We start from the raw sequence: 57,376 nt of genomic DNA, 5'->3' as shown, positions 1-57,376 counted from the left end.
CCCTGTCCAGGCGGCTTTTGTCTCTGAACAGGCTGGTGCCGATGGCATTACCGTTCATCTGCGTGAGGACCGTCGTCATATCACCGATCGCGATGTTCGTATTCTGCGCCAGACGATCCAGACCCGGATGAACCTGGAAATGGCGGTCACCGACGAAATGGTCGACATTGCCTGCGAACTCAAGCCGCATTTCTGCTGTCTGGTGCCGGAAAAGCGTGAAGAGGTGACCACCGAAGGCGGGCTGGACGTGGCTGGTCAACTGGAAAAGGTCACCTATGCGGTCACGCGTCTGGCTGAAGCGGGTATCCAGGTTTCACTGTTTATTGATGCGGATCACCGCCAGATTGACGCGGCGATGGCCTCCGGCGCGCCCTACATTGAAATCCATACCGGCGCCTATGCCGACGCGGAAGAAGGGCGCGAGCGTCATGCCGAATTCATCCGCATCAGGGATGCCGCAGCCTATGCCGCAGGCAAAGGGCTGAAGGTCAACGCCGGTCACGGCCTGACTTACCATAACGTTCAGCCGATTGCTGCGCTGCCGCAAATGCACGAGCTGAACATTGGTCACGCTATTATTGGCCGCGCGGTGATGAGCGGGCTGGCTGAGGCGGTCAAAGAGATGAAAGCGCTGATGCGGGAAGCGCGTCGTTAATGGCTATTCTCGGCCTGGGCACCGATATTGTGGAGATAGCCCGTATCGAAGGGGTGATTTCGCGTTCCGGCGACCGGCTGGCGAAGCGTGTGCTGAGTCAAAACGAGTGGGCGCAATATCAGGCCCATCAGCAGCCGGTGCGCTTTCTTGCCAAGCGATTTGCGGTCAAGGAAGCGGCAGCGAAAGCGTTTGGCACCGGTATTCGTGGCGGCCTGGCGTTTAATCAGTTTGAAGTTTACAACGACGAGTTGGGTAAGCCGGGGCTGCGCTTCTTTTTGCAGGCGCAGGAGGTGGCGACAAAGCTTGGGGTGGCGCACGTTCACGTCACGCTGGCCGATGAGCGCCATTACGCCTGCGCGACGGTGATTATAGAAAACTGAAATTCCAGCCGGACGGCCTGCGCCGTCCGCTTTACCCGCCGTGATGTAACACCACAAACTTCTCCCACAGCAAATCTTTGCTCTCAATATGGGCCGGATCGGTAATGATGGTATTCACAATCGGGCAAACCTGCTGGCAGGTTGGCGTCTCATAGTGGCCGATGCACTCGGTGCAGCGGTCGGCATCAATCTGATAGATGCTGTCACCCATTGAGATGGCCTGGTTCGGGCACTCTGGCTCACACATATCGCAATTGATGCATTTCTTTGTGATAAGCAGGGCCATAGGTTTCTCGGTCAATAACGGGATAAAGTGCGCGGGCATTATACGCCGGTTATCCTGTCAGACCAGCTTTTTCACCAGCGCCTCGCTGTGGCGAATGTGGCTGGAGGCGCGTTCGGGATCGCGTTGAACCAGCGCCATAAACAACAGGTCGGTCAGAGTCAGCTGGGCGGTGGTTGAGGATATTGCCGCGCTGCGGGTGGTTTGCTCCTCCGCTACGGTATAGAGACAGTGCGTGGCGCACTGCTGTAGCGTGTTAGGCGTAAAGCAGGTGAAGGCGAGCACGTTGGCTCCCGCGCGCTGTGCCTCCTGCGCCGCCAGGTTGATTTCGCGCCGCTCGCCGGTGTAGGAAATAGCCAGCAGCAGATCGCCGGGATTCAGTGCCTGCACGCTCGCCAGCAGGGCGTGCATATCCTGCTCCGCCACCGCATTGATGCCGATCTTCATCAGCTTCCAGGAGAAGTCTTTGGCTACCAGTCCGGAAGCGCCAATGCCAACCAGCACGATACGGTTAGCCGAGCGGATCAGCCGCAGAGTTTCCAGCAGCATCTCCTCGCTGTTGATATCCAGCGTGGCGCGGATCGCCGACTGTTTCTCCGTCAGCAGCTTTTCGCCCACTATTTTTAGCGGGTCATCGCTGAGGATCAGGTTATGTACGGTAATGGCATCTTTGTCCGCCAGCGACTCGCTGAGCGCCAGCTTCAGGGCTGGGAAGCCTTTATAGCCGAGCTTCTGCGCGAATTTCACCACGCTGGACTGGCTGACGCCGGACTCTTCCGCCAGCTTCTGCGAGCTGAGATGACGTGCCCGATCCGGCTGCGACAGCAAAAAGTCGGCCAGCCGGCGTTCGTTCATTGCCAGCCCAGGGTACAGCTGACGAATGCGCAGCAGTGAACTCATCGGTTTTCCTCTCGGTAGTCATGCCAACAGCTTGAATTATCAGGACAGATAATAGCCTTTCGCGGCCCTGGCGGTAAGATTATCGCCGCTTTTATCACGTTTCATAATTAAAATCAGGTGAATCCGGCCTCGTTGTGAATATAATATTCGCAAATATCATATTTTCTAAGAATTAAAAATTCGTAAGTGAGGATAGCATGAACCTTGGCGCACTGGTTTCCGAAACGCGTAACCCAGAGACGATGGAGCTGGACAGCCTGTCCACGCTGGAGATGGTGACAAAATTCAACCAGCAGGATGCGACGGTGGCAGAGTCCGTACGCCTGACGTTGCCCGAGGTGGCTAAGGCTGTGGACGCGGCGGCGGCATCCCTCTCCGCTGGCGGCAGGCTGATCTACCTGGGAGCCGGCACCAGCGGGCGTCTTGGCGTGCTGGATGCGTCTGAGTGCCCGCCGACCTTCGGCGTACCGCACGGGCTGGTGGTAGGGCTGATTGCCGGTGGACCGGGGGCGCTGCTGAAGGCGGTTGAAGGCGCAGAAGATGATGAGCAGCTGGGCATCAGCGATCTCAAGGCGCTGAACCTCAAGCCAGAAGATATGGTGGTGGGGATCGCCGCATCGGGACGCACGCCTTACGTGATCGGCGCGCTGCGCTTTGCCCGCGAACTGGGCTGCCGCACGGCGGCGCTCTCCTGCAATCCCGGCTCGCCGATTGCCCGCGAGGCTGAAATTGCGATTTCGCCGGTAGTGGGGCCGGAGGCGCTTACCGGCTCAACCCGCCTCAAGTCCGGCACGGCGCAAAAGCTGGTGCTGAATATGATCTCAACTGGCGCGATGGTGAAAACAGGAAAGGTCTATCAGAACCTGATGGTGGATATGCAGGCGACCAATATTAAGCTGGTGGATCGCGCCTGCCGGATGGTTTGCCAGGCGACAGGTTGCTCCGCTGACGAGGCTAACGCCGCACTGGCACAAACGCATTATGAGGTAAAAACGGCCATTCTGATGGTGCTGAGCGGCGTAGCGGCGGATGAAGCCAAAAGCCTGCTGACCAGGCACAATGGTTTTCTGCGCGCTGCGCTAAAAGACAGAGGATAAGCTATGGAAAAGGCGAGAAGGCTGGCCGGAGAGCTACTACAGGGGATCGGCGGAGCGGACAATATCACCCGGCTGGAAAATTGTATGACGCGGGTGCGGGTGGAGGTTAACGATGACGAACGACTGGCGCTGGCCCGTCTTCGCCAGCTTGACGGCGTAAAGGGATATGTTAAGCAGGGAAACCAGCACCAGTTCATTGTCGGGCCAGGCGCGGCGGCGAAAGTGGTTGAGGAGATGCGCAGCCTGCTGGCCGCCTCGCCTGCTGATGAACAGGTCATCAGCCAGACTAAAGCCCAGGTCAAAAAGAAGTATAAAGCGCCAATGAGCGATGCGCTGCGCCAGCTGGCTAACGTCTTTATTCCGCTGATCCCTGCCTTTATCGCTTCCGGGCTTATTACCGGTATTATCAACATCCTCAAACGCCCGGATATTGTCGGCGGGATCGCCACCGGGTATCCCAACGCGCTGGGCCTGGCGGCTATTTTTGGCAGCACCATCTTTACGATCATGAACATCCTGGTCGGTGTAAATACCGCGCGAGTGTTTGGCGGTTCCGTGGCGCTGGGCGGCGTCATGGCGGGTATTCTTTCCAGCCCGGCGCTGGCGCAAATCACCCTGTTTGGTGAAAGCCTACAGCCGGGAAGAGGCGGGGTGATTGCCGTTCTGCTGGTGGTGGTGCTGATGTGCTGGATTGAAAAAAGGCTGCGTGAGTGGCTGCCTGAGTCACTTGAACTGATCCTCAATCCGCTTCTGACTACACTTATAACGGCAACGCTGGCGATAGTCGTCCTGCAACCGCTCGGCGGCATCATTTCGGAAGCCATTGCGCATGGCGCGACGCTGGCGATCGATCGCGGCGGCGTTCTGGTTGGCGCGGTGCTGGCGGGAACGTTTTTGCCGCTGGTACTGACCGGTTTACACCAGGGGATGGTGCCGATCCATGTGGAGCTGGTGCAGGCGCATGGCTATAACGCGCTGCTGCCGATCCTGGCGATGGCGGGCGTGGGGCAGGTAGGCGCTTCGCTGGCGGTGCTGCTGAAAACCCGCAGCCCCAGGCTGAAGAAACTGGTGAAAGGCGCGCTGCCGGTGGGCATTTTAGGGGTAGGGGAGCCACTGATCTTCGGCGTGACGCTGCCGCTGGGCAGGCCGTTTATCGCAGCCTGTCTGGGGGGCGCCGTCGGCGGCGCGGTGGTGTGCTATGCCAAAGTGGCGACGGTGATTACCTTTGGTATTTCGGGCCTGCCGCTGGCGCTCACCATCATCTCTGGTAAGGTAATGCTCTATCTGGCAGGGTGGCTGGCCGCGGTAGTCTGCGGCTTTCTCTTTGCCTGGCTTATGGGATTCAATGACCCTGAGGAGTAATTTTTGATCACTGGTCAGCAACGACGCGTGGTGTTTTTCGATCTGGATGGCACGCTGCATCAGCAGGATATGTTCGGTACTTTTATGCGTTATCTGCTGTGGCGTCAGCCGCTTAACCTGCTGCTGGTGGCGCCGTTACTGCCGGTGATTGGCGCCGGTTTGTTGATTAAGGGAAGGGCGGCTCGCTGGCCGATGAGCCTGCTGCTATGGGCGATTACCTTTGGTCACAGCGAGGCCAGCCTCACCGCGCGGGAACAGACCTTCGCGCAGTGGTTCCGGCAGCGGGTGACGGCGTTCCCGGTGGTACAGCAGCGGCTTACCGACTACCTTAACAGCCCGGATGCCGACGTCTGGCTGATCACCGGTTCGCCTCAGCCGCTGGTGCAGCAGGTCTATTTCGACTCGGCCTTTCTGCCTAAGGTGAAGCTGATCGCCAGCCAGATGAGCCGGGAATACGGCGGCCGGGTGCTGTCTATGCGCTGTCTTGGGCATGAGAAAGTCGCTCGCCTTGAAGAACAGATTGGCACGCCGCTACAGCTTTACAGCGGCTACAGCGACAGCAAGCAGGATAACCCTCTGCTGTTTTTCTGCCAGCATCGCTGGCGCGTCACGCCGCAGGGCGAACTGCAACAGCTTGAGTAAAACGGCTATACTGTGCCGCGTTTTTTAGCTGGAGACTCAGGTGAGCGAAAGAGCAAGTGATGAATTCTGGATGCGCCATGCTTTGACCCTGGCGCGTCGTGCCTGGGAAGAGGGGGAAGTGCCGGTCGGCGCCGTGCTGGTGCAGGGCGATCGCGTTATCGGCGAAGGCTGGAACCGCCCGATTGGTCACCACGATCCTACCGCCCATGCGGAGATTATGGCGCTGCGCCAGGGCGGAAAAGTGCTGGAAAACTACCGCCTGCTGGACACCACCCTTTACGTCACGCTCGAACCCTGCGTGATGTGTGCGGGAGCGATGATCCACGGCCGAATAAATCGGCTGGTCTTCGGCGCGTGCGATGAGAAGACCGGGGCCGCCGGTTCGCTGATGGACGTGCTGGGACACCCCGGAATGAATCATCAGGTGAAAATTGAGCAGGGGGTGCTGGCGGAAGAGTGCGCGGGCCTGCTGAGCGATTTTTTCCGCCATCGCCGGGCCGTAAAGAAGGCGCTGCGTCAGCAGGTTGCGAAAGACGAACAGGATGGAAAGGAGTGAACGTTTTTTTTCGTCCCTGAGTGTTAGTTCAGGGCTATCTGCGGGGCTACGGCCGGATAGCCTTCCCCCATCTCGGCTTCCCAGGCCGCCTGCTGCGCCAGCTTACGTTCCTGGGCCAGCAGGTAGCCGACCAAGCTTATCTGATAAAGACGGATGTTTTCCACGTAATTGTAGGCTTCCTGGCCCCGCGCATAGCCATAGGTGGTCTGGCTGTAATAGCGTTTCTGGCTCAGCAACGGCAGGCGTTGCTTGACGTCAGCCCAGCTGTCCGGGTTTCCCTTCTGTTTCTCCGTCAGCTTGCGCGCGTCAAGCATATGGGCATAGCCCATATTGTAAGCGGCCAGCGCAAACCAGATCCGCTCATCCTCCGGGATTGTCTGCGGGACTTTCGCCATCATGCTGATCAGGTATTCACTGCCGCCGCGGATGCTCTGCTCCGGGTCGGTTCTGTCGCTGACGTTCAGGCTCTCCGCCGTGTTGCGGGTTAACATCATCATGCCGCGCACGCCGGTTGGGGAAGTGGCCTGCGGATTCCAGTGCGACTCCTGATACGAAATTGCCGCCAGCAGCCGCCAGTCCATCTCAGTGGCATATTTTTCGAACAGCGGGCGGATTACCGGCAGCGTGGCGTCGATCGCCCGCAGGAAGGTGCGCGTGTCGACATAATCAAAGGTGCCAACGTGGCCGAGGTATTTTTCGTCCAGCCGCGCCATTGCGCCCTCTTCGCCCATCTGGTTGAAGTAGTCGAGCATCGCCGCATTCATGCTGTCATCGCGGTCGCGCTGCATATACCAGGTTACCGGCTCTTCGTCGGTGATATCAAAAGCCACGGCCAGCTGCGGATGAATACGCTGTAACAGGGCAACCGAAACCGAATCACTGACGGTGTAGTCCAGCCTGCCGTCGGCAACGGCTTCCAGCAGCGCGTTCGGGCTTTGATCGGTAGAGATAGCCCAGTCGAGGTCGGGGTACTGATTCTGTTTGATGCCGCGCAGAGTGGAAAGGTAGGCCGAATCAGAGGCCACGGTCAGGCGGCCATGAAGGTCACCAAGATTCTTCGGGCGAGGTTTACCCATGCGGTAAACCAGCTGTTGGGAAACCGAATAATAAGCCGGGCCGGTGCGAAAGCGCGACTCGCGATCTTTGTTGTAGATTAAACCGGCAGCCAGCACGTCGGCCTTGTCATCTTCCAGATCGTCAAACAGGTCGCTGAGGTTCTGACGCACGGTGATTTGCAGCTTCACGCCCAGATAACCGGCGAACCGCTTCGCCAGCTCGTAATCCATCCCGGCCGGTGCTTTGTTGATCGTATAGTAAGCCAGCGGGGAATTAAGCGTGCTGACGCGCAGAACTCCCCGTGATTTTATCTGCTCGATCTGGTTCTGCTGGCCCCCGTACCAGGGGACCGCTGGCCATAGCGCCAGCGCCAGCAGCACGGTCACCAGACCAATGAACAGATAATTAATTTTCAGGCGTTTCAAATAGTTGTCTCTCGATGTCTCTCAGGTTCTGTCTGTAACGGCAGTATTTGATGTCTATAATGGATCCTGAGCGTGGGGCATTTTGCGCAACTCGGTGGCCCCGCGCAACTGAATTCCTCTTAATTTGTGTGAATTTCACCCAACTTCCGCCGGCGATTAATTCTGCGCAAACGGTTTCGTAACGGGTGGGGATTCTCTATAATACCGCCCGTTTTCCCTGTTGCGCCCAAAGAAGCGTCGCCCGGCGCTTCGAAGACGAGAGATCTTTGATGATGGAAATTCTGCGTGGTTCGCCCGCTCTGTCGGCATTTCGTATTACTAAACTGCTGGCCCGCTTTCAGGACGCTCACCTGCCGGTGAGTGATATTTACGCTGAGTACGTCCATTTTGCCGATGTCAGCGCGCCGCTTAACGCAGATGAAAAAGCCCGCTTGCAGCGTCTGCTGAAATACGGTCCCTCTCTCGCCGAACACCAGCCCGAAGGCCGCCTGATGCTGGTTACGCCGCGTCCCGGCACCATCTCGCCCTGGTCTTCCAAAGCTACCGATATCGCGCACAACTGCGATCTGCCTCAGGTCCTGCGCCTTGAGCGCGGTCTGGCCTTCTACGTGAAAGCGCCGCAGCTGACCGAAGCACAATGGTCGCTGCTGGCTGCCCTGCTGCATGACCGCATGATGGAAGTGGTGCTTAGCGAACTGGGCCAGGCGGAGCAGCTGTTTGCTCATCACCAGCCGACGCCGCTGCAGAGCGTGGACGTGCTGGGTGAAGGCCGCGCCGCATTAGATAACGCCAACCGTAAGCTGGGTCTGGCGCTGGCCGAAGATGAAATCGACTATTTGCAGACGGCTTTTGAGAAGCTCGGGCGCAATCCGACCGATATTGAGCTGTATATGTTCGCTCAGGCGAACTCTGAACACTGCCGTCACAAAATCTTCAACGCCGACTGGATCATCGACGGCGAGCAGCAGCCTAAATCGCTGTTCAAAATGATCAAAAACACCATGGAGAAAACGCCGGACCATGTGCTGTCTGCTTATAAAGACAATGCTGCGGTCATGGAGGGTTCTCACGTTGGGCGTTTCTATGCTGACGCGGAAAGAGGGCAGTACGATTTCCATCAGGAACAGGCCCATATCCTGATGAAGGTGGAAACCCACAACCACCCAACCGCTATTTCGCCATGGCCTGGCGCGGCTACCGGCTCAGGCGGCGAAATCCGCGATGAGGGCGCAACCGGACGGGGAGCAAAACCGAAGGCTGGTCTGGTTGGCTTCTCAGTTTCTAACCTGCGCATTCCGGGTTTCGAACAGCCGTGGGAAGAAGATTTCGGCAAACCGGAGCGTATTGTAACCGCGCTGGATATCATGACCGAAGGCCCGCTCGGCGGCGCGGCGTTTAACAATGAGTTTGGACGCCCGGCCCTGAACGGCTATTTCCGTACCTATGAAGAGCAGGTCAACAGCCACAACGGCGTTGAGCTTCGTGGCTACCATAAGCCAATCATGCTGGCTGGCGGCATTGGCAACATTCGCGCTGACCATGTGCAGAAAGGGGAAATCAGCGTCGGCGCCAGGCTGATCGTGCTGGGTGGCCCGGCGATGAATATCGGCCTGGGCGGCGGCGCGGCGTCTTCTATGGCCTCCGGCCAGTCTGATGCGGATTTGGATTTTGCCTCCGTACAGCGCGACAACCCGGAAATGGAGCGCCGCTGCCAGGAAGTGATCGACCGCTGCTGGCAACTGGGTGAGGACAACCCGATCCTGTTTATCCACGACGTTGGCGCAGGCGGCCTGTCTAACGCCATGCCTGAGCTGGTCAGCGACGGCGAGCGCGGCGGCCGCTTCAATCTGCGCGATATCCTGAGCGATGAGCCAGGCATGAGCCCGCTGGAAGTCTGGTGTAACGAGTCGCAGGAACGCTACGTGCTGGCGGTTGCGCCGGAGAAGCTGGCGCTGTTTGATGCGCTGTGCAAGCGTGAACGCGCGCCTTACGCGGTCATTGGCGAGGCGACGGAAGAGATGCACCTGTCGCTTGCCGACAGCCACTTCGATAATAAACCTATCGACATGCCGCTGGACGTGCTGCTGGGCAAAACGCCGAAAATGACCCGCGAGGCCAGCACGCTGAAGGCGCAGGGCGAGCCGCTGAACCGCGCAACGATTACCGTTGCCGATGCCGTGAAGCGCGTACTGCATCTGCCTGCGGTGGCCGAAAAGACCTTCCTCGTCACCATTGGCGACCGTTCGGTGACCGGGATGGTTGCGCGCGACCAGATGGTTGGGCCCTGGCAGATCCCCGTCGCCAACTGTGCTGTAACTACCGCCAGCCTCGACAGCTACTATGGTGAAGCGATGGCGCTCGGCGAACGTGCGCCGGTTGCGCTGCTGGACTTCGCCGCCTCAGGCCGCCTGGCCGTGGGCGAAGCCCTTACCAATATTGCCGCTACGCAGATCGGCTCGCTCAAACGCATCAAGCTCTCAGCAAACTGGATGGCCGCCGCCGGTCACCCAGGCGAAGATGCCGGTCTGTATGAGGCGGTGAAAGCGGTCGGCGAAGAGCTTTGCCCGGCGCTGGGGATCACTATCCCGGTCGGTAAAGACTCTATGTCGATGAAAACACGCTGGCAGCACGGCAGCGAACAGCGCGAGATGACTTCGCCTATGTCGCTGGTGATCACCGCCTTTGCGCGCGTGGAAGACGTTCGCCGCACCGTAACGCCGCAGCTTCTGCCGCAGCAGGATAACGCGCTGCTGCTGATTGACCTCGGCAAAGGCGTTAACGCGCTGGGAGCGACCGCGCTGTCTCAGGTTTACCGTCAGCTGGGCGATAAGCCTGCCGACGTGCGCGATGCGCAACAGCTGGCCGGCTTCTTTAACGCTATGCAGGCGCTGGTGGCCGAAGGCAAGCTGCTGGCCTATCACGACCGTTCCGACGGCGGTCTGCTGGTAACCCTGGCAGAGATGGCCTTTACCGGGCACTGCGGCGTGGAGGCGGACATTGCTTCGCTGGGCAGCGATGCGCTGGCCGCGCTGTTCAACGAAGAGCTGGGCGCGGTTATCCAGGTTGCCGCTGCTGACCGTGCTCAGGTCGAGCAGACGTTTGCTGAGCACGGGCTGGGCGAGTGCGTTCACTTCCTCGGTAAAGCGCTGCCTGGCGACCGCTTCGTTATTACCTCTGGCGACTCTGCGGTTTACAGCGAAAGCCGTACCACGCTGCGCACCTGGTGGGCCGAAACCACCTGGCAGATGCAGCGCCTGCGCGACAACCCGGAATGTGCCGATCAGGAACATGAAGCCAGGAAGAACGATCTCGATCCGGGCCTGAACGTCTCGCTGACCTTCCGGCCGGAAGAGGACGTTGCCGCGCCTTATATCGCGACCGGCGCGCGTCCGAAAGTTGCCGTGCTGCGCGAGCAGGGCGTTAACTCGCACGTTGAAATGGCCGCCGCTTTCCACCGGGCTGGTTTTGATGCGGTTGACGTACACATGAGCGACCTGCTGGCCGGACGCCGTGGTCTGGAGGATTTCCACACCCTGGTGGCCTGCGGCGGCTTCTCTTATGGCGACGTACTGGGCGCTGGTGAGGGCTGGGCGAAATCCATCCTGTTTAACACCCGCGTGCGCGACGAATTCGAAACCTTCTTCCACCGTCCGCAAACGCTGGCGCTGGGCGTGTGCAACGGATGCCAGATGATGTCGACCCTGCGCGAGCTGATCCCTGGCAGCGAGGCCTGGCCGCGCTTTGTGCGTAATCAGTCCGAACGTTTTGAGGCGCGCTTCAGCCTGGTCGAAGTCGCGGCCAGTCCGTCGCTGCTGCTGGATGGGATGGTGGGATCGCGGATGCCTGTGGCGGTATCGCACGGTGAAGGCTTTGTGGAAGTGCGTGACGCTACGCATCTGGCAACGCTGGAGCATAAAGGCCTGGTGGCGCTGCGTTTCGTTGACCACTTCGGTAAGGTCACCCAGCAATACCCGGCTAACCCGAACGGTTCGCCAAACGGTATTACGGCGGTCACCAACGAAAGCGGTCGCGTCACCATTATGATGCCGCACCCGGAGCGCGTGTTCCGCACGGTCAGCAACTCCTGGCACCCGGCAGAGTGGGGTGAGGACAGCCCGTGGATGCGCGTCTTCCGCAATGCGCGTAAGCAGCTGGGTTAATCAGTCGTGCGGCAAAGGGCAGCCCGTTCAGCGGCTGCCCTGTGGCTTTCTGCCAGCCTGTTGCGAAATTGCGACAGTGGCCGCTATCAAGTGTCGCTGAAAGGTGACATGTAAGCGTTTGATTTTGTTATCACCCTGCGGTTTATCCTAAGACTGTTACCGAACGACGACAGTTTTTTGCTCTTGCCCGTTTTTTTATGCGTCTGCGCCCGAGGGTTAATTATTTTTAAATTAACAAAATCAGTGCGTTATATTTAAAAATGGAAACATGGCACGCTTATTGCTATTATTACCGTAGTGGCTCATTCACCTGGTTACGACAGCCCTGCGAAAGCGGTCAAGCGCTTCTTAACATCCAGAATGACGCACAATACGGTGCCTGCCGTCCACCAGACCGATAACAGTCCACCCAGTGGCTTTATCAAGCATCGGACGCAACGTTGAGTTAGGCACCACCTAATTTTCCGCGATGACAGCGGTCGTCACGGCGAGAATGGCAGATTCGTTGAATCTGCCATTTTTTTCGTTTGGCAGTCTGGGCTTTCCTCTCGCGCTCTACTCGGCTAGCATCGGTTTAGCGAGTAAAATGAGAGACTCATGTGAAAAAATGGCGTTTGTTCCCCCGTTCCCTGCGTCAGCTGGTGCTGATGGCGTTCCTGTTGGTGCTGTTGCCGCTGCTGGTGCTGGCCTGGCAGGCATGGGAAAGCCTTTCGGCGCTCAGTGACCGGGCCGCCGATACTAACCGAACCACCCTGACCGACGTCCGCCGCAGCGAGGCGATGGCGCGAACCGCGCTGGAACTCGAGCGCAGCTACCGCCAGTACTGCGTGCTTGACGATCCGATGCTCGCTAACCTCTATCAAACCCAACGCGCTAAATATGCCCAGATGCTGGAGGGGCAGGCCGCGGTGCTGCCCGACGACCGTATTTCCGACACGCTTCATCAGGCGCTCGATCGGCTGAGTAAAATCAGCTGCGATAACAGTAATCCGGTAAAACAGTCATCCGACGCTCTGGAGGCGTTCTCAGGAGCGAATGCGCAGCTGGTTCAGGCTACCAGGGAAGTGGTGTTCTCGCGCGGGCTGCAGCTACAGCGTGAGATTGCCGAACGGGGCCAGTATTTCGGCTGGCAGGCTCTGATCCTGTTCCTGCTCAGCCTCGGGCTGGTGCTGCTGTTTACCCGCATGATTATCGGTCCGGTTAAAGCGGTAGAACGGATGATTAACCGCCTGGGCGAGGGCAGGCCGCTCAGTCATAACCTCGCTTATAAAGGCCCGCGTGAATTACGCTCGCTGGGGCAGCGGATACTGTGGCTGAGCGAGCGCCTTGCGTGGCTTGAGTCGCAGCGGCATGAGTTCCTGCGCCATATTTCCCATGAGCTGAAAACGCCCCTTGCCAGTATGCGGGAAGGCACGGCGCTGTTAGCGGATGAGGTGGTCGGGACGCTGACGCCCGACCAACAGGAAGTGGTCAGCATTCTGGATCAAAGCAGCCGCCATTTGCAGCGGCTGATCGAACAACTGCTCGATTACAACCGCAAGCTGTCCGAGGCGCCGGTCGCGATGAGCGAGGTGCAGCTGGAACCGCTGGTCAACAGCATCGTCAGCTCGCACAGCCTGACGGCGAGAGCCAGGATGATGCAGACGGAGGTGACGCTGCCGGTGGCCGTTTGCCGGGCCGACGCCACGCTGCTGGCCCGGGCCATCGATAATCTTTATTCGAATGCGATACACTACGGGGGAGAATCCGGTACCATCTGGATCCGCAGCAGCCAGCAGGGTCGCAAGGTGCTGATCGAGGTAGCCAACACCGGCAGCCCGATCCCTGAGGGGGAGAGGAAAATGATCTTTGAACCTTTTTTTCAGGGCAACCAGCAGCGTAAAGGCGCCGTGAAGGGCAGCGGGCTTGGCCTCAGCATAGCCAGAGACTGTATTCACCGGATGCAGGGCGATCTGCGGCTGGTGAACAGCGAACAGGCCGATGTCTGCTTTTGTATCGAACTCAACGCCATTGTCGGGAAGGCTTAATAATGAGAACGCGCGTCCTTTACGCTGTCGTCACCGCCGCCGCTTTGCTGCTGTCGGCCTGCACCCCTAAAACGCCCGATCCGGCGATCACCATCAACGGCAAACCTCTGACCGAGCCGGGGAACAAGCTGGCCGATTTCCAACTGGTCGACTGCGACCACCTGTGGGACATTGATAATGAGCAGGCGATGAGCAACCCGCTTTACTGGCTGAGGGCGACGGACTGCGCCGTGCGCCTCTCTCCGGCGGATGCCCGTGCCGAAGCGCGCCGCCTGTCCGGCGATGACTGGCAGAGCGCTTTTAAACGGGGCGTGCTGCTGAACAACGGCAACGTGACGCCGGTAGAGCGCCGACAATATATCCTGCAACTGGATGCGTTCAGCAACGACTATCCTGCCGCCATCCGGCCGCTGCTTCAGCTGTGGCGTGACGACCAGATGGGCCTGCTGCAGCTTTCCGAAGAGCGAACCCGCTATGCTCACCTACAGCAAAGCAGCGATGCCGAGCTGGATGCCCTGCGCCAGCAGCAGATTCAGCTCAACAAGGAACTGAACGTCACGCGCCGCAAGCTGGCGTCGTTGACCGACATTGAGCGCCAGCTCTCGTCACGCCGTTCACCGGACGCCTCCGATAGTGGCCGCACGGACAAGAGCGAAGGCGCGGAACCGACGACGAATACAGGAGGGGCGGCTCAGCCATGATAAAAAAATCCGCCAATTTACTGCTGGTAGACGACGATCCCAGCCTGCTTAAGCTGCTGGGGATGCGCCTGAGCAGCGAAGGTTTTAGCGTGCAGACCGCCGAAAGCGGCCCCGAAGCCTTACGCTTGCTGCAAAGAGAAAAGATCGACCTGGTGATCAGCGATCTGCGGATGGATGAGATGAACGGCCTGGCGCTGTTCAACGAGGTGCAGAAGCAGCAGCCGGGGATGCCGGTGATTATCCTGACCGCGCACGGTTCGATCCCTGAGGCGGTGTCCGCCACGCAGCAGGGCGTTTTCAGCTTTCTGACCAAGCCGGTCGACCGCGATGCGCTGTACAGCGCCATCGATCAGGCGCTGGCTCACCGGGCTCCGGCCAGCGATGATGCCTGGCGCGAAAGTATTGTGACCCGCAGCCCGGTGATGCTGCGCCTGCTGGAACAGGCGCGAATGGTTGCCCAGTCGGACGTCAGCGTGCTGATCAATGGTCAGAGCGGTACGGGGAAAGAGATTCTGGCCCAGGCTATCCACGCCGCCAGCCCGCGCGCCGGCCAGGCTTTTATTGCCATCAACTGCGGCGCGCTGCCGGAGCAGCTGCTGGAGTCCGAGCTGTTTGGTCATGCGAAGGGCGCGTTTACCGGCGCGGTGAGCAGCCGTGAAGGGCTGTTCCAGGCTGCGGAGGGCGGAACGCTGTTCCTTGATGAGATAGGGGACATGCCGCAGGCGTTGCAGGTGAAGCTGCTGCGCGTGCTCCAGGAGCGCAAGGTGCGCCCGCTGGGCAGTAATCACGATCAGGAGATCAACGTGCGTATTCTTTCAGCGACGCACCGGGATCTGCCTAAGGCGATGGAAAAGAAAGAGTTCCGCGAGGATCTTTTCTACCGCCTGAACGTGGTGAACCTGAAAATTCCCGCGCTGCACGAGCGGGCGGAGGATATCCCGCTGCTGGCGAACCATTTACTGAAGCAGGCGGCTGAGCGGCACAAACCTTTCGTGCGCAGCTTCTCCACCGATGCGATGAAGCGGCTAATGGCCGCCAGCTGGCCTGGCAACGTGCGTCAGCTGGTGAACGTGATTGAGCAGTGCGTGGCGTTAAGCTCCGCGCCAGTGATTGGTGAAGCGCTGGTCGAGCAGGCGCTGGTCGGCGAAAATACCGCGCTGCCTACCTTTGTTGAGGCGAGGAATCAGTTTGAACTCAACTACTTACGCAAGCTGCTGCAAATGACCAGGGGCAATGTGACCCACGCGGCACGCCTTGCCGGGCGCAACCGGACGGAATTCTATAAGCTGCTGTCGCGCCACGAGCTGGATGCCTCTGATTTTAAAGAGTAGTTTTTTTCAGTGCCGCTTCCGGGCCGAGATATGTTAGCTTAGCTGCCTGAAAAAGAGACGGACCGCGCAGCGGCACGCGTCCGCTACACGTATACTGAATAAAGATTACTCTCCGGCGCGGAGGGAATGAAAAGGGTCTGCCATGAAAAAGATTGATGCCATTATCAAACCGTTCAAGCTCGACGACGTGCGTGAAGCGCTGGCCGAAGTTGGGATCACCGGGATGACCGTAACCGAAGTGAAAGGTTTTGGTCGTCAGAAAGGACATACCGAGCTCTATCGTGGCGCGGAATACATGGTGGATTTTCTGCCGAAGGTGAAGATTGAGCTGGTTATCGCCGACGATATCGTCGATACCTGCGTGGAAGCGATTATGCGCACCGCGCAAACCGGTAAGATTGGCGATGGCAAAATTTTTGTCTTTGACGTCGCGCGCGTGGTGCGAATCCGTACCGGCGAGGAAGACGAAGAGGCGATCTGAGTTTCACGCCTTTGCTGCTGCGCCATTGCCATCGCCGTCCTGTCAGGGGCGGCGATGTTGTTTCTGCCCCTCAGTTACAGGATTTGGTGCGGGCCAAACAGCTCATAGTGAAGGCGGGAGGTCTCAATCCCCAGCTTCACCAGCTGTCCCGCGACCTGCTGCATAAAGCCTGTCGGCCCACAAAGATAGTAGTGAGTGGCTGGATCGCTTAACTGGCTCTCTATCGGCAGCAGATTCATCACCCCTGCGGTGTCATAAAGCCCCCGATCCTGGTCGAGCGGTTCGCGATACCAGATATGCTGGGAAAAGTGTGGCAGCTGCTGCGCTAAAGCAGTGACTTCCTCGCGGAAAGCGTGCCTTTGACCATTGTCGGCCGCATGGAGCCACTGCACGCGGGCAGGATGCCGCCGCGACGCCAGCACATCCAGCATCGCCAGCATCGGCGTCTGGCCCACCCCGGCAGAAATGAACACGACCGGGGTTTCCGCTTCGGCGGTCAGGAAGAAATCACCGGCAGGCGCCGCCAGATGGATCTCATCACCGGGTCTGGCGTGCTGATGCAGCCAGCCGGAGACGATGCCGCCCGGCTCATGGCGCACGGCAATACGATAATCACGGCCGTTCGGCGCGCGGGTCAGCGAATACTGGCGAATCTCCTGATTGGCAAAGCGCTTATCGCGCAGCCAGACGCCAAGATACTGACCGGCCTGATAGTCCGCCACCGGTTGGCCATCGACCGGCGAGAGAATATAGCTTTTGATGACCTCGCTCTCTGCTGCAATCTCGCTAATGCGGAACGCTCGCGGCGTGCGCCAGCCGCCCTCTTTTTGCTCTGTCTGCTGATAAAGCTGCTCTTCACGCTCAATAAACACCCCCGCCAGTACGCCGTAGGCTTTACCCCAAGCTTCCAGCACCTCTTCGCCCGGACTCAGCAATTCATCCAGCGTTGCCAGCAGGTGCGTGCCGACAATCTGGTACTGCTCCGGCTGAATGGCGAAACTGGTGTGCTTCTGAGCGATTTTTTCCACCGCTGGCAGCAGGGCGCCGAGGTTGTCAATGTTGACGGCGTAAGCGCAAAGTGCATTGAACAACGCTTCGCGCTGCCTGCCGTTGCGCTGATTGCTCATATTAAAAATGTCTTTCAGCTCAGGATTGTGGGCAAACATGCGATCGTAAAAATGGGCGGTCAGGCGGGGTCCGGTCGCCAGCAGTGCCGGGATGGTCGCTTTAACGGTGGCGATCGTTTTAGCATCAAGCATAGAAAGGCTCCTTGAGGGGTTTTAAAGTTGCATTTTAAATGCATCTTATAGGGTCCTCTCCTTGCTTGTAAATACACCTTTTATTTTCAGGGAAATTTTTCGCCATATTCAGGGGAGGCAAGATGAAAATATGGCAGGGAGAAGATGACGAAAAATCAGGCTGCAAACGCTTGCAAAAACGGTAATTAACCCTCGCCAGTACTGGAGCCAATCGTTTGCGTAGAAAACGCGCTTTGTGGCTACCCCTCAGCAGGTAAAACAGTTTACACTGTTGGCCTTCGCCCACAGGGGCCGTTCACTATCGATTATTTTGTTAGCTGAGTCAGGAGATGCGGATGTTAAAGCGTGATATGAATATTGCCGATTATGATGCCGAGTTGTGGCAGGCAATGGAGCAGGAAAAAGTGCGTCAGGAAGAGCATATTGAACTGATTGCTTCTGAAAACTACACCAGTCCGCGCGTGATGCAGGCTCAGGGATCTCAGCTGACTAACAAATATGCCGAAGGCTATCCCGGCAAGCGTTACTACGGCGGCTGCGAGTATGTGGACATCGTTGAGCAGCTGGCTATCGATCGCGCGAAAGCGTTGTTCGGCGCGGACTACGCTAACGTGCAGCCGCACTCTGGCTCTCAGGCGAACTTCGCCGTTTACACCGCGCTGCTCCAGCCGGGCGACACCATTCTGGGGATGAACCTGGCGCACGGCGGCCACCTGACTCACGGCTCTCCGGTTAACCTGTCTGGCAAGCTGTATAACGTGGTGCCTTACGGCATCGATGAAACCGGTAAAATCGATTACGAAGATCTGGCGGCGCAGGCGCACAAGCATCAGCCGAAAATGATCATCGGCGGCTTCTCTGCCTACTCCGGGATTTGCGACTGGGCTAAAATGCGTGAAATTGCCGACAGCATCGGCGCCTGGCTGTTTGTCGATATGGCACACGTTGCGGGCCTGATCGCCGCTGACGTATATCCGAACCCGGTTCCTCATGCCCACATCGTGACCACCACCACCCACAAAACGCTGGCGGGTCCGCGCGGCGGCCTGATCCTGGCGAAAGGCGGTGATGAAGAGCTGTATAAAAAGCTGAACTCCGCCGTGTTCCCTGGCGGCCAGGGCGGCCCGCTGATGCATGTGATCGCCGGTAAAGCCGTTGCGCTGAAAGAAGCGATGGAGCCTGAATTCAAGGTTTATCAGCAGCAGGTGGCGAAAAACGCTAAAGCGATGGTCGAAGTGTTCCTGGCGCGTGGCTACAAAGTTGTCTCCGGCGGTACCCACAACCACCTGTTCCTGCTGGATCTGGTGGACAAAAACCTGACCGGTAAAGAAGCCGATGCCGCTCTGGGCCGCGCAAACATTACCGTTAACAAAAACAGCGTGCCTGACGATCCGAAGAGCCCGTTCGTAACTTCTGGTATCCGTATCGGTTCGCCTGCCGTGACCCGTCGTGGTTTCAAAGAGGCTGAAGTGCGCGAGCTGGCTGGCTGGATCAGCGATATTCTCGATAATATCGGCGACGAAGCGACTCAGGAACGCATTAAGAAGCAGGTACTGGATATCTGCGCGCGCTTCCCGGTTTACGCCTGATCTTACCCCCGTTCAGGACTCGAGCAGCAGCCTGATGCGCTGCTGCTGGTGAAGCTGCAACGGGAGCTCGGCATGAATTAACGGCGGTGAGTAAAGCGGCAGCGGCGTGGCGTAGGGGGTGATCACCAACGCGATCCCCTTTGGCGCGCTGCTACGCTGAAACTCCACCACGTCAAGATATTTGATATTGAGCGGCAGCAGAGTCAGTTCTCTCAGCTGCCGCTCGACTTCACGTTCAAGCTCACGATCCTTCCCGGTCAGCAGCAGCACCTGCTTCTCCTGCAATGCGCTTTCCTGCATCAGCCAGGCGCCAAACAGAATCGCTATCAGCCCCATTTCTTCCAGCGAGAAGGAGAGGGAGTACTGCTGCTCAAATTCCGCTACCGCCGCCTGAGTGGTGCGCAGCAGCTTCGGGTAGAGGTGGCTGACTTCTTCCGTCAGGCTGCTATCGATCCCCACGCCGAACAACGATCGTTCGATCGCCTGCGCCAGATGCGTATAGAGCTGGTCCGCCAGGCCTTTCTCATCGCTAAAACGCATACCTGACATCGCCTGGAAGCGCTCAATCAGCCGGTGTATGGCTTGCAGCAGCTGATGCTCATAATCATGACGGGCATCGTTCGCAACGGGCGCGTGCATCCGGCTGAACAGTAGCGCAATCAGCCAGCTTTCACTGTTGTCAGGCGCTGCCTTAGCGCGCTTTTGCCAGTGACGAACCACCTCTTTAGCCACCTGATGCTCAACTCTGCCAGCCAGCCAGGCCTGCTGAGCCTCGCTAAAGGCCGCGCTGGCCTGGCGACACAGCGAGTGCTGCATAAAAAGCTGAATAAACTGGCGGTCGCGCTCGCTAAACTCGCGGGCAAGCCGCTGGGCGCAGTGCTGCGTCAGCGCAAGAAGATTCCGCTCATCGTACAGCGCTTTCTCAATCTGCTTCTCTTTGAGCTGGCGTTTGATGTGCGGCGCGAAATGCTGTTGAACAAAGTCTGGCGTCAGCCGTAAAGCACGGCGTAGCCAGTGCAACAGGCACATTCGCTGATCCAGTTCCGCACCGCTTATTCGCCAGATCCCCGCCGCGTCCTGCCGTAGCGCCAGCCGATGATAGCGTTGGATTTCCGCCTCGACCTCCGCTATATCTTGCCGGGTAACCGACCGATCCACCCGATTAATTTGACACACAACATCAACTGACACGGGAAGTTCGGGAAGATAGAGTAGCAAAAGCAGTTGGCAATGACGCTGCGGACTGGAGAGGGCACCAGGCTCTGGTGAGGGTAAACTCATCGTCTGCTATCCCCGTGAAAAGTCATCCCGCTAAGCTTAGACTGGTTGCCGTCGCGGGAGGCGATGCAAAACCAGATTTATTTATAGCTTTCAAGGCAGGTCACAGAATTTTTGCCCCGGCAGGAGAAGGAACTGAATTTGTTACGTTATAACATGTTTGTTAAGCTGGTCCCGGGCGCGCTTGCCCTGCTGCTGATGCCGTCAGCCTGGTCTCATCCGCACAGCTTTATTGATATGCAGGCGACGCTGGTTCACAAGGACGACCAGATTACCGGCCTGAAAATGCACTGGGTGATGGATGAAATCACCTCGGCAGATCTGCTCTACGATGCGGGCGACGCGAAGCCGGATTCGGTGGTGTGGAAAAAGCTGGCGGCTGAAGTCATGGCAAACGTGCTGGGTCAGCACTACTTTAGTGAGTTCTGGCATCAGGGCAAAGCGGTGAAATTCGATAATTTGCCGCCCGAATATCATCTTTCAAAGCAGGGCCACAAGGCCGTGCTGGACTTTATTTTACCTCTGGGCGAACCGCAGCCGCTGGCAGGGCAGCGCTACATTTTTTCAACTTTTGATCCGAGCTACTTTGTGGATATGTATTACGATTCTGACAAGTCCCTGCACATTCCAGCTGAGCTGGCTCAGCGCTGCACATTCACCCTGAAAACGCCGAAACCGGATTCGTCATTGCAGGCCTACGCGCTGTCGCTGGATAAAGCCGATGCGCCGCCTGAAGATATGGATCTGGGGCGGCAGTTTGCCCAGAAGGTAACCCTGACATGTCAGTAAACTCTCTTCCTTCTCGCGCCCGACGCGGCTGGCTTCAGGCCTGGCCGCTTTACCTGCTGGCGCTGCTTTTCGTGGCGGCTGGCGTTGCCGTCTGGCAGCACTGGCCGCAGATCCTGCTGCAAAGCATTCTCTGGCAGAAAACGCTGCATCAGCAGATGACCGGGCTGCTTCAGCAGGTTGTCAGCCATCCACACAAGGCCGGTCTGATGCTGATGGGCTTCAGCCTGGTTTACGGCGTACTGCATGCGCTGGGGCCAGGCCACGGCAAAGTGGTGATTGCCACTTTCCTGGCAACCCATCCGACCAGGGTCAAAACCAGCCTGAAACTGACGATGGCCGCGGCGATAGTGCAGGGCGCGGTGGCCATTCTGCTGGTGACGGTGATGCTGGTGGTGCTCAGGCTTTCGTCCCGCCAGCTGCATCTCAGCAGCTACTGGCTGGAAAAGGGGAGCTATCTGCTGGTGGTCGGGCTTGGGCTGTGGCTCTGCTGGCGTGCGCTGCGCAACATCTGGCTGGCGGTGCGTCCCGTCCCGGCGATGAAAATCCAGCGGATTGTTCCGGCCGGGCATCAGCATGATGAGCACTGCGGCTGCGGTCATCAGCACGTTCCTGACGGCGAGATGCTGGACAAGGCGGTAAACGGCAGAACCAAAGCTCTGGTGGTGCTTTCGATGGGGCTTCGTCCCTGTTCAGGGGCGATCATGATGCTGTTGTTCTCGAAAGTGATTGGCGTATACGCCTGGGGCGTCCTTTCGGCGCTGGTGATGGCGGTGGGCACGGCGCTGACCGTTTCGGCAATGGCACTGCTGGTGCAGCTCTCCAGGGCGCTGGCGCTGAAGCTGAGTCGGGGTGGTTCACCGGCTGGCTGGCAGAAGGTGGGCTGGTCCGGGCTGTCACTGGTGGGCGGGATGCTGCTGGTGGCGGCAGGAATGATGCTGTGGCTGAGCGCGCAGCCAGAAATGTCCGGCGGCATCAGGCCGATGTTTATTCACTAGATTGCCGGGACAAAAAAGGCAGGATTGCTCCTGCCTTCTCGCTACCAAACCGGCCGCTATTAGCGCTTCAGCGCTTCGCTCAGCTCATCACGCATGGTTGCCAGCATCGCTTTCACTACGCGTGGGTTGCCCGCAACGATGTTGCCAGAGGTCAGGTAGCCGTGTGCGCCAACAAAGTCCGTCACCAGCCCGCCAGCTTCGCGTACCAGCAGTTCACCGGCGGCAAAATCCCACGGCTTCAGGCCAATCTCAAAATAGCCATCAACGCGGCCAGAGGCCACATAAGCCAGATCCAGCGCGGCGGAACCGGTGCGGCGGAAGTCGGCACACTGGGTGAACAGTTTACCCAGGATGTTGATGTAAGGCGTGGCGTGCTGCTTCAGCTTAAACGGGAAGCCGGTTGCCAGAATGGTGCCGTCCAGATCGCGAGCGGTGCTGCCGCGCAGGCGGTAACCGTTTAGCTGGGCGCCCTGACCACGAACCGCGCTGAACAGCTCGTTGCGCATCGGATCGTAAACCACGGCGACTTCGGTGCGGCCTTTAATGCGCACGGCGATAGAGACGGAGAAGTGAGGCAGACGTTTGATAAAGTTAGAAGTGCCATCCAGCGGATCGATAACCCATTGCACATCCTGGTCTTCACCGGCTAACTCACCACTCTCTTCAGTAATAATGGTGTGTTTCGGGTAGGACTTGCGAATCACCTCAATAATCAGGCGCTCGGCGTCGCGGTCAACATTGGTTACGAAGTCGTTAGTGCCTTTCTGGCTGGCTTCGACAGCGTCCGGGGTTTCATAATTCTTGGCAATTAAATTTCCGGCCTTGCGCGCAGCGCGCACGGCAATGTTGAGCATTGGATGCATCGTTATCTCTCACTGGATGTTAAAGAACGGGAAAACGGCGCGGATTATAGCAGGGAGTTCGTAAAATGTCCTGAAAATATGATAGCATCCTCAAATTATCTCTCAGACCTGAATTCCTATGCTGCAAAATATCCGTATCGTGCTGGTGGAAACGTCCCACACCGGCAACATGGGATCCGTCGCCCGCGCGATGAAAACCATGGGCCTGACCAACCTCTATCTGGTTAATCCGCTGGTAAAACCCGACTCTCAGGCCATCGCCCTGGCCGCTGGTGCCAGCGATGTGATTGGTGAAGCCCACATTGTGGACACCCTCGACGAAGCGCTGGCTGGCTGTAGCCTGGTGGTGGGGACCAGCGCCCGCTCGCGTTCACTTCCCTGGCCAATGCTCGATCCGCGTGAATGCGGCATCAAGAGCGTGCAGGAGGGGCAACAGGCTCCGGTGGCGCTGGTCTTTGGCCGTGAGCGCGTTGGGCTGACCAACGAAGAGCTGCAAAAGTGTCACTATCATGTGGCGATCGCGGCGAACCCGGAGTACAGCTCGCTAAACCTGGCAATGGCCGTGCAGATTATCGCTTACGAAGTGCGTATGGCATTTTTGCAGTCGCAGGAAACCGCGCAGCCAGAGTACCAGGCGTCGCCATATCCGCTGGTTGATGATCTGGAGCGCTTCTACCAGCACATGGAACAGATGATGATCAACAGCGGCTTTATCCGTGAAGGCAGTCCGGGCCAGGTGATGAGCAAAATGCGCCGCCTGTACACCAGGGCACGCCCGGAGCGAGATGAGCTGAATATATTGCGCGGTATGCTCTCTTCGCTGGAAAAAACCAGGGGCGAAAAGTAGGCGATGCGCGCCTGTCGGCAGGGCGGGAATAGTTGAGTAAAACGCTTGGTTAAATACTTGAGTGTTTTACTCGGTTAAATACTTGACCAATTTACTCAGGAATGTCAGACTTGCGACCATATTTTGTTAACACCCAACCAGGGTACAACTGAGGTCATTTACGCCATGAGACTGACATCCAAAGGCCGTTATGCCGTTACTGCTATGCTTGATGTTGCGCTGCACTCTCACCAGGGTCCGGTGCCGTTAGCGGATATTTCAGAACGTCAGGGGATCTCCCTGTCCTATCTGGAGCAGCTGTTCTCGCGCCTGCGCAAAAACGGCCTGGTGGCCAGCGTTCGCGGTCCTGGCGGCGGTTATCTGTTAGGTAAAGCGGCTGACGCCATTGCCGTTGGCGCGGTGATCACCGCCGTTGATGAGTCCGTTGATGCGACCAAGTGCCAGGGTAAAGAAGGCTGCCAGGGCGGCGAGCGCTGCCTGACTCACGTTCTTTGGCGTGACCTGAGCGAGCGCATCAGCGACTTCCTGAACAACATTTCGCTGGCTGAGCTGGTCAACAACCAGGAGATTCTGGACGTGGCCGACCGTCAGAACAATACTGAAAAAGCCCGCGTGCCTGCTGCTCGCGTGCATGAAACCATTAACGTCAATCTGCGTGCCTGATGGTAGCTCAAGGCGAAACTGCTACCCGTAGCCTACGGCGCGGGTAACAGCTCTAGCCGGTGGCGGCTGGGTAATTTCAACATCGGTACGCATTGAATGACTTACGTAAGTATGGAGTTCAACTGCAATGAAAGTACCGATCTACCTCGATTATGCCGCCACAACCCCCGTCGATCCTCGCGTAGCCGAGAAGATGATCGGCTGCCTCACCATGGATGGCACCTTTGGCAACCCCGCTTCACGTTCACATCGCTTTGGCTGGCAGGCTGAAGAGGCGGTGGACGTTGCCCGTAACCAGGTGGCTGAGCTGATCGGCGCCGACCCACGCGAAATCGTTTTTACCTCCGGCGCGACCGAATCCGACAACCTGGCGATTAAAGGCGCGGCCCATGCTCACAAAGAGAAGGGCAGGCACATTATCACCAGCGAGACCGAGCATAAAGCGGTGCTGGATACCTGCATTCAGCTTGAGCGCGAAGGCTTTGAAGTGACCAGGCTCAGACCGCAAAGCACAGGCGCGATCGATCTGGAGCTGCTGCGGGCCGCGATACGCGACGACACTATTCTGATCTCCATTATGCAGGTCAACAATGAAACCGGCGTGGTGCAGGACATTGCTAAAATCGCCGGGATTTGTCAGGACAGGGGAATCCTGTTTCACGTAGACGCAACGCAGAGCGTGGGCAAGCTTCCCGTCGACGTCAGCCAGATCCCGGTCGATCTGATGTCATTTTCCGCGCATAAAATCTATGGTCCTAAAGGGATCGGCGGACTGTACGTGCGGCGCAAACCGCGCGTTCGTCTTGAAGCGCAGATCCACGGCGGCGGGCACGAACGCGGGATGCGTTCCGGCACTTTGCCCGTGCACCAGATTGTCGGGATGGGGGAAGCTTTTCGCATCGCCAGAGAGGAAATGGCCACGGAAATGGCGCGCGTGAGCGGCCTGAAGCGCAAGCTTTGGGCGGGTTTAAGCGGCATTGAGGAAGTGTATCTCAATGGCGATCTGGCGGGCGGCGCGCCCAATATCCTCAACGTCAGCTTTAATTACGTCGACGGCGAGTCGCTGATTATGGCGCTGAAAGACCTGGCGCTCTCTTCTGGCTCCGCCTGCACTTCCGCCAGCCTTGAGCCTTCCTATGTCCTGCGTGCGATGGGGCTGGATGAGGAGCTGGCGCACAGCTCGCTGCGCTTCTCTTTGGGACGTTTCACCACGGAAGAAGAGATCGACTACGCCATTGAGCTGGTGCAGAGATCAATTGGCCGCCTGCGTGAGCTTTCTCCACAGTGGCAGGTATTTAAATCTACCGGCCAGAATGTTCCTGCTCATCCCTGATCCAGCCTGAAACATTCCGCCTGAACACCCTGCGGGCTGAGATTCTTCAGCCCCATTTTTTGCCGTCTTTCTGCAAGTCTGATTAGACGAAAGCAAATAAAGGTTTATTGTAGTGACCGGCCGTTTTTCACGACGGAGGTATTAATGAATGACATAAGGAGCCATGCGATGACAACGACACCAATGAAAATCACACTGTCAACGACGGCGGCAGACGCGCGTTGGGGCGAGAAAGCGATCCTGACCAGCAACGACAGTGGGATGACAATTCATCTGACCGGCAGCGACGTGCTGACCACCATTCAGCGCGCGGCGCGCAAAATTGATGCCCAGGGCATCCGTCACGTCAGCCTGAGCGGCGACTGGGATTTGGAACAGAGCTGGGCATTCTGCCAGGGCTACCGCAGCCCGAAAGGAGAGCGCACCGTTGAGTGGGCTCCGCTGAATGAGAGCGATCGTGCGGAATTCGACGGCCGCAGAAAGATTGTTGACTGGGTGCGCGACACCATTAACCTGCCGGCAGAAGATCTCAGTCCTGAGCAGCTGACCCAGCGAGCGGTCGATCTGCTGTGCGGCGCTGGCAGCGACAAGATTAGCTATCGTATTACCAAAGGGGACGATCTGCGCCAGCAGGGCTATATGGGCCTGCATACGGTTGGCCGCGGTTCAACCCGCAGCCCGGCGTTTCTGGCGCTGGATTACAACCCCACCGGCGATGAGAACGCACCGGTGTTCGCCTGCCTGGTAGGCAAAGGGATCACCTTTGATACCGGCGGCTACAGCCTCAAACCCAGCGGCTCAATGGATTCGATGAAATCTGATATGGGCGGCGCCGCCACGCTGACCGGTGCGCTGGCGCTGGCTATCAGCCGTGGCTTAGCCAAACGCGTTAAGCTTTACCTCTGCTGCGCCGACAATATGGTTAGCGGCAACGCTTTCCGCCTTGGCGATATCATCAGCTACCGCAACGGCAAAACCGTTGAGGTGATGAATACCGATGCTGAAGGGCGGCTGGTGCTGGCCGATGGGCTGATTGACGCCAGCGAGCAGAACCCGGAGCTGCTGATTGATGCGGCCACGCTGACCGGCGCGGCCAAAACGGCGCTGGGCAATGATTATCACGCGCTTTTCAGCTTTGACGATCGGCTGGCGCAGTCGCTGCTCAGCAGCGCCGCCGGGGAAAACGAGCCGTTCTGGCGTCTGCCGCTGGCTGAGTTCCATCGTAGCCATCTGCCCTCCAATTTTGCCGATCTGAACAATATCGCCGCGCCTTCCCACACGGCGGGCGCCAGCTCGGCGGCGGCGTTTCTGTCGCACTTTGTGAAGAATTATCAGAAAGGCTGGCTGCACATTGACTGCTCGGCCACCTACCGTAAAGGCGCTGTCGATCAGTGGTCTGCCGGGGCTACCGGGCTGGGCGTACGAACCGTAGCGAATATGCTGTTGAAATAGCAGCAAACAGGCGGGGGCAGCGCGTTGAGCTGCCCGCAGGGGCGGGATAATTCCCGCCCGTTTTTTGTGAAGCGGACCGAACTGATGAACGAAACAAATCAGCGCCTTGAAGAGGTGCTAAAGCTGGCGGCGACCGAGCCAGCCCACCGACCTGAATTTTTTACCCTGCTGCTGGATGCCAGCGTCTGGGTACCGGGAGAAAGCATCGATGCTAAGGCCATCAATGCTGATTCACAGGTCGATTTACGGCACTGGGAAAAAGATGACGGCACCAGCATCATTCCTTTTTTCACCTCGGTGAAAGCAATGGAGCAGGCCGTTACCGAAGCGCAGCCCTTTTTGGTCATGCCAGTCCGCACGCTGTTTGAAATGACGATGGGAGAGACGCTGTTTCTTAATCCCAAACTCGCCTCGGGCAAAGAGTTCTCCCCGCGTGAAATAACCAGCCTGTTAGGTGAAGGCGCTAATGCGCTTAGCCAGCAGACGGTGCTGGAGGGCGGAACTTCTCTGCTGCTGTCGGAGATCGCCGAGCCGCCCGCGCAGATGATCGACTCGCTGACCCAGCTGTTTGCTAAACATAAGCAGGTGCGTCGCGCTTACGTTGCCCATATCAAAGAGTCGGCTGAAAACCAGCCTAACCTGCTGATTGGCATCGAGGCTGACAGTGATATCGAAGCGATTATTCAGGCGGCTGGCAGCGTGGCGACGGATACGCTGCTGGAGGATGAGCCGGTAGATATCTGTGAAGTGCTGGAAAACGACAAGGGTATCAGCCACTTTTTCACCGCGCACATCACGCCATTTTACGAGCGCAAATGGGGCAGCTTCCTGCGGGAGTTCAAGGCAACCAACAAGCCTGCCTGAATGTTGGCAGAGCGGGGCGGCTGAATGCAATACGTCGGCGTGTGGTCCGAGGGTTCTGTTCAGCGGCTGCCCCGTCTGATTTTGCTGTCGCTTAGCCAACGGCGACAGGCAGGTCATCACGGCTGCCCCATTCTCCCCAGGAACCGTCATACAACGTTACGTTTTCCACCCCCAGCGTCGTCAGCGCCAGAATCACCACCACGGCGGTCACGCCTGAGCCGCAGCTGGCGACCACCGGCTGGGCAAGGTCAACGCCCTGCTGGCTGAAAATCGCCTTCAGCGCGTCTGGAGACTTCAGCCGTCCCGCTTCCACCAGGCTATTCCAGGGAACGTTCAGACTGTTGGGGATATGACCCCGGCGCAACCCCGGCCGTGGCTCATCCACTTCGCCCGTGAAGCGGTTAGCGGCTCTGGCATCAATAATCTGCGCTCCGCCTTCATGGCTGATTAACAGCACGTCAGTCAGACGTTTCACCACCTTCGCATCGAACCGGGCTTCAAACTCCGCCTCCGGCAGCGTAACCGGGCCGCTCTCAACCTGGAAGCCGGCCTCTTCCCAACCCTTCAGCCCACCTGCCAGAATCGACACCTTAGCCACGCCAAACTCGCGCAGCATCCACCAGGCTCGCGGCGCTGAGAACAGGTTTCCCTCGTCATAAACCACCAGGTGCTTATCGCTGTTCACCCCGAGTTCGCGCATCGCCACGGCAAAGGTTTCCGCCCTTGGCAGCATATGTGGGTAGACGCTGGTGTGATCCGACAGCGCTTCGATATCGAAGAAGGGCGCGCCGGGCAGGTGCTTAGCCTGATATTCAGCCTGAATGTCCCGCACCTGTTCCTGGCCGGGCGGCAACATGCGCGCATCAAGCGTTTGCAGGTCAGAATCGGCAAGGTGTTCTGCCAGCCAGTCGGCAGTAACGAAGAAAGAGGATGTCATAGCGACCTCGCGTTGGGGCAATGAGTAGTGATGATCTCAGTGTAACGTTCTCGCACTTGTTCACAAGATGTTCCTCACTATCAGAATGATATTACGTCAGAATCTGAATGCGGCTCGCGGCTCTGGCTTGTACTCTGGGGGAATTTAGCGAATATAGGGTAAAGCCGCTAAATTATTGTGGATTTAAAGATCGGGTTATTTTATTAAATTGTTGAATATCCGATAGGCAAGGGCGGCGATGCCCCCTATAATCGGCGCCATTTTCCGGGTCGGGGAGAGCTTCCACTGGCCACATTCGACATCAAACAGGGGTCCATATGACTATCGAACGTACTTTTTCTATCGTAAAACCGAACGCGGTGGCAAAAAACGTGATTGGTGCCATCTTTAACCGTTTTGAAAGCGCTGGCTTCAAAATTGTGGGCAGCAAAATGCTGCACCTGAGCAAAGAGCAGGCAGAAGGTTTCTACGCTGAGCATCAGGGCAAACCGTTCTTCGACGGTCTGGTTGAGTTTATGACTTCTGGCCCGGTAGTGGTTTCCGTTCTGGAAGGCGAAAATGCCGTTCAGCGTCACCGCGATCTGATGGGCGCAACCAACCCAGCTAACGCGCTGGCCGGTACGCTGCGTGCTGACTACGCCGACAGCTTCACCGAGAACGCGACCCACGGTTCTGACTCTGCTGAGTCTGCTGCCCGTGAAATCGCCTATTTCTTCGGCGAAGGCGAAGTTTGCCCGCGTACTCGCTAAGATTAAGATGCAGTGAGCAGGGCGTTTACAATTTATTTCCGTAACGCACTTTAACCTGTCGCTGCACGCTTGTATTATAATGCGCCCCCGATGAGCTAGCTCATCGGGGGCGCATTACTTTACTTTCCTTCCCCCAGAGCCATAACGTGTAATAACGAGGCCAGAGAAAATTATGTCTGAACAAATTGTGACTCCGTCGTCCGCATCACCCGTCATTGCCACGCCAAAAAAAGAAAAAATCAACCTGCTCGATCTGAACCGTCAGCAAATGCGCGAATTTTTTGCCAGCCTTGGCGAAAAACCGTTCCGTGCCGATCAGGTGATGAAGTGGATGTATCACTACTGCTGTGATGATTTCGATGAGATGACGGACATCAACAAAGCCTTTCGCACCAAGCTGAAAGAGCTGGCGGAAATCCGCGCGCCTGAAGTGGCCGAAGAGCAGCGTTCCAGCGATGGCACCATCAAGTGGGCGATCGCCGTGGGCGGCCAGCAGGTTGAGACCGTGTATATCCCGGAAAAAGATCGCGCCACCCTGTGCGTCTCGTCGCAGGTTGGCTGCGCGCTGGAATGCAAATTCTGCTCCACCGCCCAGCAGGGCTTCAACCGCAACCTGCGCGTGTCTGAAATTATCGGCCAGGTGTGGCGTGCGGCGAAAATTATCGGCGCATCGAAAGTGACCGGTCAGCGCCCGATCACCAACGTAGTGATGATGGGCATGGGCGAGCCGCTGCTCAACCTCAACAACGTCGTGCCCGCGATGGAAATCATGCTTGATGACTTCGGTTTCGGCTTGTCAAAACGCCGCGTGACGCTGTCCACCTCTGGCGTGGTTCCGGCGCTGGATAAGCTTGGCGATATGATTGATGTGGCGCTGGCGATCTCCCTGCACGCGCCGAACGACACAATTCGTGACGAAATTGTTCCGATCAATAAAAAGTACAATATTGAGACGTTTTTAGCCTCGGTAAGTCGCTATATCTCGAAGTCCAACGCCAATCAGGGCCGGGTGACGATTGAGTACGTTATGCTGGACCACATTAACGACAGCACCGACAACGCCCACGAGCTGGCGGCGCTGTTGAAGAATACGCCTTGTAAAATTAACCTGATCCCGTGGAACCCCTTCCCGGCAGCGCCCTATGGTCGCAGTTCGAACAGTCGCATCGATCGCTTTTCTAAAGTGTTGATGGATTACGGTTTTACCACTATTGTGCGTAAGACGCGCGGTGATGATATTGATGCCGCCTGCGGTCAGCTGGCAGGGGAAGTGATTGACCGTACCAAGCGCACGCTGCGTAAAAAAATGGTCGGTGACGCTATTTCTGTGAAAGCGCTCTGAAAGCTGGACCTGAGCCAGAGCTAGCGCTGTCCCCCCTGATTTGAAAGGCGTAGCATTACGCTGATTTCCGATCAGGAGGCAATATGGGTAAAGGATTCCCGTTATGGCTGGCACTTCTGCTGCTTGCAGGCTGCCATTTATCACCGCAGCGTAACGAACTCGCCAACACCCGACTACAGTTAGGGTTGGACTATCTGGCGAGAGATAATCTGCCCGCCGCTCAGCGCAATTTGCAGCAGGCCGTGGCGTTGTCGCCGACAGATTATCGTACGCAGCTGGCGATGGCGCGTTACTTCCAGCGCTTAGAGGATCAGTCTGCGGCCAGGCAACATTATCAGAAGGCTCTGCTGCTGGCGGGACAAAACCGCGATGTAATCAATAATTACGGTGCGTTTCTTTGCGGTTTAGGGCAGTATGATGCGGCTCAGCAGCAGTTCAGCAAAGCCGCTAAAATAGCTGAAAACGGCGCGTTGGCCGATGCACAGGAAAATGCCGGCTACTGTTATCTCTTCGCAGGGGAGCAGCATAAGGCACGGATTGCGCTGGCTGAGGCAACACAAAACGCTAACGACAAGGGCGCAGCGCTGCTGGCAGAAGCCGAAAGGCGATTTGGAAAGCATGAGCACGAAGTATCGCGGCTCCTTTTAGATATTTATCAGCACAGCTTTGCTGCTTCGGCAGAGAGTTTGTGGTTAGAGATTCGCTTCGCCGCGCTGGCGCAGCACCCCGAAGGCATTAAGCAGGCGGGGGAGCAGCTGGCGCGAAATTTTCCACAATCGATACAGCACCAGCATTATTTAGCTAATGAATACTGAAGCCACTCAAGATAACTCAGCAGTAAATTCCACAGGCCAGCGCCTGCGTGTTGCCCGTGAACAAATGGGGCTGACTCAGCAGAACGTTGCGGAACGCCTGTGCCTGAAACTTTCCACCGTCCGCGATCTTGAAGAGGATAAGTCGCCAGCGGATCTGGCCTCAACTTTCCTGCGTGGATACATCCGTTCTTATGCCCGCCTGGTGCATGTGCCGGAAGAGGAACTGCTGCCGATGATGGCGAAGCAGGCCCCCGTTCGCGCTGCGAAAGTGGAGCCGATGCAGGGCTTCTCCTTAGGCAAACGGCGTAAAAAACGCGACGGTTGGCTGATGATCTTCACCTGGCTGGTTCTGTTTGTCGTCGTGGGGCTGACGGGAGCCTGGTGGTGGCAGAACCATAAGGCGGCACAGGACGATCTGGTTTCAATGGCGGATCAAAACTCAGGAACCGGCGGCGATAATAGCCAGTCGATTCCACTGGGCGACAGCAGCAATGACAGCACGCCGGTTGAGAATCCCCCAGCACAGTCTGCTCCTGCTGATTCCGCAGCCCAGACGCCGGCAGACAATGCCCCGGCGGCCAGCGCGCCGGGTGCTCCACAGGCGCCAGCGGCTAACGCGCAGGCACCGGCGGATAATTCACAGCCTGTTGCGGTGTCGCCTTCGCAGGCGCCGGTAGACAACGCGGCTAACAGTCAGATGCCAACCGGTTCCGCAGGCGTTACCGCGCCAGCGGCCGACCCTAACGCGCTGCTGATGAATTTTGATAAAGACTGCTGGCTGGAAGTCACCGATGCAACAGGTAAAAAACTGTTCAGCGGAATGCAGCGCAGTGGTGGTAAACTCAGTCTGGCTGGTGTAGCCCCGTATCGCCTGAAAATTGGCGCGCCGGGTGCAGTGCAAATCCAGTACCAGGGCCAACCGGTCGATCTGAGTCGTTTTATCCGTACCAACCAGGTTGCTCGCCTGTCAGTCGGTGCGCACTAACGCATCTTTCTGAATCGCGAGGAATTGTGGAGAAAGACTATGCATAACCAAGCACCCATTAACCGTCGCAAATCTACGCGCATTTACGTCGGCAAGGTGCCAGTGGGCGACGGCGCGCCAATCGCCGTTCAGTCCATGACCAACACGCGGACCACTGACGTAGCCGCAACGGTTAATCAAATCAAATCGCTTGAGCGTGTCGGTGTCGACATTGTTCGCGTATCCGTTCCAACTATGGATGCCGCAGAGGCTTTCCGCCTGATTAAGCAGCAGGTCAACGTCCCGCTGGTCGCTGATATCCATTTTGACTACCGCATTGCCCTGAAGGTCGCTGAATACGGCGTTGACTGCCTGCGTATCAACCCAGGCAACATCGGCAACGAAGAGCGTATTCGTCAGGTGGTGGACTGTGCGCGCCACTACAATATTCCGATCCGCATCGGCGTGAACGCCGGATCGCTGGAGAAGGATTTGCAGGAAAAATTCGGCGAGCCTACGCCGCAGGCGCTACTCGAATCCGCTATGCGCCATGTCGATCATCTGGATCGTCTCAACTTCGATCAGTTTAAGGTCAGCGTAAAAGCCTCCGACGTTTTCCTGGCGGTGGAGTCCTATCGTCTGTTGGCAAAGCAGATCGATCAGCCTTTGCACCTGGGGATCACCGAAGCTGGCGGCGCGCGCGCCGGATCGGTGAAGTCTGCCATTGGCCTGGGGCTGCTGCTGTCTGAAGGGATTGGCGACACCCTGCGTATTTCGCTGGCCGCCGATCCGGTTGAAGAAGTGAAGGTCGGTTTTGATATTCTGAAATCGCTGCGCATTCGCTCCCGCGGTATCAACTTTATTGCCTGTCCTACCTGCTCCCGTCAGGAGTTTGACGTGATTGGCACGGTGAATGAGCTTGAGCAGCGGCTGGAAGATATTGTCACGCCTATGGATATCTCCATTATCGGCTGCGTGGTTAATGGCCCAGGCGAAGCGCTGGTTTCGACCATGGGCGTCACCGGCAGCAACAAGAAAAGCGGTTTCTATGAGGACGGCGTGCGGTTGCGCGAGCGTCTGGACAACCACGACATGATCGATCAGCTGGAGGCCCGCATCCGCGCTAAAGCCGCAATGATGGATGAAAGCCGCCGTATTGATATTCAGCAGGTTGAAAAATAAATCGTTTTTGGGCTGGACTGAAGGCCGCGTCACCGATCGCAATCGGAGCGATGCGTAACGCTTTCTCCAGCCCCTGAGTTAAGAAGAGAAGAACAGTGGCGAAGAATATCCAGGCTATCCGCGGCATGAATGATTATCTCCCTGCGGAAACAGTAGTATGGCAACGTATTGAGCAGATCCTCAGGCAGGTGCTGGCCAGCTATGGCTATAGCGAGATCCGCCTGCCGATTGTAGAGCAGACCCCGTTATTCAAGCGCGCTATCGGTGAAGTCACCGACGTGGTTGAAAAAGAGATGTACACCTTTGAGGACCGCAACGGCGAAAGCCTGACGCTGCGCCCGGAAGGGACCGCAGGCTGCGTGCGTGCCGGTATCGAACACGGTCTGCTGTACAATCAGGAACAGCGTCTCTGGTATACCGGCCCGATGTTCCGCTACGAGCGTCCGCAGAAGGGGCGCTATCGCCAGTTCCATCAGATGGGCGTCGAAGTCTTTGGCCTGCAAGGGCCGGACGTCGATGCTGAGCTGATCATGATGACTGCCCGCTGGTGGAAAGCGTTAGGCATTGCCGAACACGTCAGCCTGGAGCTGAACTCCATTGGCTCGCTGGAAGCGCGCGCAAGCTACCGTGATGCGCTGATTGCCTTCCTTGAGCAGCATCAGGACGTGCTGGACGACGACTGCAAGCGCCGCATGTACACCAATCCTCTGCGCGTGCTGGACAGCAAGAACCCGGATATCCAGGCGTTGCTCAACTCGGCACCGGCGCTGAGTGATTATCTGGACGCCGAGTCGCGCGAGCACTTTGCGGGTCTGTGTCAGCTGCTGGAAGCGGCGGGTATCGCTTATACCGTCAATCAGCGCCTGGTGCGCGGCCTTGATTACTACAACCGTACCGTTTTTGAATGGGTCACCAGCAGCCTTGGCTCGCAGGGGACCGTCTGCGGCGGCGGGCGCTATGACGGGCTGGTCGAACAGCTCGGTGGCCGTGCGACGCCGGCCGTGGGTTTTGCCATGGGTATGGAGCGTCTGGTCCTGCTGGTTCAGGCAGTTAACCCGGATTTTGAACCGACTCGAATTGTCGATGTCTATGTTATCGCTTCGGGGCAGGGCGTACAGTCTGCCGCGATGCAGCTGGCAGAGCAGGTACGCGATGCGGACCCGACTCTGAAGCTGATGACCAACTTCGGCGGCGGTAACTTTAAAAAGCAGTTTGCCAGGGCTGACAAGTGGGGCGCACGAGTGGCGCTGATGCTTGGCGAAGACGAAGTGGCCAAAGGGCAGGTAACGATTAAAGATTTGCGCAACGGCGAGCAGCAGACGCTGGCGCAGCGTGATGCTGCAGCAACACTGGCAGCGATGTTGAAATAAGCCAAAAGCGGTATCGCGGTTTTAAAGGAGAAGTTTTGCGTGGAAATCTATAGCAACGAAAATGAACAGTTAAATGCGTTACGCGGCTTTTTTGCCCAGAACGGCAAAGCGCTGGCGATTGGCGTGATCATCGGCATTGGCGCGCTGGCCGGCTGGCGTTTCTGGAGCAACCACGAAGACGGCAGCAGCCGTGAGGCGTCGTCTGCCTATCAGCAGGTGTCCAGCGCGCTGGATGCCAGCAAGCCTGAGACGTTGGATGCGGCGGCCAAATTTGCCAGCGAAAACAGCAACACCTACGGTGCGCTGGCTTCATTGGATCTGGCTAAACGTTATGCCGATACCAACCAACTGGATAAAGCGGCCAGCCAGTTACAAAATGGCCTGAAAGACACCAGCGACGCTAACCTGCAGGCGGTGCTGAACGTACGCCTGGCGCGCGTTCAGCTGCAGCAGAAAAAGCCGGATGACGCCCTGAAGACCCTCGATCAGGTTAAAGGCGACGGCTGGACGGCGATCGTAGCGGATGTCCGTGGCGAGACCCTGCTCAGCAAGGGTGATGCGAAAGGCGCCCGCGATGCCTGGAGTAAAGGCATTGCCTCTGATGCGTCTCCGGCGCTGAAAGAGATGCTGCAGATGAAAATGAATAATTTACCCGGCTAAGTTTATCCGCGGTATAAAATTGCCTCCACAGGCTCAAGAGGGATTTCATGGAATTGCGTAAGATACTTCTGCCGGGACTGATTTCAGTCACTTTACTCAGCGGATGTTCCTGGTTCAGCGGTGAAGAAGACGTGGTTAAAATGTCGCCGCTGCCAAAAGTCGAAAATCAGTTTACCCCGGAAAAAGTCTGGAGCACTTCAGTAGGCGATGGGGTGGGCGATTACTACTCCAACCTGCACCCCGGCTGGGCAGACAGTACCGTTTATGCGGCCGACCGCCACGGCATCGTGAAAGCGCTGAATGCTGGCGATGGCAAAGAGCAGTGGAAGGTGGATCTGTCGGAAAGAACCGGCTTCTTCTCCAGCAACCGTCCGGCGCTGCTCTCTGGCGGCGTAACCGTCGACGGTGGGCACGTCTATCTGGGCAGCGAGCGCGCCCAGGTTTACGCGCTGAATACCAGTGATGGCACCATTGCCTGGCAGACTAAAGCCGCCGGTGAAGTGCTCTCCCGCCCGGTAGTCAGCGATGGCCTGGTGCTGGTTCACACCAGCAACGGTATGCTTCAGGGGCTGGATCAAACCAACGGTACGGTAAAATGGTCGGTAAACCTCGACGTTCCTGCGCTCTCTCTGCGCGGTGAATCCGCCCCTACCGCCGCCTTCGGCGCGGCTATTGTGGGCGGCGATAACGGTCGCGTCAGCGCGGTAATGATGAACCAGGGCCAGATTATCTGGCAGCAGCGTATTTCCCAGCCTAGTGGCGCAACGGAAATCGATCGCCTGTCCGACGTCGATACCACGCCCGTTGTGGTTAACGGTGTAGTATACGCGCTGGCCTACAATGGTAACCTGACGGCGATGGACCTGCGTTCTGGTCAGATCCTGTGGAAGCGTGAAATCGGCTCGGTTCACGATATGATTGTCGACGGCGGCCGTATCTACCTGGTCGATCAGGATGACCGCCTGGTGGCGCTGAATACCGAAGGCGGCGTGACGGTCTGGCGTCAGAGCGATCTGCTGCACCGTAATCTGACTTCGCCAGTGCTGTACAACGGCTATCTGGTTGTCGGTGATAGCGAAGGCTATCTGCACTGGCTTAACACCGACGACGGCCGCTTTGTCGCTCAGCAGGAAGTGGACAGTTCAGGCTTCCAGACCGAGCCAGTGGTTGCCAGCGACAAGCTGTTAATTCAGGCAAAAGGCGGCGAAGTTTACGCGTTTACCCGCTAACTTCCACCGGCCCGTTCTGCTCTGCAACGGCTCCTGATCCTTCAGGAGCCGTTTCGTTTTTCTCTGGGCGTGGTATTCTTACGCCTTCAGCCTGCGTGCGTATCAGCACTCTTTTGTTGGTCATACATGCGTATGCCAGGCGTTTAATTTTTGTCATGAGGCTTCAATATGGTACCTGTGGTCGCGCTGGTCGGGCGTCCCAATGTGGGAAAATCCACCCTGTTTAACCGTTTAACGCGCACGCGAGATGCGCTGGTGGCGGATTTTCCTGGGCTTACGCGCGATCGCAAATACGGTCGTGCTGAGGTCGAAGGGCAGGAGTTTATCTGTATCGATACCGGCGGTATCGATGGCAACGAAGAGGGCGTGGAAACGCGCATGGCCGCACAGTCCCTGCTGGCGATTGAAGAAGCTGACGTGGTGCTGTTTATGGTCGATGCCCGCGCCGGTCTGATGCCAGCCGATAAGGCCATTGCCCAGCACTTACGCTCGCGTGAGAAACCTACCTTCCTGGTGGCCAATAAAACCGACGGTCTGGACCCTGATTCCGCCGTGGTCGATTTTTACTCCTTAGGATTGGGCGACATCCATGCTATCGCCGCTTCCCACGGGCGCGGCGTCTCCAGCCTGCTGGAAACCGTGCTGCTGCCGTGGATGGACGAAGTGGTTGAGGCGGAGCCGCTGACCGAGGAGCAGGCTAATGCGGCCTATTGGGCCGAGCTGGAAGCGGAAGAGAAGAGCGAGGCTGAAGCGGCGGAAGCTGAAGACGACTTCAACCCGCTGGACCTGCCGATTAAGCTGGCGATTGTGGGCCGTCCCAACGTCGGTAAATCAACGCTGACTAACCGTATTCTTGGTGAAGATCGCGTGGTGGTGTTCGACGCCCCCGGAACGACCCGTGACAGTATCTATATCCCGATGGAGCGCGACGGCCGCGAATACATCCTGATTGATACCGCTGGCGTGCGTAAGCGTGGCAAAGTCACCGAAACCGTTGAAAAATTCTCGGTGATCAAAACGCTACAGGCCATTGAAGACGCTAACGTAGTGATGCTGGTGATTGATGCCCGCGAGGGGATCTCCGATCAGGATCTGTCGCTGCTGGGCTTTATCCTCAACAGCGGGCGTTCGCTGGTTATCGTGGTGAACAAGTGGGACGGTCTGTCGCAGGAAGTGCGCGATGAAGTGAAAGAGACGCTGGACTTCCGTCTGGGCTTTATTGACTTCGCCCGCATCCACTTCATTTCCGCCCTGCACGGTAGCGGCGTCGGCAACCTGTTTGAATCGGTCACCGAAGCCTATGACTGCTCCACCCGTCGCGTGAGCACCTCAATGCTGACGCGCATCATGAATATGGCCGCCGATGATCATCAGCCACCGCTGGTGCGGGGCCGCCGCGTGAAGCTAAAATATGCGCATGCCGGTGGCTATAACCCGCCGATTGTGGTGATCCACGGTAATCAGGTGAAAGATCTGGCGGACTCCTACAAGCGCTACCTGATGAACTACTTCCGCCGCTCGCTGGAGGTGATGGGTACGCCTATCCGCATTCAGTTCAAGGAAGGCGACAACCCTTATGAAGGCAAGCGTAACCTGTTGACGCCGAATCAGCAGCGTAAGCGCCAGCGTTTGATGAGTCACTTAAAGAAAAACAAACGTTGATCGACAAGGGGGCCTGATGGCCCCCTTTGTTTTATACTGGCTCAGTGAAATAAGGAGAATGAAATGCGCCAACGTTGCCCGCAATGCCAGCAGGAGCTCATCGCCGACGAGGCGAACCTCTATTGCCCCCACTGTGAACCGAGCGTTGCCAGACAGGCTATCTGCCCCGACTGCAAACAGCCGCTACAGGTTCTTAAAGCCTGCGGTGCCGTTGACTACTTTTGCCAGCATGGTCACGGGTTGATTTCCAAAAAACGCGTTGAATTTTCCCCACTGGCACACTCTTAATGAATAAGGCGGATCGGACCACTTTCGCTATCCGTTTAATTCCTGTCGTGCTAAAAAACAGTTGCCCACGGCTACTCACTGTTATTTCAATTTATTCTTCTCCCGGCCGCTGAACCGATAACAAATCCCTCCGTACCTGATTCCACAAATAACGTCGTCCCGACGACCTTCCGGCGTTAATTATAATAAATAATTGGCACGCGAAACTGTTCACAGCCGTTTTTATCGGTGGCTCGCGTCGGCTAAAAAAACGCTGAAAAGTGTGATGTTTGTTAAGTTTGTGTTTATTGCTTTACGAACCATGTGGTACAATTTTTGCCGTCAGCCGATCGCCCCGATCGCCGCACAGGTGCGGCAGCTAAGGTTTTGGCTTACAGAGGACGGGAATCGCCCGTAACAAATTGTTAATGAATTTAGCGACTGAAGAATAATGTTCATTTCCCTCCGTTACCTGCCAACCTTCGCGTTACTGGTACAGAATCAGAATGAAGATTGTGCTAAAGCCCTATTTTGTTCAGGAGTATTTTTACCATGTCTCAAATGAGTGCCCGGCCGTCAAAATGGCTGAGCTTGTGGTGCATTGTGCTGGGGCTGGTGTTACTGGCGACCGGCCTTTTCTTTGTGATTGGTGGTGGGAAACTGGTTTCACTGGGCGGCAGCTGGTATTTCGTTATTGCCGGCATATTTACCGTTGTTTCTGCTATTCAATTCTTCCGTCTTAAATCCTCAGCGGTAATTATTTTTGCGCTGGTGTTTATTGGCTCGGTTATCTGGGCTTTGCAGGACGCCGGTATCGACTTCTGGCCGCTGGTATCTCGCCTGATGACGCTGGCCGGACTGCTGCTGCTGGCAATCGTTACCCTGCCTGCGCTGCGCAAGCGTGAAGGCAAGCCCTCCGCAGCTAAACCCGCCGGGGCGATTGCGGTGGTACTGGTCATTGGCCTGGTTGCCACGCTGGTCCAGATGTTCGTGCCGCATCCTGGCGTGGATAATGGTCAGGAGCTGCCGCTGGTGCCGGTGGCTAAAGATCAGCAGCAGAAAAACTGGGAAAATTACGGCAATACGCCGGGAGGCAGCCGCTTTGTGGCACTCGATCAGATCACCCGCGATAACGTGAAGGATCTGAAAGTGGCCTGGACCTTCCACACCGGTGACACTCCGCTCAGCCCGGACGGTAACGGCGCGGAAGATCAACAAACTCCGCTACAGGTAGGCAACACCGTTTTCCTCTGTACGCCGCACAACAACGTGATTGCCGTCGCGGCTGACACCGGCAAGCAGATCTGGAAAGCGGATATCAATGCGAAATCCTCCGTCTGGATGCGCTGCCGTGGCCTGGCTTATTTCGACGCTACCCAACCGCTGACGCAGCCTGGCGTTCCGGGTTCCAATCCTCCTGCGGCCATCGATCTGCCAGCCGGCGCGGCCTGCCAGCGTCGTATTCTGATGAACACCATCGACGATCGCCTGATTGCACTGGATGCGGATAACGGCAAGTTCTGTGCCGATTTTGGTAAAAACGGCAGCGTTGACCTGCGCGAAGGCATGGGCGAGGCAAAAGATCCGAGCTATGTCCTGACTTCAGCCCCTACGCTGGCGGGAAGCACCGTCGTGGTGGGCGGGCGCGTAGCCGATAACGTCAGCACCGATATGCCTGGCGGCGTAATGCGCGGCTTTGACGTGATCACCGGTAAAATGCGCTGGGCATTCGACCCTGGCAAAGACGATCCGAATGCGATCCTGATGCCGGGTGAGAGCTTCACGCGCAGTACGCCTAACTCCTGGGCGCCAATGTCCTACGATGCCAACATGAATACGGTCTTCATCCCAATGGGCAGTTCATCTGTCGATCTGTGGGGCGTTAACCGTACCAAACTGGATCACAAATACGGCGCATCCGTACTGGCTGTTGATGCCACCACGGGTAAAGAGAAGTGGGTCTACCAGACCGTGCATAACGATCTGTGGGACTTCGATCTGCCAATGCAGCCAAGCCTGATTGACTTCCCGATGAAGGATGGCAGCAAGAAGCCAGCGGTAGTGATTGGCACCAAGTCGGGTCAGATTTACGTGCTGGATCGTGAGACCGGCAAGCCGCTGACTAAAGTGGAAGAGCAGCCGGTTCCAACTTCGAACATCCCGAACGAGCAGTATTCCAAAACGCAACCGCGTTCGGTGGGGATGCCGCAGATTGGCAATGAAACGCTACATGAGTCTGATATGTGGGGCGCTACGCCGTTCGATCAGCTGGCCTGCCGCATCAGCTTTAAGTCAATGCGTTATAACGGGCTTTACACCCCGCCGGGCACTGACAAGTCGCTCAGCTTCCCTGGCTCTCTGGGCGGGATGAACTGGGGGAGTATTTCGACCGATCCAAACCACAACTACCTCTTCGTCAATGATATGCGCCTTGGCCTCTGGCAGCAGATGGTTGCGGCGGCACCGGCCAAAGACGGTGCGGTAAACAGCGGTGGTGAAGCGGTAAATACCGGTATGGGTCTGGTGCCAATGAAAGGCACGCCGTATGCGGTGAATAAAAACCGCTTTATGTCGCCGCTGGGCATTCCTTGCCAGAAGCCGCCTTTCGGTACGCTGTCGGCGATTGACCTGAACACGCAGAAAATTGTCTGGCAGGTGCCAGTTGGCACCGTGCAGGATACCGGTCCGTTCGGTATTAAAATGCATGCGCAAATGCCGGTTGGGATGCCAACGCTGGGCGGCACGCTCGCCACTCAGGGCGGACTGGTGTTCATTGCCGGAACGCAGGACTACTACCTGCGCGCCTTCGATACCGCAACCGGTAAAGAAGTGTGGAAAGCACGTCTGCCGGTGGGCAGCCAGGGTGGCCCAATCAGCTACGTCTCCCCGGAGAACGGCAAGCAGTACATCCTGATCTCAGCGGGCGGCGCGCGTCAGTCTCCAGATCGTGGTGACTACGTGATTGCTTTCTCACTGGATAAGTAAGCCGACGGCCTCTTTGCTGAACGTCTGAAAAAACTCAGCCCCTTCAGTAATGAAGGGGCTTTTTTACGGCCTGGCGAAAGTGGCTACTGCCCCTCCTGCCAGAGTTGAACCAGCGCCGGAGGGGCCTGATCCTCGGGAACCAGCAGTACGATATTGCCAACCTGCTGTGCGGTGGCGTAGCTGATTTCGATACGAAAATAACGCCGATCGCCATATCCGGCGCGGCTTTGTTCTCCCGGCGGTTCGCCCAGCGGCATCGCCTGACGCAGTACCTCGCAGACGTGTTTACGTTGAGGATCGCTGAGCTGGGCCAGCGTAATTCGCCTTGGGCCGGAAAGCTTCGGTATCCAGGCAAAACCTCCTTCACGCGCCACGTCGATCACCGCATCGTTGCTCAATTCCGGTAACGTGTTCATCACAGCACGCCGACCTGTTTCCAGCCATCCTCAATCGCCTGACCAACCGCTTTGTTAAAGCGTTTCTGACCGTGCTGGATGGTAAACCCGGCAAACGTTTTAAAATCGGCATTCTGCGGCAGCGTTTTGTCGCAGACGGTGTCGTACCAGGCGTAGCCAGCCTGCTCCCACGCGTAGCCACCCAGCGCTTTTGCCGCCAGACAGAATGCCCGGTTTGCAATGCCCGAGTTAAGATGAACGCCGCCGTTGTCATCGCGGGTCTGGATATAGCCCTGCATGTCGGCGGGCTGAGGATCTTTACCCAGCAGCGGATCGTCATAGGCCGTGCCCGGCTCCGACATCGACCGCAGGCCCTTGCCGTTAATGCCTTTCGCCAGCAGGCCCTCGCCAATAATCCAGTCGGCCCGATCGGCGGTTTGCTTAAGCTGAAACTGTTTTACCAGCGAGCCGAACACGTCGGACAGCGATTCGTTCAGCGCGCCAGCCTGCTCAAAATAAATCAAACCGGCTTCGGTTTCCGTAACGCCGTGCGCCAACTCATGGCCCACCACGTCCAGCGCGATGGTAAAGCGATTAAAAATTTCGCCGTCGCCATCGCCGAACACCATTTGCTGACCGTTCCAGAAGGCATTCTGGTAGTTCTTGCCGTAATGCACCGAGCCCTTCAGCGTCAGGCCATGGTTATCAAGAGAGTTGCGCTGGTAAGCCTGCCAGAAAAAATCCCAGGTCACGCCGAGATAATCATAAGCCTCGTTCGAGGCAATATCCTGCCCCGCAGGCTGGCCTTCGCTGCGCATCAGCGTGCCGGGAAGCGTCTGCGTTTGCTCCGCATCGTAAATTTCCCGCTGGACCTCTTCCGGAGGCGCGGCCTTGGCGCCTTCCGGTTTGACCCAGCTTTCCGCCATCAGCGTCTGAACATGGGTCAGCGTGTTTCGCGCGCAGTTTTGCTGCTGCCCGGAGCCGTTATCGATAATTTTGCGCAACATGTAGGGGGGAATGACGCCATAGTGCATACCTTGCTCCCTAATCGACCGGTGAGTATCAAAGAAGTATAGTCGCCACGGGCAGATATTGTGGGGGAGAGGGCGCCACGTTACGCCGTCCGCGTCACAGACGGCGGAGGGATCAGCAGGTCGGGTCTTTAGGCTTGCGTGGTTTTGGATTTGGGGTGATAGCGGTTACTTCACTCTCGACCCAACCGTCGTCCAGCCGCGTTTTCAGCCTGTCGCCCTGATGCAGCTGGCGGGTTTTTTTCACTACTTTGCCGTCTGCCGCGGTGGTGACGCTGAAACCGCGCGCCAGCGTCGCCAGCGGGCTGACGCCTTCAAGCTGCGCGGTAAGCGTTGAGAACCGGTGTTTGCCGCCGTTGAGCTGGAGCTGCATCGCCTGCTGCAGGCGATACTGCCACTGCTGTAAATGCTGCTGCGCACGATGGATTCGCCCCTGCGGCTGAAACGCGTTCAGACGCTGCCCGGCGCGTTCCTGCTGATGGGAAGCCTGGCGTAATGTTAACTGCATTGCGTCGTCCAGACGACGCTGCAGACGCATTAACGAGGTCTGCTGGCGGGCGAGTCGCAGCTGCGGGTGCTGCTGCTCCAGGCGATGCTGCAAACGGGTATAGCTACGGTTTTTTTGCGCGAGGAAGTAATCCATCGCCATTTCCAGCCTGGTCTGCTGAGACTGGAGCTGGCGCAGCAGCTCAACCTGATTCCTGCTGACCAGCTCCGCCGCCGCAGAAGGCGTTGGCGCGCGCAGGTCGGCGACAAAATCGGCGATGGTCACGTCCGTCTCGTGACCCACGGCGCTGACGATGGGAATGCTGCTGGCGTAAATAGCGCGCGCGACGCGCTCGTCGTTGAAGCTCCACAGATCCTCCAGCGAGCCGCCGCCTCTGCCCACAATCAGCACGTCGCACTCTCCCCGGACGTTCGCCAGCTCAATCGCGCGGACGATACTGGCCGGTGCATCGACGCCCTGAACCGGCGTGGGGTAGATGACCACCGGCAGGGAAGGGTCGCGGCGGTGAAGCACTCTGAGCACGTCGTGCAGCGCCGCGCCGGTTGCGGAGGTAATGACACCCACCTGACGCGCCGGGTCCGGCAGGGGCTGCTTATGGCTCTGGTCAAACAGCCCTTCGCTCATCAGTTGCTGCTTCAGCAGTTCAAACTGCTGCTGGAGCAGGCCTTCACCGGCTGGCAGGATACTTTCGGCAATCAGCTGATAATCACCGCGAGGTTCGTACAGCGTGATCGTCGCTCTGACTAAAATCTGCTGCCCGTTTTGCGGGCGGAAAGTCACCCGCCGGTTGCTGTTGCGGAACATTGCGCAGCGAACCTGGGCCCCGTCGTCTTTCAGGGTGAAATACCAGTGACCGGAAGCGGGCTGAGAGAAGTTCGACATCTCAGCGCTCAGCCAGACCTGGCCCATTTCCATCTCCAGCAGCTTGCGCACTGTGCTGTTGAGACGGCTGACGGTAAAAATATTGGCGGATGGCGGTAGCGACATGTGATGAAGATCAAACTTTAAATCAGAGGGTTAATCAACTGATACTACAGGCCTCACCGTGGGGATCAAGAACTTTTCTTAAATAATGCTGGAGGCAATCGATTACGGCCTGTATAATGCCGCGGCAATATTTTACAAGTTCTCATTCACCCTGAGGTTGAGATATTGCCATGCTAAGAATCGCTAAAGAAGCCCTGACATTTGACGACGTTCTGCTCGTTCCTGCTCACTCGACTGTCTTACCCAACACGGCTGACCTCAGCACCCAGCTTACCAAAACCATCCGCCTGAATATTCCTATGCTTTCCGCCGCCATGGATACCGTGACCGAAGCCGGTCTGGCTATCGCGCTGGCCCAGGAAGGCGGCCTCGGCTTTATCCACAAAAATATGTCGATCGAGCGCCAGGCGGAAGAAGTTAGCAAGGTGAAAAAACACGAAAGCGGCGTAGTCACCGATCCCCAGACCGTGCTGCCAACCACCGCCCTGAGCGACGTGAAGGCGCTGACCGAACGTAACGGCTTTGCCGGTTACCCGGTGGTCAACGGCGACAACGAGCTGGTTGGCATCATTACCGGCCGCGACGTGCGCTTCGTGACCGATTTGAGCCTGCCCGTTTCCGCCGTGATGACGCCTAAAGAGCGTCTGGTGACCGTCCGTGAGGGCGAGGCCCGCGAAGTCGTGCTGCAAAAAATGCACGAAAAGCGCGTAGAAAAAGCGCTGGTGGTGGACGAAAGTTTCCATCTGCTGGGCATGATAACCGTTAAAGATTTCCAGAAAGCAGAGCGTAAGCCTAACGCCTGTAAAGACGAGCATGGTCGCCTGCGCGTTGGCGCGGCGGTAGGCGCTGGCGCCGGTAACGAAGAGCGCGTAGATGCGCTGGTTGCCGCAGGCGTTGACGTGCTGCTGATTGACTCCTCCCACGGCCATTCTGAAGGCGTTCTGCAACGCATTCGCGAAACCCGCGCAAAATATCCTGACCTGCAAATCGTTGGCGGTAACGTCGCGACCGGCGCGGGCGCTCTGGCGCTGGTGGAAGCGGGCGTGAGCGCGGTGAAAGTCGGTATTGGCCCGGGCTCAATTTGTACCACCCGTATTGTTACCGGCGTTGGCGTACCGCAGATCACCGCTGTTTCTGACGCGGTTGCCGCGCTGGAAGGCACCGGTATCCCTGTTATCGCCGACGGCGGCATCCGCTTCTCTGGCGATATCGCTAAGGCTATCGCCGCTGGCGCTTCTGCCGTAATGGTCGGGTCGATGCTGGCCGGCACCGAAGAATCTCCGGGTGAAATCGAACTGTACCAGGGACGCTCTTTCAAATCCTATCGCGGTATGGGTTCACTGGGCGCGATGTCCAAAGGATCGTCTGACCGCTACTTCCAGACCGACAACGCGGCGGACAAACTGGTTCCTGAAGGGATTGAAGGCCGCGTGGCTTACAAAGGCCGCCTGAAAGAGATCGTTCATCAGCAAATGGGCGGCCTGCGCTCCTGTATGGGCCTGACCGGCTGTGGTACTATCGACGACCTGCGCACCAAAGCGGAATTTGTCCGCATCAGCGGCGCCGGTATTTCGGAAAGTCACGTTCACGACGTGACCATTACCAAAGAGTCCCCGAACTACCGCATGGGTTCATAATACTGGACCTCACGCCCGGCTCCGGCCGGGCGTTTTACTCCTAATCCCTGAATTTGTTATATCGCCCTGGAATAGCCCAATGACGACGGAAAATATTCATAAACATCGCATTCTGATCCTTGATTTCGGCTCGCAGTATACGCAGCTGGTTGCACGCCGCGTGCGTGAGCTTGGCGTCTACTGTGAACTGTGGGCGTGGGACGTCACCGAAGAGCAGATCCGCGGGTTCAACCCAAACGGCATCATTCTGTCCGGTGGCCCGGAAAGCACCACCGAGCACGCCAGCCCGCGTGCCCCTGAGTATGTCTTTAACGCAGGCGTGCCCGTGCTGGGCGTGTGCTACGGTATGCAGACCATGGCCATGCAGCTGGGTGGCAAGGTTGAAGGCTCTAACGAACGTGAGTTCGGCTATGCGCAGGTTGAAGTTGGCGTGCAGAGCGCGCTGACCCGTAATATCGAAGACTCGCTGAGCGCGGAAGGCAAGCCGCTGCTGGACGTCTGGATGAGCCACGGCGACAAAGTTTCCGCTATCCCGGCGGACTTCGTGACCGTTGCCAGCACCGAGACCTGCCCGTTTGCGATTATCGCCAACGAGGAGAAGCGTCTGTACGGCGTTCAGTTCCACCCGGAAGTGACCCACACTCGCCAGGGCCTGCGCCTGCTGGAGCGCTTCGTGCGCGATATCTGCGAGTGCGAAGCGCTGTGGACCCCGGCAAAAATCATCGAGGACACCGTTGAGCGTCTGCGTGAGCAGGTGGGCAACGACAAGGTTATTCTTGGCCTGTCCGGCGGCGTGGACTCTTCCGTTACCGCGATGCTGTTGCATCGCGCGATTGGCGACCGTCTGACCTGCGTATTTGTGGATAACGGCCTGTTGCGCCTGAATGAGGCCGCACAGGTAATGGAGATGTTCGGCGACCATTTTGGCCTGAACATCATCCACGTTCCGGCCGAAGCTCGCTTCCTGGACGCGCTGGCCGGCATCGACGAGCCTGAAGCGAAGCGTAAGACTATTGGTCGCGTTTTCGTGGAAGTGTTTGACGAGCAGGCGACAACGTTGCAGGACGTGAAGTGGCTGGCGCAGGGCACCATCTATCCTGACGTGATTGAGTCTGCCGCTTCTGCCACCGGTAAAGCGCATGTGATTAAATCTCACCACAACGTGGGCGGCCTGCCGAAAGAGATGAAGTTGGGGCTGGTTGAGCCGTTGAAAGAGCTGTTCAAGGACGAAGTGCGCAAGATTGGCCTCGAGTTAGGTCTGCCTCACGACATGCTGTTCCGCCACCCGTTCCCTGGACCAGGTCTGGGCGTTCGCGTGCTGGGCGAAGTGAAGAAAGAGTACTGCGATCTGCTGCGCCGTGCGGATGCGATCTTCATTGAGGAACTGCACAAAGCCGAGCTGTACAACAAGGTGAGCCAGGCGTTTACCGTGTTCCTGCCGGTGCGTTCCGTTGGCGTAATGGGCGATGGCCGTAAATATGACTGGGTGGTTTCACTGCGTGCCGTAGAGACTATCGACTTTATGACCGCGCACTGGGCGCACCTGCCTTATGAGTTCCTGGGCCGCGTCTCAAACCGCATCATCAACGAAATCGACGGTATCTCCCGCGTGGTTTACGATATTTCCGGTAAGCCACCGGCTACAATCGAGTGGGAGTGATCCCGCGTCTGGCAACAGCCTGAACGTAAAAGCAGTAAAGTACCTCTAAGCCCGCATCACTGCGGGCTTTTTTGTTTTTGTGTCTGGCATTCATAGCAAGGTCTGGCAATGGCATTTTATGGAACTATTTGTTCTCATATCAGCCTTAGAAAAAGTACCCTGCCATGATCGCAGGTTGGATTAGGGTATTTCTTTAAAGCAAATGATGCTGCGTAGCATGGCAAATCCGGCTCTTGAGACCTGGTCTGTACCTGAAGAGCCTTTCCTGGCCGAAGGGGAGGTGTATAGTGGTTTAGTACGGACAAGGATGCATGGATACCGAAAAAATGAACAATGATACGGCCTTAGATTACGTGAACAGGGCTTTGCGCCTGGCTCAAAAGCGTCACCATCACATCAAGTACAATGTTATCGGCGGTGAAACGCTGGAACCGATGTATAACTCCATCGTTCAGCAACTTATTTACCTCCGTAATATTATTACCGGTGAGGAAAAAGACAAAAGCCGTATCCACAAAATGACAATGGGTATGTATGCGGCTAAAGAGTTCGATGGCAATGATCCTGTTTTTCAGGACAGAATCTTTAGTGCCGGTTATATTGCCAAACAAATAGGTGGGGGGTTAAAAGTTCAGCTTCCTCATCAGGAAGAACCCGATGATTATCGCAAACGGCAGGAAAGGCTAAGCGCAATTTCCTGAAGATTTTGACGTCTGATAGAGGGCAGGCAGTCCAACGTGTCGATGCCCTGAACCGCTCCCCCCTTGATTACCACAGCACGATGCCATCCACGTTTTCATCAGCATTATGAGGTAACCGAACGGGCCTTAATCATCCTTGCCCGTGCGGTAGCGGTAAAATTCAACATGCTGCGAAAATCTTCCGCCTGACCTAATCACTGGCCTTTAACGACGAAGCAGGAGGCTGCTGTTTTCCGCGTCCGATACAGAGAGCGCCAATGCAGGCGCAGATGGTCAACAGCAACAATGGCGCCAGCGCGTAAGTAAAGCTCCCGGTGCTGGTCCGTATTGCGCCGATGAGCCAGGTACCGATAAACACTCCCAGATTGTTTAGCGCATTGATTTGCCCAATCGCCACGGCAGCGGTACCGGCAGGGAGCAATTCGGTGGCCATCGCCCAAAATGGGCCTTTAATCATCGATGCGGCGGTGATGGCGACGCACAGGATGAATAATGTTGGCCATAAGTGCGTGACATACATGCTGCCCGCCAGCCCCAGCGCGCCAAGGATCAGGGGCAGGGCGGTATGCAGGCGGCGTTCTCCCTGTTTATCGGAATGCCTGCCCCACAGGTACATTGCCAGACTGGCGATGGCAAATGGAATCGCGTTCAGCAAGCCAATCTCCATGGTCGTAAGATTAAACGCCTTAATAAACTGCGGCTGCCACAGCGCCAACCCATTGGTAACCGCCGTGCCGCCCATATAAATCAGGGTCAATAACAACACGCGCGGATGGAACAACAGACGCAGCAGGCTGCCTTCGATGGCCTGGCTCGACGTGGTTTGCTGCTCGCGGGCGATCTCCTGGCTTAGCCAGTCTCGTTCAGCAACGGTTAACCATTTAGCCTCTGCTGGCTGTGCCGGTAAGAGGGTGATAGCCACTACGCCCAGCAACAGCGCCGGAAGCCCTTCAATAATAAATAACCAGTGCCAGCCGCGTAGGCCCATCACGCCATCGGCATTGAGCAGCGCGGCGGAGAGCGGGGAGCCGAGAACGCTGGAAATCGGCAGAGCCATCATCAGGATCGCCACCATGCGTCCACGGTACTTTTTGGGAAAGCAGAGGGTGAAGTAGTAAATTACGCCAGGGAAAAATCCGGCTTCGGCGATCCCAAGTAAAAAGCGCAGCGCATAGAAAGAGAGCGGCCCCTGAACCATCGCCATGCAGGTCGATAAAATCCCCCATGAGATCATCACCGTCGAAAGCCAGCGGGTAGCGCCAACCTTAACCATCAGCATGTTACAGGGTACAGCAAACAGGCAATAGGCGACGAAAAATAGCCCGGCGCCCAGGCCAAAGGCCGCGGCGGATAAGCCGACATCGTCGTTCATTTGCAAAGCGGCGAAGCCCACGTTAACCCGATCCAGCGAGGCCAGAAAGTAGCCGACAGTAAACAGCGGCATTAAGCGCCAGGCGATTTTGCGGATGGTATGGCTTTCGAGTTCAGCGGTCTGGGTTGTCATCATAGGGATACTCTTTGCGGGTTGTGCTGGCATTTTTGTAATAACCAGTCATTGATCAACTGAGCAATGGCGTCGCTGTTACGTTCCATCATCAGAAGATGAGAGTTGCCATTAATACCGTGTTGAGGCAGATCGACGAGGGTGACATCCCCTCCCTGTTGCTGGAGCTGGTGGAAAAAAACGTCGGTACGCTGACGGATTTGCGGCCAGCGCTTATCGAGTTCCAGGTTATCGCCATAGATCACTAAAACGGGGATCGCGCTCAGCGCGGCAATATCGCGCAGTTCTGCCGCCTGTGCCGGCTCAATCGCCACAATGGCCGCCACTTTGTTCGGGCAACGTGCCGCCGCGCGTAACGCAAAAACAGCCCCCTGAGAGTGAGCCACAATGGTTACCGGCCCGGTGCGTTCAAGCAACTCGCACCATGCCTCCAGCATTAGCTGGTCAGTTTTGGTCCAACGCGGCACGACCTGGCACATAAAATCGCCAAAGTGTTCGAGCGGGAACTGGCAATCAGGATAAGCGGCTTGTGACAACGCCTGCGGCGTCACCTGGCTGACCGGTGAACCGATGCGGAACTGGGTAAAGCAATCTTCCGCGGTACGTAAAATGGGCGCTTCAGCAAACGGCGGCGCATCGGGTGACCAGCCTGAGCGTCCACGTTCTACCGCATCCGCGTTATAGACGCGCCAGCCACGTCGTAAAAACCACTGCATCCAACCCGCTCGTCCATCAGGCGTCTGTTCCCACATCGCGCCGGTCATGGAGCCGCCATGCCAAAAACTCAGCGGGGGAGCGTCGACGCTTTGCACCGGAAAAAAATATTGCACATACATTTGCCCCAGCCATTGCGTGCCGTTGGGATTAATGGTGACCGGCACGCCGCCGGGTGCCAGCACCACCTCTCTGGTGGGCAGCGAGGTCTGTACTCTCGGTTGTCCAGCCAGATAAAAAGAGCCGAACGTTTGTAAAGTGAGTGCGTTATCCGCTTGCGATGCCATTCGATTTATTCCAGGTGAGACAGGGTCAATTCCAGCTGTGCTTTTGCGTGTTGTAACAAGGGAAGGCAGTCGGCCACTTTTTGCTCACTCATGCGATAAGAAGGCCCGCCTATAGTCAGCGAGGCAAATATTTCCCCGGTCGCTTTTAATAGCGGTACGCTGATGCCGGTGATGTTAGGCAGGCGTTCGCCGCGGCTTACTATCCAGCCGCACTGGCGTAGCTGACTGAACTGCTCTTCCAGGTCAAGACGCCTGGCAGGGTCGGTTACCCGTTCGGCGATAATCGCCCGCCGGCGCTCATCCGGCAGCCAGGCGAGAATCGCTTTACCGCGTGAGCCAAGGTGTAAAGGAGTGCGTTCGCCGAGTCGAATGGCGATCACGATATCCTGACGGCTTTCGGTCAGCTGAACGCAAATGGCGGCCTCGCCATCCGGCATACTGCAATAAGCAGTTTCTCCACTTTTTTCGGCCAGGTTTTTTACCGTTTCGGCAATCAGCGTATCCAGCCGTAAATGCTGGCGAAATAGCATACCGTAATGCCAAAAACCAATACCAATTTCATAGTGCCGGGTAACGGCGTTTTGCCGCATCAAGCCCTGGTGGCAATAGGTAGCCAATACGCGCTGAACCGTTGAAGAAGATATGCCGCTCCACTGGCTCAGTTCGCGAACACCCCAGCTTGGTTTTTCCGGCGTAAAAGCTTTCAACAAATTTAGTGCCGTATTAAGCGCGCTCATTATGTGTCCCTGAATATGGGACAGTGTCCCTTATATTGATGCGATCATTTGTGATCTTAACGTTGATGATGTCAATGGAATGTTGTGTTTTTTGCTGGGGATGTGATCGTGGCGAGAGTTTGAAAGAGTGCGAGAGGGAGCAGAACCTGGACTTTATTCCCTTCGCCCATGTGCCTGAATGTTGTTCACCAGCGCCCAAAGTCCTGTCGGCAGTAGCCTCAAAATACGTTGGGGCAGTTCAAATGCGCCGGACGCAGATTACAGGCCAGAGTATCGAATTTGCAGGTTGATGCATCAATTATTAGTGAATTCACTGCTTTCCTTGATTACTCCTTGCGTCTGTCAATAAGACTCCTCTGCCTGATACCGTTTTGACTTGCACGAAACATACATACTTCGGTGCAGACCGAAGCATAAGAATTTTGTCGGTAATAAGCTGACTGAAAATTAACGACGGAGCAGACGAATGATTGCAGTACTTTTTGAGGCCGAGGCCCTGGCAGAGGCCCAGCAACGGTATCTTCAACTTGCTGCTGAGCTGAAGCCATTGTTGTCGGATACACCGGGATTTATTTCCATTGAGCGATTCCAGAGTCTGAGTACGCCAGGAAAAATCCTTTCTTTGTCATGGTGGGAAGATGAGGACTCTGTGGCTGGATGGAAGCAGAATGTTATGCATCTGGCAGCACAGAGAGAAGGTAAACGGTCGATTTTTTCATTCTACAGAATACGCGTGGCCACTGTATTCCGCGATTACTCTTCTGATAAGGAAACACATCAGCATGTATGATATTCACGTAATCCTCAGTAATATCCCTGGTTCGCTTGCCTCGCTTGGTCATGTGTTGGGCATAAACGACGTTGGTCTTGAAGGTGGGGGAGTATTTTCAACGCCGGAAACCGGGCACGCGCATTTCCTTGTTGAAGACGGTGAGAAAGCCCGCAGGGTTCTGGCTGATGCTGGCTTCGACGTCAGAAATCTGTGCCGCCCCCTGATAAGAAAATTACCTCAGGAGCGACCGGGAGAGCTGGGGGGAAATAGCTGACACCATTGCCCGGAATGGTATTAACATTCTGGTACAGTACAGCGATCACCGTAACCGACTCATTCTTCTTACGGATGACGATACCCGGGCAGCTGAAGTAACACGAAAATGGGCAATACCCTCTGAATGAGCCTTTTTAAAACTGAATACGACAGTCAGCCGGATGATTTTCTTGAAAAATCCATGTCACTGGTTGCTTCTGCCCTATCTGACCCGTCAAGGATCAGTATTCTGTGTGCCCTGATGGATGGGCGTGCGTGGACCGCTACTGAACTCAGCGCGGTAGCTGGCATTGCCGCATCCACAACCAGCGGACATCTTACCCGGCTTCTCAGCAACGGGCTGGTTATTTGCCTGACTCAGGGGCGCCACCGCTATTACAGCCTTGCAGGTCATCACATTGCCGGATTACTGGAGAACCTGATGGGGGTTTCCATGCATACTCACGCTTCTCCCACGCCCCGGACGCCGGTATGTCTGCGTTATGCACGTACCTGCTATGACCATCTGGCAGGAGAACTTGCTGTAAAAATTTACGATTTTATGCTGCAGGAAAAATGGCTTGAGGCTGACGGCACGGCGTTGACGACAGCCGGAAAATCCCAGTTTCAGAACGTTGGCGCAGTGCTTAACCCTCGCCCACGCCGCAAGGCTTGCTGTCCATGCCTCGACTGGAGCGAAAGACGTTTCCATTTAGGAGGGGATGCCGGCTCGGCTTTGATGATGCTTTTTCTGCAGAAAGAATGGATAACCCGCGTGCAGGGATATCGTGAAGTGAAGGTGACGAAGAGTGGCAGAATGGCCATTTCCCGCCTGTTCAGTTTGAATCTGAGCTAATCACTGATGCTGAATGCGATCGTTATGGCTCAGTCCGGCTGGTGGGGCAGGAACGTTGGCGATTGGTCGGATCGCTCAACCCGGACTGAGTTACCTTCAAATAATCGGCTATTTGGCGATGTTATTTAGCCGAGAGTTCTCTGCGGACAATTTCTGCGCCTGCGCTTAAAGCGTTCAGCTTGCCTCTGGCTACCCGACGAGATAAGGGCGTCATGCCGCAGTTGGTAGAAGGATAGAGCTTGTCGGCATCAACAAACTGAAGTGCTTTTCGTAGCGTACTGGCGACTTCCTCTGGGGTTTCAATGGTATTGGTTGCCACGTCGATGGCTCCTACCATGACTTTTTTACCTCGAATGAGCTCAATGAGATCCATTGGGACTCGAGAGTTTTGACATTCCAGGGAAATTATATCGATATTAGATGTTTGCAGTTTGGGGAAAATTTCCTCATATTGCCGCCATTCTGACCCCAGCGTCTTTTTCCAATCTGTATTGGCTTTGATGCCATAACCGTAGCAAATATGCACAGCCGTTTCACAGTTAAGACCTTCGATCGCTCTTTCTAACGCAGCAATTCCCCAGTCATTCACTTCATCAAAGAAAACATTAAATGCGGGCTCATCAAACTGGATAATATCGACACCAGCAGCCTCTAATTCTCTGGCTTCTTGATTGAGAATTTTGGCGAATTCCCAGGCTAGCTTTTCGCGACTTTTATAGTGGCTGTCATAGAGCGTATCTATCATCGTCATTGGACCTGGTAGCGCCCATTTAATCGGTTGCTTAGTTTGCTGACGAAGGAATTTGGCATCTTCAACAAAAACAGGTTTTTGGCGACTCACCGCACCAACGACCGTGGGTACACTTGCATCATAGCGATTACGAATTTTAACGATCTCGCGTTTCTCAAAATCAACTCCGCTGAGGTGCTCAATAAAAGTCGTGACAAAATGCTGGCGCGTCTGCTCGCCATCACTGACAATATCAATACCTGCCTGTTGTTGATCTTGCAGGCACAAACGCAGCGCATCTTGTTTGCCCTCAATCAATTCCTCACCTTGCAATTTCCAGGGTGACCAGAGTGTCTCTGGTTGAGCAAGCCAGGAGGGCTTAGGCAAACTGCCCGCAGTTGAAGTGGGTAACAAAATTTTCATAATTGATGACCTTGTGTATTTGGTTAATCAAAGAACGTAATGAGCAGACCATTGTTCGAGCACAGTTTGGTAGGGTTTGATGAAGTGCTCCTCAGTAAACTTTCCCTGCTCTATAGCTAACTGGCTACGTTCTTCTCGATCATAAACAATTTGAGTTAATGTATAATCCTGGTTTTTCAAGTCGGGTTGATACTCTTTCCCCGCGACAGAATTAGCATTGTAAATCTCTGGTCGATAAATCTTTTGAAAAGTTTCCATCGTGCTGATGGTGCTGATAAGTTCAAGATTGGTGTAATCGTTAATTAAATCACCAGCGAAATAAAATGCTAAAGGCGCAACGCTATTTTTCGGCATAAAATAGCGGGCCTGCAATCCCATTTTTTGGAAGTAGCGATCGGTCATGGAATCTTCATTTTGCTGGTATTCGAAGCCCAATACAGGATGCTGATACCCAGTCCGATGATAGGTGTTCTTACTGGAAACGCTCAGGCATATAACCGGCGGTTTATTAAAATTATCTTTGTATGCCGTCGAATTCACAAAGCTTTTGAATATGTTTCCATGCAAATCGCCAAAATTATCTGGCGTGTCAAATCCGGTTTTATTTCTGTTGTGCTCTAACAGTAATACGCTAAAGTCATAATCCCGCACGTAAGAGGAGAAATTATTCCCTACAATGCCCTCAATACGTTCGTTGGTTTTCTGATCAACAATATTCGTTTTCAATATTTCAATCACTGGGAAAGTGTTGCCGTTGCCTTCTATATCCATTTCAACGGAAATGATTTCAAGTTCAACAGCATAACGGTCCCCTTTGGGGTTATCCCAATGCGCCAGAGTGTTGAAGCGATCGTCAATCATCTTTAAGGCATTACGCAAGTTTTCCTGGCGTTTATTTCCTCTGGCCAGATTAGCGAAGTTGGTAGTAATACGCGTATTTTCTGAGGGGTTATAGTTTTCATCAAAAGCAATGCTTTTAATCGTAAATGTAAATTCATTATTCATCGCGATCTGGTATCCTAATGTCTGATATAAAACCTGAATTTTTTTCTTGCTTTTTCAGCATTTTCAAATTTTCTTCTGGTTTTCTTATTCAGTACGCTTCATATTGTCTGGAACTAATAGCAGTGCATACTTTATGCCAGAGTCATTGATTGAGTAAAAGTGATTTAATTTCATTGCAGCATGAGTCATCTTCATGATCGGATGCTGGGGAGGCATGGTTACAGACGTCTCTGCTCAGGGATTCATCGCCTGAATCCACGGGGTTGGAAACCGCTCACTGAAAAGACTTAGGGTAGTGACGTCAGCCGGTCGCTTTTTACCTACGATTGAGAACACCGAATACAAAAATCCCGCTCAGGTTCACCTTGAGTGGCCTTGCTGGATCCGGCACCTCCGTCTGAAACTGCATTTGCCATCAACTGATTGATTAGTAGTTAAAAAAACGTCGTCAACGCCAGCAAAAAAATCACCAGCTTTTCTTCTCTTTTCCATCCTGAGGGCCAGTGGGTATTGTCGGAGGAACAGGTATATCTGAATATTCGGTTGATCCGGTATTGACGTAATATAATGGGCTTTTCGGCTATAGCAACGGTCGGGGACAGGATAGCATTGTACCGATGACTTCATTTGCGCCGGGCAGTTTAAACACCAGGATAAAAGTGCCATGAGTTTTGTTGAGGATATTTTAGTGAAGTTCCGCGACATCGAACCACGGAGAAAGGAGATCGCCCGAGAAACGGATGACTATGGGGACATTATTGTTACGGAGTACAAGCATTACCGTATGCTGCGTTTTGATGAGCTTAACGAGCAGAGCAAAATGAGCCTGCATTCGCCGTCTGCGCCGGTACACCATTATATCAAAGCGATGTCGATGGCGGTGGCCTGGCAGGATGAAGGCCCCGCCTTATTGCTTGGCCTGGGCGGCGGTAGTCTGTTGCGGGCACTGTATGCGCATCATAACGCTATCGCGATGGATGTGGTTGAGCTGCGTCCTCAGGTATTGCAGGTTGCCCGGCGCTAT

General features: G+C 56.4%; 50 protein-coding genes and 2 pseudogenes (2 of these 52 running past the window's edge). 37 read left to right on the top strand and 15 right to left on the bottom strand.

Translation table 11 applies throughout. The annotated features are described in order from the left end of the window. Both pdxJ and acpS read left to right on the top strand, forming a co-directional pair. Positions 1 to 655: the 3' portion of a pyridoxine 5'-phosphate synthase gene (gene pdxJ, locus NG99_RS14150; RefSeq protein ID WP_034893985.1), read on the top strand. The gene continues 77 nt to the left of window position 1, outside the view; only the last 655 of its 732 coding nucleotides appear in the window; its start codon lies off the left edge, out of view; it ends in the stop codon at positions 653 to 655. Then, positions 655 to 1,035 carry a holo-ACP synthase gene (acpS, locus tag NG99_RS14145; protein WP_034893982.1) on the top strand — a complete coding sequence of 127 codons (381 nt, stop codon included), beginning with the start codon at positions 655 to 657 and terminating at the stop codon, positions 1,033 to 1,035. The genes pdxJ and acpS overlap by 1 nt, the downstream gene beginning before the upstream one ends. A 31-nt stretch (positions 1,036 to 1,066) precedes the next feature. On the opposite strand, the gene NG99_RS14140 is transcribed toward acpS, so the two are convergent. Both NG99_RS14140 and NG99_RS14135 read right to left on the bottom strand, forming a co-directional pair. After that, a complete protein-coding gene (locus NG99_RS14140; RefSeq protein WP_034894097.1) occupies positions 1,067 to 1,321 on the bottom strand; it encodes a YfhL family 4Fe-4S dicluster ferredoxin in 255 nt (84 codons plus the stop codon). 57 nt (positions 1,322 to 1,378) lie between these two features. Next, the gene (locus tag NG99_RS14135; RefSeq protein ID WP_034893979.1) at positions 1,379 to 2,218 is read right to left on the bottom strand and encodes a MurR/RpiR family transcriptional regulator; all 840 of its coding nucleotides are present in this window, start codon (positions 2,216 to 2,218) and stop codon (positions 1,379 to 1,381) included. Between the two features lie 197 nt (positions 2,219 to 2,415). Between NG99_RS14135 and murQ the strand changes: the two genes are divergently transcribed. Genes murQ through tadA form a run of 4 tightly spaced genes read left to right on the top strand, consistent with a single transcriptional unit; the run spans position 2,416 to position 5,875 of the window. Continuing rightward, the gene (gene murQ, locus NG99_RS14130) at positions 2,416 to 3,315 is read left to right on the top strand and encodes an N-acetylmuramic acid 6-phosphate etherase (RefSeq protein ID WP_034893975.1); all 900 of its coding nucleotides are present in this window, start codon (positions 2,416 to 2,418) and stop codon (positions 3,313 to 3,315) included. 3 nt (positions 3,316 to 3,318) lie between these two features. After that, positions 3,319 to 4,677: a PTS transporter subunit EIIC gene (locus NG99_RS14125; RefSeq protein WP_034893972.1), complete on the top strand. Its 1,359-nt coding sequence runs from the start codon at positions 3,319 to 3,321 to the stop codon at positions 4,675 to 4,677. A 3-nt stretch (positions 4,678 to 4,680) separates the two neighbouring features. Beyond that, a complete protein-coding gene (gene yfhb / locus NG99_RS14120; RefSeq protein ID WP_034893970.1) occupies positions 4,681 to 5,319 on the top strand; it encodes a phosphatidylglycerophosphatase C in 639 nt (212 codons plus the stop codon). Positions 5,320 to 5,359: 40 nt separating this feature from the next. Next, positions 5,360 to 5,875: a tRNA adenosine(34) deaminase TadA gene (gene tadA, locus NG99_RS14115; RefSeq protein WP_072017600.1), complete on the top strand. Its 516-nt coding sequence runs from the start codon at positions 5,360 to 5,362 to the stop codon at positions 5,873 to 5,875. A 23-nt stretch (positions 5,876 to 5,898) separates the two neighbouring features. On the opposite strand, the gene mltF is transcribed toward tadA, so the two are convergent. Continuing rightward, positions 5,899 to 7,356 carry a membrane-bound lytic murein transglycosylase MltF gene (gene mltF / locus NG99_RS14110; protein WP_034893967.1) on the bottom strand — a complete coding sequence of 486 codons (1,458 nt, stop codon included), beginning with the start codon at positions 7,354 to 7,356 and terminating at the stop codon, positions 5,899 to 5,901. A 269-nt stretch (positions 7,357 to 7,625) separates the two neighbouring features. Between mltF and purL the strand changes: the two genes are divergently transcribed. The 5 genes from purL to glnB all read left to right on the top strand — a co-directional run bounded on the left by purL (position 7,626) and on the right by glnB (position 16,056). Beyond that, entirely contained in the window at positions 7,626 to 11,516 is a 3,891-nt protein-coding gene (gene purL, locus NG99_RS14105; protein WP_034893964.1) for a phosphoribosylformylglycinamidine synthase, read from the top strand. 599 nt (positions 11,517 to 12,115) lie between these two features. After that, the gene (locus NG99_RS14100) at positions 12,116 to 13,543 is read left to right on the top strand and encodes a sensor histidine kinase (RefSeq protein WP_034893961.1); all 1,428 of its coding nucleotides are present in this window, start codon (positions 12,116 to 12,118) and stop codon (positions 13,541 to 13,543) included. Positions 13,544 to 13,545: 2 nt separating this feature from the next. Then, on the top strand, positions 13,546 to 14,244 hold the full coding sequence (gene qseG / locus NG99_RS14095; protein WP_052130708.1) for a two-component system QseEF-associated lipoprotein QseG: 699 nt from the start codon (positions 13,546 to 13,548) through the stop codon (positions 14,242 to 14,244). Continuing rightward, positions 14,241 to 15,575: a two-component system response regulator GlrR gene (gene glrR / locus NG99_RS14090; RefSeq protein WP_034893958.1), complete on the top strand. Its 1,335-nt coding sequence runs from the start codon at positions 14,241 to 14,243 to the stop codon at positions 15,573 to 15,575. Before qseG ends, glrR begins: the two co-directional genes overlap by 4 nt. 142 nt (positions 15,576 to 15,717) lie before the next feature. Beyond that, positions 15,718 to 16,056: a nitrogen regulatory protein P-II gene (gene glnB, locus NG99_RS14085; protein WP_013203412.1), complete on the top strand. Its 339-nt coding sequence runs from the start codon at positions 15,718 to 15,720 to the stop codon at positions 16,054 to 16,056. Positions 16,057 to 16,130: 74 nt separating this feature from the next. Here glnB and hmpA read toward each other — a convergent pair whose 3' ends face one another. Beyond that, the gene (gene hmpA / locus NG99_RS14080) at positions 16,131 to 17,315 is read right to left on the bottom strand and encodes an NO-inducible flavohemoprotein (RefSeq protein ID WP_034893955.1); all 1,185 of its coding nucleotides are present in this window, start codon (positions 17,313 to 17,315) and stop codon (positions 16,131 to 16,133) included. A gap of 335 nt (positions 17,316 to 17,650) precedes the next feature. On the opposite strand from hmpA, the gene glyA reads away from it, so the two are divergent. Beyond that, complete coding sequence (glyA, locus tag NG99_RS14075; RefSeq protein WP_034893952.1) at positions 17,651 to 18,904, top strand: serine hydroxymethyltransferase; 1,254 nt, start codon at positions 17,651 to 17,653, stop codon at positions 18,902 to 18,904. A gap of 12 nt (positions 18,905 to 18,916) precedes the next feature. Here the strand turns inward: glyA and csiE are convergent, their stop codons facing one another. Further along, positions 18,917 to 20,185, bottom strand: coding sequence for a stationary phase inducible protein CsiE (gene csiE, locus NG99_RS14070; protein WP_034893949.1), 1,269 nt, complete (start codon positions 20,183 to 20,185; stop codon positions 18,917 to 18,919). A 153-nt stretch (positions 20,186 to 20,338) separates the two neighbouring features. On the opposite strand from csiE, the gene NG99_RS14065 reads away from it, so the two are divergent. Together NG99_RS14065 and NG99_RS14060 are read left to right on the top strand one after the other, a co-directional pair. Then, positions 20,339 to 20,971, top strand: coding sequence for a DUF1007 family protein (locus tag NG99_RS14065; protein WP_034893946.1), 633 nt, complete (start codon positions 20,339 to 20,341; stop codon positions 20,969 to 20,971). Next, positions 20,962 to 21,966 carry a nickel/cobalt transporter gene (locus NG99_RS14060; RefSeq protein WP_034893943.1) on the top strand — a complete coding sequence of 335 codons (1,005 nt, stop codon included), beginning with the start codon at positions 20,962 to 20,964 and terminating at the stop codon, positions 21,964 to 21,966. The genes NG99_RS14065 and NG99_RS14060 overlap by 10 nt, the downstream gene beginning before the upstream one ends. Positions 21,967 to 22,025: 59 nt before the next feature. On the opposite strand, the gene suhB is transcribed toward NG99_RS14060, so the two are convergent. After that, complete coding sequence (gene suhB, locus NG99_RS14055; RefSeq protein WP_034893940.1) at positions 22,026 to 22,829, bottom strand: inositol-1-monophosphatase; 804 nt, start codon at positions 22,827 to 22,829, stop codon at positions 22,026 to 22,028. Between the two features lie 118 nt (positions 22,830 to 22,947). Here suhB and trmJ point away from each other — a divergent pair, with 118 nt between their 5' ends. From trmJ to sseB, 5 genes are all read left to right on the top strand, one after another. Continuing rightward, positions 22,948 to 23,676: a tRNA (cytosine(32)/uridine(32)-2'-O)-methyltransferase TrmJ gene (gene trmJ / locus NG99_RS14050; RefSeq protein ID WP_034893937.1), complete on the top strand. Its 729-nt coding sequence runs from the start codon at positions 22,948 to 22,950 to the stop codon at positions 23,674 to 23,676. A gap of 165 nt (positions 23,677 to 23,841) precedes the next feature. Next, complete coding sequence (gene iscR / locus NG99_RS14045) at positions 23,842 to 24,339, top strand: Fe-S cluster assembly transcriptional regulator IscR (protein WP_034893933.1); 498 nt, start codon at positions 23,842 to 23,844, stop codon at positions 24,337 to 24,339. A gap of 127 nt (positions 24,340 to 24,466) precedes the next feature. Continuing rightward, positions 24,467 to 25,672, top strand: coding sequence for an IscS subfamily cysteine desulfurase (locus tag NG99_RS14040; protein ID WP_034893930.1), 1,206 nt, complete (start codon positions 24,467 to 24,469; stop codon positions 25,670 to 25,672). A 168-nt stretch (positions 25,673 to 25,840) separates the two neighbouring features. After that, entirely contained in the window at positions 25,841 to 27,124 is a 1,284-nt protein-coding gene (pepB, locus tag NG99_RS14035; RefSeq protein ID WP_034893927.1) for an aminopeptidase PepB, read from the top strand. 84 nt (positions 27,125 to 27,208) lie between these two features. Further along, the gene (gene sseB, locus NG99_RS14030; RefSeq protein ID WP_034894088.1) at positions 27,209 to 27,988 is read left to right on the top strand and encodes an enhanced serine sensitivity protein SseB; all 780 of its coding nucleotides are present in this window, start codon (positions 27,209 to 27,211) and stop codon (positions 27,986 to 27,988) included. Positions 27,989 to 28,079: 91 nt separating this feature from the next. On the opposite strand, the gene sseA is transcribed toward sseB, so the two are convergent. Next, positions 28,080 to 28,925: a 3-mercaptopyruvate sulfurtransferase gene (gene sseA / locus NG99_RS14025; RefSeq protein ID WP_034893925.1), complete on the bottom strand. Its 846-nt coding sequence runs from the start codon at positions 28,923 to 28,925 to the stop codon at positions 28,080 to 28,082. 317 nt (positions 28,926 to 29,242) lie between these two features. Between sseA and ndk the strand changes: the two genes are divergently transcribed. The 11 genes from ndk to NG99_RS13970 all read left to right on the top strand — a co-directional run bounded on the left by ndk (position 29,243) and on the right by NG99_RS13970 (position 42,150). Beyond that, the gene (ndk, locus tag NG99_RS14020) at positions 29,243 to 29,674 is read left to right on the top strand and encodes a nucleoside-diphosphate kinase (RefSeq protein WP_013203396.1); all 432 of its coding nucleotides are present in this window, start codon (positions 29,243 to 29,245) and stop codon (positions 29,672 to 29,674) included. A 172-nt stretch (positions 29,675 to 29,846) separates the two neighbouring features. Further along, complete coding sequence (locus tag NG99_RS14015) at positions 29,847 to 31,016, top strand: bifunctional tRNA (adenosine(37)-C2)-methyltransferase TrmG/ribosomal RNA large subunit methyltransferase RlmN (protein ID WP_034893919.1); 1,170 nt, start codon at positions 29,847 to 29,849, stop codon at positions 31,014 to 31,016. Positions 31,017 to 31,099: 83 nt separating this feature from the next. After that, on the top strand, positions 31,100 to 31,831 hold the full coding sequence (gene pilW / locus NG99_RS14010; protein WP_034893916.1) for a type IV pilus biogenesis/stability protein PilW: 732 nt from the start codon (positions 31,100 to 31,102) through the stop codon (positions 31,829 to 31,831). After that, positions 31,821 to 32,816, top strand: coding sequence for a cytoskeleton protein RodZ (rodZ, locus tag NG99_RS14005; protein ID WP_034893913.1), 996 nt, complete (start codon positions 31,821 to 31,823; stop codon positions 32,814 to 32,816). Before pilW ends, rodZ begins: the two co-directional genes overlap by 11 nt. 39 nt (positions 32,817 to 32,855) lie before the next feature. Beyond that, positions 32,856 to 33,977: a flavodoxin-dependent (E)-4-hydroxy-3-methylbut-2-enyl-diphosphate synthase gene (ispG, locus tag NG99_RS14000; protein ID WP_034893911.1), complete on the top strand. Its 1,122-nt coding sequence runs from the start codon at positions 32,856 to 32,858 to the stop codon at positions 33,975 to 33,977. 95 nt (positions 33,978 to 34,072) lie between these two features. Beyond that, complete coding sequence (gene hisS, locus NG99_RS13995) at positions 34,073 to 35,347, top strand: histidine--tRNA ligase (protein WP_034893908.1); 1,275 nt, start codon at positions 34,073 to 34,075, stop codon at positions 35,345 to 35,347. A 39-nt stretch (positions 35,348 to 35,386) separates the two neighbouring features. Continuing rightward, positions 35,387 to 36,007, top strand: coding sequence for a YfgM family protein (locus tag NG99_RS13990; RefSeq protein ID WP_034893905.1), 621 nt, complete (start codon positions 35,387 to 35,389; stop codon positions 36,005 to 36,007). A gap of 47 nt (positions 36,008 to 36,054) precedes the next feature. Continuing rightward, the gene (gene bamB / locus NG99_RS13985) at positions 36,055 to 37,236 is read left to right on the top strand and encodes an outer membrane protein assembly factor BamB (RefSeq protein ID WP_034893902.1); all 1,182 of its coding nucleotides are present in this window, start codon (positions 36,055 to 36,057) and stop codon (positions 37,234 to 37,236) included. A gap of 168 nt (positions 37,237 to 37,404) precedes the next feature. Beyond that, positions 37,405 to 38,898, top strand: coding sequence for a ribosome biogenesis GTPase Der (gene der, locus NG99_RS13980; RefSeq protein WP_034893899.1), 1,494 nt, complete (start codon positions 37,405 to 37,407; stop codon positions 38,896 to 38,898). 63 nt (positions 38,899 to 38,961) lie between these two features. Next, the gene (locus NG99_RS13975; protein WP_034893896.1) at positions 38,962 to 39,186 is read left to right on the top strand and encodes a zinc ribbon domain-containing protein; all 225 of its coding nucleotides are present in this window, start codon (positions 38,962 to 38,964) and stop codon (positions 39,184 to 39,186) included. Positions 39,187 to 39,717: 531 nt separating this feature from the next. Beyond that, on the top strand, positions 39,718 to 42,150 hold the full coding sequence (locus NG99_RS13970) for a glucose/quinate/shikimate family membrane-bound PQQ-dependent dehydrogenase (protein ID WP_034893892.1): 2,433 nt from the start codon (positions 39,718 to 39,720) through the stop codon (positions 42,148 to 42,150). 83 nt (positions 42,151 to 42,233) lie between these two features. On the opposite strand, the gene NG99_RS13965 is transcribed toward NG99_RS13970, so the two are convergent. From NG99_RS13965 to xseA, 3 genes are all read right to left on the bottom strand, one after another. Continuing rightward, complete coding sequence (locus NG99_RS13965; protein WP_034893889.1) at positions 42,234 to 42,566, bottom strand: protealysin inhibitor emfourin; 333 nt, start codon at positions 42,564 to 42,566, stop codon at positions 42,234 to 42,236. Further along, positions 42,566 to 43,579 carry a M4 family metallopeptidase gene (locus tag NG99_RS13960; protein WP_034893887.1) on the bottom strand — a complete coding sequence of 338 codons (1,014 nt, stop codon included), beginning with the start codon at positions 43,577 to 43,579 and terminating at the stop codon, positions 42,566 to 42,568. Before NG99_RS13960 ends, NG99_RS13965 begins: the two co-directional genes overlap by 1 nt. A gap of 112 nt (positions 43,580 to 43,691) precedes the next feature. Next, positions 43,692 to 45,071 carry an exodeoxyribonuclease VII large subunit gene (gene xseA, locus NG99_RS13955; RefSeq protein WP_034893884.1) on the bottom strand — a complete coding sequence of 460 codons (1,380 nt, stop codon included), beginning with the start codon at positions 45,069 to 45,071 and terminating at the stop codon, positions 43,692 to 43,694. A 170-nt stretch (positions 45,072 to 45,241) separates the two neighbouring features. Between xseA and guaB the strand changes: the two genes are divergently transcribed. The 3 genes and pseudogenes from guaB (at position 45,242) to NG99_RS13940 (ending at position 49,085) form a co-directional block, all read left to right on the top strand. Further along, complete coding sequence (gene guaB, locus NG99_RS13950; RefSeq protein WP_034893882.1) at positions 45,242 to 46,708, top strand: IMP dehydrogenase; 1,467 nt, start codon at positions 45,242 to 45,244, stop codon at positions 46,706 to 46,708. A 79-nt stretch (positions 46,709 to 46,787) separates the two neighbouring features. Next, the gene (gene guaA / locus NG99_RS13945) at positions 46,788 to 48,368 is read left to right on the top strand and encodes a glutamine-hydrolyzing GMP synthase (protein WP_034893878.1); all 1,581 of its coding nucleotides are present in this window, start codon (positions 46,788 to 46,790) and stop codon (positions 48,366 to 48,368) included. Positions 48,369 to 48,694: 326 nt separating this feature from the next. Next, a pseudogene (locus tag NG99_RS13940) lies at positions 48,695 to 49,085 on the top strand (immunity protein Tsi6 family protein). Positions 49,086 to 49,259: 174 nt separating this feature from the next. On the opposite strand, the gene NG99_RS13935 reads toward NG99_RS13940, so the two are convergent. Genes NG99_RS13935 through NG99_RS13925 form a run of 3 tightly spaced genes read right to left on the bottom strand, consistent with a single transcriptional unit; the run spans position 49,260 to position 52,311 of the window. Beyond that, on the bottom strand, positions 49,260 to 50,576 hold the full coding sequence (locus NG99_RS13935) for an MFS transporter (protein WP_084110526.1): 1,317 nt from the start codon (positions 50,574 to 50,576) through the stop codon (positions 49,260 to 49,262). Further along, complete coding sequence (locus NG99_RS13930) at positions 50,573 to 51,574, bottom strand: alpha/beta hydrolase family protein (protein WP_034893875.1); 1,002 nt, start codon at positions 51,572 to 51,574, stop codon at positions 50,573 to 50,575. The genes NG99_RS13935 and NG99_RS13930 overlap by 4 nt, the downstream gene beginning before the upstream one ends. Before the next feature lie 5 nt (positions 51,575 to 51,579). Continuing rightward, on the bottom strand, positions 51,580 to 52,311 hold the full coding sequence (locus NG99_RS13925; RefSeq protein WP_034893873.1) for an IclR family transcriptional regulator: 732 nt from the start codon (positions 52,309 to 52,311) through the stop codon (positions 51,580 to 51,582). A gap of 466 nt (positions 52,312 to 52,777) precedes the next feature. Here NG99_RS13925 and NG99_RS13920 point away from each other — a divergent pair, with 466 nt between their 5' ends. The 3 genes and pseudogenes from NG99_RS13920 (at position 52,778) to NG99_RS13910 (ending at position 54,194) form a co-directional block, all read left to right on the top strand. Beyond that, positions 52,778 to 53,101, top strand: a complete 324-nt coding sequence (locus tag NG99_RS13920) for an antibiotic biosynthesis monooxygenase family protein (protein WP_034893870.1) — start codon at positions 52,778 to 52,780, stop codon at positions 53,099 to 53,101. Beyond that, positions 53,094 to 53,487 (top strand): annotated as a pseudogene (locus NG99_RS13915) (amino acid-binding protein). Before NG99_RS13920 ends, NG99_RS13915 begins: the two are co-directional and overlap by 8 nt. Next, a complete protein-coding gene (locus tag NG99_RS13910; RefSeq protein ID WP_034893866.1) occupies positions 53,484 to 54,194 on the top strand; it encodes an ArsR/SmtB family transcription factor in 711 nt (236 codons plus the stop codon). Before NG99_RS13915 ends, NG99_RS13910 begins: the two are co-directional and overlap by 4 nt. A 121-nt stretch (positions 54,195 to 54,315) precedes the next feature. On the opposite strand, the gene NG99_RS13905 is transcribed toward NG99_RS13910, so the two are convergent. Then, a complete protein-coding gene (locus NG99_RS13905) occupies positions 54,316 to 55,347 on the bottom strand; it encodes a methionine synthase (protein WP_034893863.1) in 1,032 nt (343 codons plus the stop codon). A 27-nt stretch (positions 55,348 to 55,374) separates the two neighbouring features. Further along, positions 55,375 to 56,352 carry a DUF1852 domain-containing protein gene (locus NG99_RS13900; protein ID WP_034893860.1) on the bottom strand — a complete coding sequence of 326 codons (978 nt, stop codon included), beginning with the start codon at positions 56,350 to 56,352 and terminating at the stop codon, positions 55,375 to 55,377. Between the two features lie 664 nt (positions 56,353 to 57,016). Between NG99_RS13900 and NG99_RS13895 the strand changes: the two genes are divergently transcribed. Next, positions 57,017 to 57,376: the start of a spermidine synthase gene (locus NG99_RS13895; protein ID WP_034893857.1), read on the top strand. The gene runs 426 nt beyond the window's last position; only the first 360 of its 786 coding nucleotides appear in the window; it begins with the start codon at positions 57,017 to 57,019; its stop codon lies beyond the right edge, outside the window.

Origin of the sequence: Erwinia typographi (genome assembly GCF_000773975.1) — a bacterium.
In the GTDB taxonomy this organism is placed as follows: domain Bacteria; phylum Pseudomonadota; class Gammaproteobacteria; order Enterobacterales; family Enterobacteriaceae; genus Erwinia; species Erwinia typographi.
This window is presented reverse-complemented; position numbering and strand designations above follow the sequence as displayed.

Excerpts from the sequence above, each read along its gene's own strand:
- acpS (WP_034893982.1), top strand. The coding sequence starts at position 655 with ATGGCTATTCTCGGCCTGGGCACCGATATTGTGGAGATAGCCCGTATC.
- NG99_RS14140 (WP_034894097.1), bottom strand. The coding sequence starts at position 1,321 with ATGGCCCTGCTTATCACAAAGAAATGCATCAATTGCGATATGTGTGAG.
- NG99_RS14135 (WP_034893979.1), bottom strand. The coding sequence starts at position 2,218 with ATGAGTTCACTGCTGCGCATTCGTCAGCTGTACCCTGGGCTGGCAATG.
- murQ (WP_034893975.1), top strand. The coding sequence starts at position 2,416 with ATGAACCTTGGCGCACTGGTTTCCGAAACGCGTAACCCAGAGACGATG.
- NG99_RS14125 (WP_034893972.1), top strand. The coding sequence starts at position 3,319 with ATGGAAAAGGCGAGAAGGCTGGCCGGAGAGCTACTACAGGGGATCGGC.
- purL (WP_034893964.1), top strand. The coding sequence starts at position 7,626 with ATGATGGAAATTCTGCGTGGTTCGCCCGCTCTGTCGGCATTTCGTATT.
- qseG (WP_052130708.1), top strand. The coding sequence starts at position 13,546 with ATGAGAACGCGCGTCCTTTACGCTGTCGTCACCGCCGCCGCTTTGCTG.
- glrR (WP_034893958.1), top strand. The coding sequence starts at position 14,241 with ATGATAAAAAAATCCGCCAATTTACTGCTGGTAGACGACGATCCCAGC.
- glnB (WP_013203412.1), top strand. The coding sequence starts at position 15,718 with ATGAAAAAGATTGATGCCATTATCAAACCGTTCAAGCTCGACGACGTG.
- hmpA (WP_034893955.1), bottom strand. The coding sequence starts at position 17,315 with ATGCTTGATGCTAAAACGATCGCCACCGTTAAAGCGACCATCCCGGCA.
- glyA (WP_034893952.1), top strand. The coding sequence starts at position 17,651 with ATGTTAAAGCGTGATATGAATATTGCCGATTATGATGCCGAGTTGTGG.
- csiE (WP_034893949.1), bottom strand. The coding sequence starts at position 20,185 with ATGAGTTTACCCTCACCAGAGCCTGGTGCCCTCTCCAGTCCGCAGCGT.
- NG99_RS14065 (WP_034893946.1), top strand. The coding sequence starts at position 20,339 with ATGTTTGTTAAGCTGGTCCCGGGCGCGCTTGCCCTGCTGCTGATGCCG.
- NG99_RS14060 (WP_034893943.1), top strand. The coding sequence starts at position 20,962 with ATGTCAGTAAACTCTCTTCCTTCTCGCGCCCGACGCGGCTGGCTTCAG.
- suhB (WP_034893940.1), bottom strand. The coding sequence starts at position 22,829 with ATGCATCCAATGCTCAACATTGCCGTGCGCGCTGCGCGCAAGGCCGGA.
- trmJ (WP_034893937.1), top strand. The coding sequence starts at position 22,948 with ATGCTGCAAAATATCCGTATCGTGCTGGTGGAAACGTCCCACACCGGC.
- iscR (WP_034893933.1), top strand. The coding sequence starts at position 23,842 with ATGAGACTGACATCCAAAGGCCGTTATGCCGTTACTGCTATGCTTGAT.
- NG99_RS14040 (WP_034893930.1), top strand. The coding sequence starts at position 24,467 with ATGAAAGTACCGATCTACCTCGATTATGCCGCCACAACCCCCGTCGAT.
- pepB (WP_034893927.1), top strand. The coding sequence starts at position 25,841 with ATGACAACGACACCAATGAAAATCACACTGTCAACGACGGCGGCAGAC.
- sseB (WP_034894088.1), top strand. The coding sequence starts at position 27,209 with ATGAACGAAACAAATCAGCGCCTTGAAGAGGTGCTAAAGCTGGCGGCG.
- sseA (WP_034893925.1), bottom strand. The coding sequence starts at position 28,925 with ATGACATCCTCTTTCTTCGTTACTGCCGACTGGCTGGCAGAACACCTT.
- ndk (WP_013203396.1), top strand. The coding sequence starts at position 29,243 with ATGACTATCGAACGTACTTTTTCTATCGTAAAACCGAACGCGGTGGCA.
- NG99_RS14015 (WP_034893919.1), top strand. The coding sequence starts at position 29,847 with ATGTCTGAACAAATTGTGACTCCGTCGTCCGCATCACCCGTCATTGCC.
- pilW (WP_034893916.1), top strand. The coding sequence starts at position 31,100 with ATGGGTAAAGGATTCCCGTTATGGCTGGCACTTCTGCTGCTTGCAGGC.
- rodZ (WP_034893913.1), top strand. The coding sequence starts at position 31,821 with ATGAATACTGAAGCCACTCAAGATAACTCAGCAGTAAATTCCACAGGC.
- ispG (WP_034893911.1), top strand. The coding sequence starts at position 32,856 with ATGCATAACCAAGCACCCATTAACCGTCGCAAATCTACGCGCATTTAC.
- bamB (WP_034893902.1), top strand. The coding sequence starts at position 36,055 with ATGGAATTGCGTAAGATACTTCTGCCGGGACTGATTTCAGTCACTTTA.
- der (WP_034893899.1), top strand. The coding sequence starts at position 37,405 with ATGGTACCTGTGGTCGCGCTGGTCGGGCGTCCCAATGTGGGAAAATCC.
- NG99_RS13975 (WP_034893896.1), top strand. The coding sequence starts at position 38,962 with ATGCGCCAACGTTGCCCGCAATGCCAGCAGGAGCTCATCGCCGACGAG.
- NG99_RS13970 (WP_034893892.1), top strand. The coding sequence starts at position 39,718 with ATGTCTCAAATGAGTGCCCGGCCGTCAAAATGGCTGAGCTTGTGGTGC.
- NG99_RS13965 (WP_034893889.1), bottom strand. The coding sequence starts at position 42,566 with ATGAACACGTTACCGGAATTGAGCAACGATGCGGTGATCGACGTGGCG.
- NG99_RS13960 (WP_034893887.1), bottom strand. The coding sequence starts at position 43,579 with ATGCACTATGGCGTCATTCCCCCCTACATGTTGCGCAAAATTATCGAT.
- xseA (WP_034893884.1), bottom strand. The coding sequence starts at position 45,071 with ATGTCGCTACCGCCATCCGCCAATATTTTTACCGTCAGCCGTCTCAAC.
- guaB (WP_034893882.1), top strand. The coding sequence starts at position 45,242 with ATGCTAAGAATCGCTAAAGAAGCCCTGACATTTGACGACGTTCTGCTC.
- guaA (WP_034893878.1), top strand. The coding sequence starts at position 46,788 with ATGACGACGGAAAATATTCATAAACATCGCATTCTGATCCTTGATTTC.
- NG99_RS13935 (WP_084110526.1), bottom strand. The coding sequence starts at position 50,576 with ATGATGACAACCCAGACCGCTGAACTCGAAAGCCATACCATCCGCAAA.
- NG99_RS13930 (WP_034893875.1), bottom strand. The coding sequence starts at position 51,574 with ATGGCATCGCAAGCGGATAACGCACTCACTTTACAAACGTTCGGCTCT.
- NG99_RS13925 (WP_034893873.1), bottom strand. The coding sequence starts at position 52,311 with ATGAGCGCGCTTAATACGGCACTAAATTTGTTGAAAGCTTTTACGCCG.
- NG99_RS13920 (WP_034893870.1), top strand. The coding sequence starts at position 52,778 with ATGATTGCAGTACTTTTTGAGGCCGAGGCCCTGGCAGAGGCCCAGCAA.
- NG99_RS13910 (WP_034893866.1), top strand. The coding sequence starts at position 53,484 with ATGAGCCTTTTTAAAACTGAATACGACAGTCAGCCGGATGATTTTCTT.
- NG99_RS13905 (WP_034893863.1), bottom strand. The coding sequence starts at position 55,347 with ATGAAAATTTTGTTACCCACTTCAACTGCGGGCAGTTTGCCTAAGCCC.
- NG99_RS13900 (WP_034893860.1), bottom strand. The coding sequence starts at position 56,352 with ATGAATAATGAATTTACATTTACGATTAAAAGCATTGCTTTTGATGAA.